Here is a 55976-nt window from a genome sequence, read left to right as displayed (position 1 = left end):
TGGAAATGGTTGTTCCCTTTCCAAGGCCTGCAACGCAGCCTGGCCCGTTTTAAGGCACAACCCGAAGGGCCGGGCCTGCTGTTGTGCAGGGCTGCGTTGCTCGAAGCTTATTTGGAATGACCAAACCACGCTTCTCGCGCCTTGCCCTGCACAACAGCAGGCCCGGCGCGGCGTGAAAACTAGTTGAGAACGCCCCCTAACTCAATACCGGTTCGGCTCCATTTCCAGATCGACATGGAAACGCTCGAAAATGTCTTTCTGGATGCGCTGCGCCAGGTTCAGCAATTGCAGGCCCGTCGCGCCGCCATAGTTGACCAGCACCAGCGCCTGCAATTTATGCACGCCAGCATCAGCCTCACGGAACCCCTTCCACCCCGCCCGCTCGATCAACCAGCCAGCGGCCAGTTTCATTCGACCGTCGGGTTGTACATAGGCCACCAGGTCCGGGTACTCACCCTTGAGCCGCGCAGCCAGCGCTGCCGACACCAAGGGGTTCTTGAAGAAGCTGCCGGCATTGCCGAGCACGGCCGGGTCCGGGAGTTTTTCATTGCGGATGCTGCAAATGGCCTGGCTGACATCGCTGGCGGTCGGATGCTCGATGCCTTGTTCGGTCAGGCGCTGACGCACCGGGCCGTACTCCAGATGCAGATGCGCGGCGCGATCGAGGGCGAAACGTACGCGCAGGATCAACCAGCGTCCTGACTCCTGTTTGAACAGGCTGTCGCGGTAGGCGAAGTTGCACTCTTGCAGTGTGAAGTCGCGCATTTCGCCGCTCTGGCGATCAAGGGCGGTGAGCCCGGCGAACACGTCCTTGATCTCGACCCCATAGGCGCCAATGTTCTGCATCGGTGCCGCACCGACGGTGCCGGGAATCAGGCTGAGGTTTTCCAGGCCGGACAACCCCAAGGCCAGTGTGTGTTGCACAAATGGATGCCAAGGCTCGCCCGCCTCGGCTTCGATCACCACTTTGCTGCCGTCGTCGCTCAGCACGCGAATTCCACGAGTGGCCATGCGCAGCACCAGTGAATCGATATCCGCCGTCAGCAGCAGATTGCTGCCACCGCCAATCACCAGCACCGGAACCTCGTGTTCCAGCCCATAGGCCAGTGCTTCACGCACATCGGTGTCGCTATGGGCCTCGGCAAACAGCCGAGCCTCAACGTCCACGCCAAAGCTGTTGAACGGCTTGAGCGAAACCTGCGATTGAACCTGCAAACTCATAACCGTCCCTTCAATTCGATCACCAGTAAATCACTGGCGTGCTCGATCAGGTCAAGCACCTGCTCGAAGCCTTGCTCGCCGTCGTAGTACGGGTCCGGCACTTCATCGATTTGCGACTGGTAACGGCGCAGGAACAGGTCCAGCTCGGCCTTGCCCGCGGCTGGTTGCAAGGCCTTGAGGTTGCGCAGGTTGCTGTTGTCCATCGCCAGGATCAGGTCGTAGGTGGCGAAATCGGCGCGGCTGACTTGCCGGGCGCGCTGGGTGGACAAGTCATAACCACGCAGCTTCGCCGCGGCCTGACTGCGCTTGTCCGGCGCCTTGCCGACATGCCAGTCACCGGTGCCGGCGGAAGCGACTTCGACCCGATCAGCCAGACCTGCTTCACGCAATTTGTGCCGCAGCACGCCTTCGGCCGTGGGAGAGCGGCAGATGTTGCCCAGGCAGACAAACAGAACCCGCATCACGCCTCCAGCAGGCGACGAACGCGCTCGAGGTCTTCAACGGTATCGACACCGGCTGGCGGTGCGATCAGTGCGTCAGCCACATGGATCCGCACGCCGTGCCACAGGGCACGCAGCTGTTCCAGGCACTCGGTGTTTTCCAGCCAGCATGGACCCCAGCTGACGAAATCCTGCAGGAAACCGGCGCGGTAGGCATAGATGCCGATGTGGCGGCGGTAAGGCACACCTTCGGGCAACTGATCACGGTTCACGGCGAACGCATCCCGCGCCCAGGGCAAGGTGGAGCGACTGAACGTCAGCGCCAGGCCATTGAGGTCGCTGACGACCTTGACCACGTTGGGATTGAACAGAGTGTCCACGTCTTCGATCGGCTCGGCCAGGGTGGCCATGCGTGCTTCGGTATGAGCAGCCAGGTTGGCGGCGACCTGATCGATCACACTCGGCGGGATCAGCGGTTCGTCGCCCTGGACGTTGACCACGATGGCGTCGGGCGCCAGGCCCAGCTTCGTCGCCACTTCGGCCAGGCGATCGGTACCGGAATTGTGATCTTCACGGGTCATCACCACTTCGGCACCGAAGCCTTTGCAGGCCTCGACGATACGCGCGTCGTCGGTGGCCACCACCACTCGCTCGGCACTGCTTTTGCTCGCCTGTTCCCAGACGTGCTGGATCATCGGCTTGCCGGCGATCAGCAACAGCGGCTTGCCCGGCAGGCGGGTGGAGGCAAAACGCGACGGAATGACGACGGTAAAGGCTGTGGTCATTTATCCAGGCGCTCGTCGGTGGTCAGGGTGCGTGCTTCGGATTCGAGCATCACCGGGATGCCATCGCGAATCGGGTAGGCCAGGCCTGCGCCCTTGCTGATCAGCTCGGTCTTGTCGGCGCTGAGCTTGAGCGGGCCTTTGCAGACCGGGCAAGCGAGGATATCGAGCAATTTGGTGTCCATGAGCATTCCCTTGAAAAAACGGAGTTAAGGCAACAAACGAGCCGGCAGCAGACGCATCAGCTGTGTGTCGAACCAGGCCACGAAGGCCGGCGACGGCACGGCATCGACCGCCAGGTACCACCAGTCGGCGGCGGCAAAGGCACGGCATTTCACCGCGTCTTTTTCCGTCATCACCAACGGCAATGACGGCGTGAAATTCAATGCCTCCACGCTGTATTCGGCGTGGTCGGCAAACGCATGTGGAACCGGCTTCCAGTGTAGCGTTTCGAGGGTCTTGAAGAAACGTTGCGGATTGCCGATGCCGGCCACCGCGTGCAGGGCCTGGTCGCAGGGGAAGTGGTCGAGGGGACGCCGTTCGCCGCTGCGCAGATTGACCAGCGCGGTGGATTGCAATTGAAAGGCAAATCCATCATCGCGGTCAGTCGCGGCACCGTTGTAGAGGACCGCGTCGACGCTTTGCAGGCGCTCGACCGGTTCACGCAATGGCCCGGCAGGCAGGCAACGGCGGTTGCCCAGGCCGCGAGCGGCGTCGATCAACACCAGTTCCAGGTCGCGGGCCATGCGGTAGTGCTGCATGCCGTCGTCAGACAGGATCAGGTCCAGCGGCTCACTGGCCAGCAACGCTTTGACAGCGTTGCTGCGATTTGGGTCGATCATCAGCGGCACACCCGTGCGCTGGACGATCAACAACGGCTCGTCACCCGCGATGTCAGCGCTTTGTTCGGCTTCAACTCGCCAAGGCAATTGCGGCGGTTTGGCGCCGTAGCCGCGGCTGACCACGCCGACCCGCAGGCCGCTACGCTGGCAGTGCTCGATCATCCATAGAATCAGCGGCGTCTTGCCGGTGCCACCCACGGTGATGTTGCCCACCACAATCAGCGGCACGGGTGGCAGATAGATCTGGCCCTCACCCGCCAAAAAGCGCTTGCGCTTGTTCATGACCACGCGCCGGTACAGCCACTCCAGTGGCTGCAACAGCTTCAGGGCCGGATGACCTGCGTACCACGCGGCCAGCAATCGATCGGACATGGCCATCAGGACGCGGGGGGCGCCGCTTCGATGGTGGTCATGCGCAAATGGCTGAATCCGAGTTTGCCGGCGGCGTCCATGGCAGTCACCACGGACTGATGCTGAGTCTTGCCGTCAGCGCTGATGGACAGCGGTCGGTTAGTGTCGCCGTTGGCTTCTTTTTGCAGCGCGTCCATCAACGAGGTCAGGTCACTTTTGGGCAGGATCTGGTTGTTCACCGAGTACACACCGTCGGCGCTGATGGCGATCTCCAAAGGCTTGCTCTGATCGTCGGCGGGTGTGCCGCTGACGGCTTCCGGCAGATCGACGCGCAACTGGGTCTCACGGGTAAAGGTGGTGGTCACGACGAAAAACAGCAGCAGGACAAACACCACGTCGATCAGCGACACGAGGTTAATGTCCACGTTCTCCCGTTGCTTGCGGCGGAATTTCACGCTTTGCCCTCGGCCAGATCAACGTCACGGTCGCCCTGCACCACTTCAACCAGCTTGATCGCTTCCTGCTCCATGCCCACGACGAGCTCATCAATGCGCCGTTGCAGAAACCGGTGGAAGAACACCGCCGGAATACCGACGATCAGGCCCGAAGCCGTGGTAATCAAGGCTTTGGAAATACCGCCGGCCAGCACTGCGGCGTTGGTCATCATGCCCGTGCCCATGAACGAACTGAAGATATCGATCATGCCCAACACGGTACCCAGCAGACCCAACAACGGCGCCATGGCGGCGATGGTGCCCAGCGCGTTGATGTAGTGCTCCAACTCGTGGATCACCCGGGCAGCGGCCTCTTCGATGCACTCCTTCATGATCTCGCGACCATGTTTGGAGTTGGCCAGGCCGGCCGCCAGAATCTCGCCCAAAGGCGAATTGGCGCGCAGTTCCTTGAGTTTTTCCTTATTGAGCTGTTTGTCCTTGATCCAGACCCAGACCTGACCGAGCAAATGCTCCGGGGTCACGCGGCTGGCACGCAGCGTCCAGAGACGCTCGGCGACGATGGCCATGGCCGCGATGGAACTCAGAATGATCGGCAGCATCATCCAGCCGCCGGATTTGACCAATTCCCACACAGTGACAGTCCCCTCGAAAAAGTGCGCCACTCTAACATAGGGGGTGCAAGCACCGAAGACCGTGATGTCGCATCCGGTCGGGCTTCGATAATGCCCGGTCATGGGTCCGAGGGCGGCGGATCGCGCCAGAAACGCCGTTCCTGGCGCATTGACCACGGTGGCTCGAAGCGCCCCAGTTGCAGACGAATGGCACCCTGTTCGGCGCTGTCGTAGATCGCCATTCCACGTTTTTGATAACGCGCGATGACAGTGGGATGCGGATGGCCAAACGAATTGCCCTGCCCGCGAGAGATCAGCGCAGCTTTTGGTTGCAGGACATCCAGCAGGGCCCTGGACGACGAACTGCGACTACCGTGGTGTGGCGCTTGCAACCAATCGGTGGGCAGGGCCAACGGACTGTCCAGCAGGGCTCTCTCGGCGGCGGCATCGATGTCGCCACTCAACAGCAACCGTTCGCCATTGGCCTCGATCAGCAGGACACAGGAGTTCTGGTTGCTGTCGCCGGCCAATGGCCAGTGCCAAAGCTGGAAATCGACTTCATCCCAGGTCCATTGCCGACCGCTGTCACAACGCCCGGCCTGCAACTGCGCAGGCAGGTCCGACGGTTCACCACTGACCACCTGTTTCACCGGCAAGCCCTTGGCAACTGCCCGGGCACCGCCGGCATGATCGGCATGGGCGTGGCTGATCAGCATCAGGTCGAGGCCCTTCACCCCCAGTTTGCGCAACGCCGGCAGCACCACCCGCTCCCCCTGGTCGAGTTCACCGAAACGCGGTCCGGCGTCATACAGCATCGTGTGATGCCGAGTGCGCACCAGGATCGCCAGCCCCTGGCCGACATCCAGTTGCCAGACTTCGGCCATGCCCTCCTGCAACACAGGCCTGGGCGACAAAACCAGCATCAACAGCATGGGCCAGCCTAACGGGCGCATCGGTACGCCTCGCGGCAGCAATAGCAAGAAGGCGCCAATGGCACCGATTACCCAGGCCCATAGCGGGACTACCGCGGGCACCCACGCGGGAACCTGACCGGAGACGAGCCCCAATCCCCTGAACCACCCATCGATCAGGCCGCCCGCCAGCCACAGCAATTTCTCACCCACGTAAGGCACCGGCAGCAACAGCGTCCCGAGCAACGCCGGTGGCAGTACCACCAGGCTGATCCAGGGCACCGCGAACAAATTGGCCAGCGGCCCGCTGAGACTGATGGGCAACCCCAATGCCAGTAACAACGGGCACAGCCCGATTGCAATCAGCCACTGGGCGCGGGTCCAGGTTTGCCACCAACGCCATGGCCCCAACCGACCGCCGAAGGTCAATATCAAGACCGCCACGGCCGCGAAGGAGAGCCAGAAACCAGGCTGAAGACTCGCCAGCGGCTCCAGCAGCAAAATGCCGTTGAGTGCCAGCAACAGCGGCCACCATGCACCGAGATGACGGAACCGTAGACGCCACAACAACACCAGACCGATCATCACGCAGGCCCGTCGCACCGGCACCCCGAAACCGGCCAGCATCCCGTAACCGAGCGCAGCGGCGAATGCCAGGCCACACGCCCAAAGCAACCATGGCAGACGGTTCGGCCATAGCCCAAAGCGGGCCAGGCCGGCGATCAGCAGATACACAACGCCCGCCAGCATTCCGATGTGCTGCCCGGAAATCACCAACAGATGCACCGTGCCGGTGTCCTGCAATACCTGCCAGTCTTCGCGACTCAGCCCGGCACCGTCCCCGAGCACCAACGCCGTCAATGCGCCGCTTCGCCCTTGGGCATCCACCGCCAGCAAACGCTCACGGATTGCATCGCGCCAGGCCCATCGGGCTGGCGCAAGGCGTTCGCCCTGCTTGACCGTCCCGGTCGCCCCGATGCGTTGTGCCAGCAACCAGGCCTGGTAGTCGAAGGCCTGCGGATTGAGGAGCCCGACCGGGCGCTTCAATTTGACTGCCAGGCGCCAGCGTTCGCCACTGTTCACCGGCGGCCCGCCATACCAGGCCAGGCGCATTTGCTGCGGCAGCCGGGTACGTCGGGACTGGATGTCGGTCAATTCGAAACGCACGACACCGTCATCATGCCGGGGCAAGCCTGTGACCCGCCCTTCGACCCAGCGGGTTTCGCCGTCCAGGGCCGGCGGCAACCGGTCGTCCAGCGCCCACTGCGCATTCGCGCAGGCCCAACTCAAACCGAACAGGTAAAACGCCACCGGATACGCCCTGAACGGCAGCAACATCAAACCCGCCACCGGCATCGCCAGCCACAACCAGACCGGCGGCAATGCCGGTAAAAAACGCAAGGTCAGCAGACCCAACGCCAGCGCCATCATCCCTGTGCGCATAAGCCCGTCCTTGAGAGTACCCTCAAGGCTTAGCCCGCCCGTCGCATGGGCGTCGTCAATAATTGTCACAAAGTCTGAATGGGCAGTTCATGGAATCCAGACATACTTGCCGCCCTGACCGACCGAGAAGCCTTATGCCCCGGCGCTTATTCAAACGTTACATGCCAGACCCGATGAGCATCAGGGAACACAAGTCCTTACGCTTTCTCGGCACGCTGTTGCATGACCCGAACCTGTGGCACCTCAATCGCCACTCCGTTGCCCGCGCCATGGCCGTGGGCCTGTTCGCCGCGTTCCTGCCGATCCCGCTGCAGATGCTGCTGGCGGCCATCCTCGCCATCATCGTGCGCGGCAACATGCCGATTGCCGTGAGCCTGGTCTGGCTGACCAACCCGATCACCATGCCCGCCGTGTTCTTTTGCACCTACCAGACCGGCGCCTGGCTGATGGACGTCCCCGCCCGGCAGTTGCCTGACTCGCTGAGCTGGGAGTGGATCAGCGGCGAAATCTCGACCTTGTGGCAACCGTTTCTGCTGGGTTCGGTGGTAACCGGGCTGGTACTCGGGGCACTGGCCTACGTCCTGGTGATGATGTATTGGCGCTGGTGGGTGGCCAGGCAATGGAAGCGGCGCAAGAAAAGCCGGATGTGAGAATGCAAAACGGCGCCCCAGGGCGCCGTTTTTCATATCTGCCATACACCCCCTGTAGGAGCTGGCGAAGCCTGCGATCTTTTCGCTTTTAACGGGTTTCTGACCAGTACCCAAATCAAGATCAAAAGATCGCAGCCTGCGCCAGCTCCTACAGGGAAGGTCAGGTACGCATCCCGCGTCCACTCACCAGCAACCGCGCACTACCGAGATACAACACCACGGTCGCCACCAGCATGAAGGCGATCGCCACGCTGATGCGAATATCCGAAACGCCCAGGATGCCGTAACGGAACGCGTTGACCATGTGCAGCACCGGATTGGCCAATGACACGGTCTGCCAGAACGGCGGCAGCAAGGTGATCGAGTAGAAGACCCCGCCCAGGTAGGTCAGTGGCGTCAGCACGAAAGTCGGGATGATCGAAATGTCATCGAAGTTGCGTGCAAACACGGCGTTGATGAAGCCCAGCAACGAGAAGATCGTCGCGGTCAGCACCACCACCAGAATGGTCACACCCAGGTGATGCACCTGCAAATGGGTGAAAAACAGCGACAGCAAGGTCACGATGATCCCCACCATCAAGCCACGCAGCACGCCGCCCAGGGTGTAGCCGATCAGAATGGTGTGCGGCGACAACGGCGAGACCATCAGTTCTTCGATGGATCGCTGGAACTTGCTGCCGAAGAAACTCGACACCACGTTGCCGTAGGAGTTGGTGATCACCGACATCATGATCAGCCCCGGCACGATGTACTCCATGTAAGTGAAGCCACCCATGTCGCCGATTTGCCGACCGATCAGATTACCGAAGATCACGAAGTACAGGACCATGGTGATGGCCGGCGGCAGCAAGGTCTGCGGCCAGATCCGGGTGAAACGCCGGACTTCACGGTAAACGATGGTGTTGAGGGCAACGAGGTTGGGGCGTAGCTCGGAACTCATACCGCCACCTTCGACAGATTTTTCTCCACCAGGGACACGAACAACTCCTCGAGGCGATTGGTTTTGTTGCGCAGGCTCAGCACTTCGATGTTCTGCTGCGCCAACTGGCTGAACAGCGCGGTGATGCCCATGGACTTGTCCACCTGGACTTCCAGGGTGTGGCTGTCGATCAGCCGGGACGGATAGCCGAGCAACTGAGGGGCTACTCGCAAGGTGTTTTTCATATCCAGCAGGAAGGTTTCGACATGCAGTTGGCTGAGCAACTGCTTCATGCTGGTGTTCTCGACGATGGTGCCGTGGTCGATGATGCCGATGTTGCGGCACAACTGCTCAGCCTCTTCCAGGTAGTGGGTCGTGAGGATGATGGTGATGCCTTTCTGGTTCAGCTCGGTGAGGAAGCTCCACATCGAGCGACGCAGTTCGATGTCCACCCCGGCGGTCGGTTCGTCGAGGATCAGCAGGCGCGGTTCATGAACCAGCGCGCGGGCGATCATCAGGCGCCGCTTCATGCCGCCGGACAGCGAACGTGACGGCACGTCCTTCTTGTCCCACAGGCCGAGCTGGGTCAGGTACTGCTCGGCGCGTTCCTTGGCGATTTTCGCCGGGATGCCGTAGTAGCCGGCCTGGGTCACGACGATGTCGAAGGTCTTTTCGAACTGGTTGAAGTTGAATTCCTGGGGCACCACGCCGATGCAGCGTTTGAGCTGCGCAGGATTTTTGTCCAGGTCGTGACCGAAGATATTTACCGTGCCGCTGGTCTTGTTCACCAGGGTCGAGAGAATCCCGATGGTCGTGGATTTGCCGGCGCCGTTCGGGCCGAGCAAGGCGAAGAAGTCACCTTCGGCGACATCCAGATCGATACCACTCAGGGCCTGGAAACCGTTGCCGTAGGTTTTGGTTAGCTGCCGGATGGACAGAGCGGAACTCATATCTGATTTACGCACCAAGAAGGGGAAAAAAGGTCAGGTAAGGGCGGGCGGCGCGCATTGCAACCACGTCGCATCAGCGCAATGGTGCTTGTCGCCGCCACACAAGTACAGTCAAGCGTGTCGATAGTGAGTATTAAGTCAACGCGGTCATGACCGCCTTTTGATACGCCGGACGCTGCTTCAACCGCGCGTACCAGGCCTGCAGATGCGGCTGTGGCGCACGCTCGATCGGCATCTCGAACCAGGCATAAATGAAACTGCCCAGGGGAATATCGCCCATGCCGATTTCATCACCGGACAGATAAGGCTTGCTCGCCAACGCCTGATCGGCCATCGCCAGCAGCGTGTCGCATTCCTTGATCGCCGCCTTGATGGCGGGCCAGTCCTGCTGGTCTGCCGGGGTACGCAGCACACCCCAGAACACGGTACGGAACGGGCCGGCAAAGCTTGAGGTGGTCCAGTCCATCCATTTGTCGGCACTGGCACGGGCTTGCAGATCCGCCGGATACCAGGCCGTGCCGTCGGCGTGACGGGCCATCAGATAACGCACGATGGCGTTGGATTCCCACAGCACGAAGCCATCGTCCTCGATCACCGGAACCCGACCGTTGGGGTTCATCGCGCGGTACTCGGGCGTATCGACGACACCAAAGGCGCCACCGGCATCGATAGCCTCGTAGGCAAGCCCAAGTTCTTCGGCGGCCCACAATGGCTTTCTGACATTCGATGAATTTTTCCGACCCCAGATCTTCAGCATGAGCGCCTCTTTTTCGGTAAGTGGGCAGGCAGCATACGCCGGATCAGGCGCGACTCAAATCGCTCTGCATATCACCCAACAGCGGTTGCTGTTGCTCACCGAACAGGTGCGGATAGCATTTTTCCAGGTGTTCGAAAAAGAACGCTTCAGGTACGTCGGCGAACTGGCCGTGATCGACCAGGTACTCCATCAGCTTCGCGCCATCGCGGTTGAAGGGATGAAAAACGCTGTCGTTGATCCCGTCGAATTCCAGCGGCGCGACATTGAACAGGTCGCAGAGTTTGCGGTTGAACGCAGGTGTCGCCTTGACCCAGCGACCCTGCAAATAAAACTCGGTGTAGCCGTGCATGGCGAACATGTCGCTCTTGAGCAACTCAAGCAGCCGTGGCGTCGACAAATGATTGCGCACATCCGCCAGGCCGATCCGCGCGGGAATTGCGCAATGCCGCGCCGCACCTGCCAGCAACGTGGCCTTGGGCACGCAGTAACTCTCCCCGGCCGCCAACGCATAACTGCCGCAGAGGGTCTGCGGATCGCGACTGAATGTGTACGGGTTGTAGCGCACGGCTTCGCGCACGGCGTAATAGAGACTGATCGCCTGCGCAAGCGGATCGCGACTGGCGCCACGGTGTTTTTCGGCGAACTCCACCACGGACGGGTGGTCACTATCGATGAAGCGGCCGGGACTCAGATACTCGTGCATGAGAACAATCTCCTGGGGAAGTCCCGAGTCTAGCGAGCGCTTGAGCACAGAGATAACGACGTTTCGGCCAAACATGGGCGCTTTGCCGCTCGCTCGATCAACGCTTTTCCCACGATTCCAATCACATCGCTGTGACCTGCCTGTTTTACGGATGCCGTCTAAGCTCTGTGGGCTGGTTCGCCATGGTTTCACGGAGGAATGAATATGCTGCTGTTGTGGATACTGGTTCTGCTGGTCGGGATTGCTTATTTGGCCCACCGCCGCATCGCCCCGCTGCCCGCCCTGGTCATCGTGGCCGTCTATGCCGTGGCAATGGGTGCGTTCAGCCGCGCGCCGGGCTGGTTGCTGCTGGTTATCTGGGTGTTGATCGCCGCTGTCGCCGCGCCCTTGCTGCTGCCCGACCTGCGCCGCAAATTGTTCAGCGCACCAATGTTCAACTGGTTCCAGAAAACCCTGCCGCCCATGTCGCAAACCGAGCGCGATGCCATCGACGCCGGCACGGTCTGGTGGGACGGCGAACTGTTCAGTGGCCGTCCGGACTGGAGCAAACTGCTGTCCTATCCCAAAGCGCAATTGAATGAAGAGGAACAGGCTTTCATCGACGGGCCGACCGAAACACTCTGCACCATGGTCAATGAATGGCAGCTCAGTCAAACCATGGACCTGCCGCCCGACGTCTGGACCTACATAAAGGACAACGGCTTTTTCGCCCTGATCATCCCCAAGGAGTTTGGCGGCAAGGGCTTCTCCGCTTATGCCCACTCGCAAGTGGCGATGAAACTGGCGAGCCACAGTGGCGACCTCGTCACCACCGTGATGGTCCCCAACTCCCTCGGCCCCGCCGAACTGTTGCTGCATTACGGTACCGACGAACAACGCAATCACTACCTGCCACGCCTGGCACGCGGCGACGATATCCCGTGCTTTGCCCTGACCGGCCCGCTGGCCGGTTCCGACGCCGGCGGCATGCCGGACTCGGGAGTGATCTGCAAAAGTGAATGGCAGGGTCAGGAAGTCCTCGGCCTGCGCCTGAACTGGGAAAAGCGTTACATCACCCTCGGCCCGGTGGCCACCCTCCTCGGCCTGGCCTTCAAGGCCTATGACCCGGATCACCTGCTGGGTGATCAGGAGGACTTGGGCATCAGCCTGGCACTGATTCCAACCGACCTGCCCGGTGTCGAGATCGGCCGCCGGCATCTGCCGTTGGGCGCCGCGTTCATGAATGGCCCGAATTCAGGCAAGGACGTGTTTATCCCGCTGGAGTTCCTCATCGGTGGCCAGGAGATGCTCGGCAAAGGCTGGATGATGCTGATGAATTGCCTGTCGGTCGGGCGTTCGATTTCCCTGCCGGCGGTGGGCACCGGCATGGCCAAGTTCACCAGCCTGGTGACGGGCCAATACGCTCAGGTTCGCGAGCAGTTCAACGTGCCGATTGGCGCTTTCGAAGGCATTCAGGAAGCCATGGCGCGCATTGGCGGCAACACCTGGATGATGGACGCCGCCCGCATGTTGACCGCCAATGCGGTCGACCTGGGCGAGAAACCGTCGGTGCTGTCGGCGATTCTCAAGTACCACCTGACCGAGCGCGGCCGCGACTGCCTCAGCGATGCGATGGACGTGCACGGCGGCAAGGCAATCATCATGGGGCCGAACAACTACCTCGGTCGCAAATGGAACTGCGCGCCGATTTTCATCACCGTCGAAGGCGCGAACATTCTCTCGCGCAACCTGATTATCTTCGGCCAGGGTGCAATTCGCTGCCACCCCTTCGTCCTCAAGGAAATGGCCCTCGCCAGCCGTGAAGACAAGGATCAGGCGCTCACAGAGTTCGATGGCCTGCTGCTCAAGCACATCGGTTTTGCCGTGAGCAACGCCGCCAGTACACTGGTGCTCAATCTCGGTTTCGGACACTTCGAACACACCCCGGGCGACAAGCTCAGCCAGGGTTATTTCCGCGCCCTCAATCGTCAGGCCGCTGCTTTCGCCCTGCTCGCCGACCTCAGCATGATGCTGCTGGGGGGTGAGTTGAAACGCCGGGAACATCTGTCTGCACGGCTGGGTGACGTGCTGAGCAACCTCTACCTGGCCTCCGCCGCGCTCAAGCGCTACCACGATCTCGACTCACCGCAGTACATGGTGCCGCTGCTGGCCTGGGCCATGGAAGAAAGCCTGGGGCAGGCCGAACGGGCCATGGATGAGCTGCTGAATAACTTCCCGAACAAAGTCGTCGGCTGCCTGTTGCGGGTGATCGTGTTCCCGTTCGGTCGCCGGCACAAAGGGCCATCGGACAAACTCGGTGCCGAAGTCGCCGCGTTGATTGGCCGCGCCAAGGGCGACCCTGCCCTGGAGGAATTGCTTCTGGGTTGCTATCGCCCACAAGCGAACGACGATCCGGTCGGTGCATTGCAACACGCCTGCAATCTGTTGAGCGCCGCACAGCCATTGCAGAAAAAGCTGCATGTGGCACTCAAGAGCGGCCAGGTCAAACCGCTGGCCGGCGAGTCGGCGATCGATGCCGCCCTCGAGGCTGGCGTGTTGCAGCCGGTGGAAGCCCAAACCCTGCGTGAAGCCGAAGCGGCCCGGCGCAAGGTGATCGACGTCGATGACTTTGACCAGAAGGCTTTGGCGCTGGCCAAGGGAAAAGTCCGCTGATCCCTTCAAGCATGTAAAAACGGGCGCTGGCGCTTTATACTCCCGCGCCCGTTTTGCTCTTGAGGACTTATCTCGTGTCCAACATCGTTGCCGATCATCTCGTTTTACTCGACCACCTGCGCAGCATCCTGGTCGCCGTAGGTGAGGCCGAGCAGGTTCCCGAAGAAAGCCATGCGTTGTTCCTTGAGCGCTTCGACGAATTGCTGGCGTCACTGCCAATCGATCCGATCGAAAGCCAATACCTGGGCCAGGACATCCTGACTCAAGTCATTTCCCGTTATCCGCAAATCGCCCACCTGATTCCACGGGATCTGCTGTGGTATTTCGCCGGTGATTGCCTGCACTACTTGTCCGATGAAGAGATCGACCTGTATCAGGCCCTGGAAGAGCGCCGCTTCGAAGCCGAACAGAACGACGAACCTTTCGACTGGAACCAGGAAAAACAGCTGCTGGCGTTGTCGAACCAGGACAGCAAGCACTGATCAGTAATCAGTGATGCCAAAGGCCCGCATGCTTGAGCATGCGGGCCTTTTTTTATTGCCTTCAGCGCAACTCGTCAACATCAGGCAACCGCACTGCACTGCGACTCTGCCCGAACCGCTCGCCCACCCGCCTGGCTCCAGCCTTTGCACCAATGCTTTTCTTTAAATTCATGGCACTTTGGTTTGATTGAACTACCTTCAAACAATAAGAAGTCATGACGGCTCGGTTTTCCACGTCAGCTTCAGTGATCAGACAGCGAATTGGCAAAAGGAGTTACCTCACCATGATCCTGGCAGGCGTTTTCCGGCTCTGTACCTTCATTGCCGACTACTTTCCGGGGGAACCAGGTCGACCCATAGGCGCAAGTCTCGCTCTGGCGGGCAGTCCAGGTATGCGGATCACTCAAAACCGTTTTTTGCAAAGATCGCTCGCTGTCCAGCCCGGTCCGCGAATTGCACCCGCCCGTGTGTAGCACGCAAGGAGTAACGCCAAGGCCATGAATAACGGGTCTGGCGCATTGGGGGGGATAGCCCGATCCCCGTGAAGTGATCCGAGACAACTCAGTCCGCCTAAAGACGGCCCATCCAGTGAGGATGTACTTAATGAGCTTTCGTACCGAGCCCGCTTTCAAGCGAATTATCCATGGCCTGTTCTGGATGGGCCTCAGCGTGGATGCGGCTCAGGCCGCGCCGGCCAATTGCCCGCAACTGAACAATTGGCCGACAACCTACGAGGTCGGTCAGGGGCTACAGAGTGAACTGCGCAGCCCCGTTGCGGTAACGCAACTGGCGGTGGGTGACCCGAAAATTGCCGACGTGCAACCCAGTGGCAGCAACGCGTTCATACTCACGGGCCTTGCGCCGGGGACCACCAGCCTGATGGTCTGGACCGCCTGCTCGACAACGCCGCGCCAAAGCATGGTGTTCGTCAAGGGTAAAGCCACAGCGGCGCTGACCAGCGCGCCATCGGTGCCCTCCGACGACGTGCTGCTGCCGAGCCAGGTGCAGACCGATATCCGCTTCGTTGAAGTCAGCCGGACCAAGCTCAAGGAAGCCTCCGCCTCGATTTTCGGCGTCCGGGGCAATTTCCTGTTCGGCTCGCCGCGAACCTTGCCCACCATTGGCGGCATTGTCACCCCGTCGATACCGGTGAGAAACGACCAGTTCAACCTCACGTTTGCTACCGGCAATACCCTGGTGGCGCTGAATGCGCTGGAAGGCAGCGGTTTCGCCTACACCCTGGCGCGGCCAAGCCTGGTAGCGCTCAGCGGGCAGAGTGCGAGCTTCCTGGCCGGTGGTGAAATACCGATTCCGGTGCCCAGTTCAGGCAGCGATAACGTGTCCATCGAGTACAAGGAGTTCGGTATCCGCCTGACCCTGACGCCAACCATCATCGGGAAAAACCGAATCGCGCTGAAGGTGGCGCCGGAAGTCAGTGAACTGGACTTCACCAACGCCGTGAGCATCGCCGGCACGGTCGTCCCGGCCCTGACCGTGCGCCGTACCGACACCAGCATCTCCCTGGCCGACGGCGAAAGCTTCGTCATCAGCGGCCTGATCAGCTCCCGCAACACTTCCCAGGTGAACAAGTTTCCGGGGCTGGGCGATATCCCGGTTCTGGGCGCATTTTTCCGCGACAACACCATCAACCGCGAAGAGCGCGAACTGCTGATGATCGTCACCCCGCATCTGGTCCAGCCACTGGCGGCCAATGCACAACTGCCGTCATTGCCTGGCGAGCAGCTGCGCAATTACGACCCGAACTTCTACCGCATGTTTTTCCTGGAAAATGGCGACTTCGACAGTCGCATGGGGCTCTCGCAATGAACCGGAGCCGGAACCAGACGGGCCTCGCCCCCGCGCCTGACGGTGACTTTGCACGCTTGCCGGGCCAGCCTTATTGCCATTGGCCAGGCGTTCAACCTGTTGTAGCCAGGGGACCTTCGATGAAAGCAGTCATTGCAATAGCGGCGACATTAATGCTTGCCGGTTGTGCCAGCAATGGCCTGTCTTCGCGACCGGCCAGCTGTGCCAAGCCCGATTCGGAGCAAGAACTGGCCCTGAACCTGGCCGACAGCATGGCCGACGAAGGCCGTTTGTATGCCAGCCTGGCGAATCTGGAAGGAATGCCCGATAGCCTGGTCCAGGTCCGCCTGCGCAAGGCTCGGGTGTTGCGCTTGATGGGGCGTAGCGGCGACGCGCAGCCCTTGTACGAAAGCTTGCTCGGCACCTGTCTGGCGGCTGAAGGGGAACTCGGCCTGGGCCAATTGGCCGCCGCCAAAAATGATAACGCCAGCGCTGCCACTCACCTTGAGCGTGCGGTGCAGATGGCCCCCACCGACGACAGGATGCGCAACGACCTGGGGGTCGTCTACCTCAATCAGCACCGGATCCCTGAAGCACGCTTCGAGTTCATGACCGCCATGGAGCTCAAGCAGGCAAACACACTGGCGGCACTCAATATGGTGACGTTGCTGATCTACCAGGATAACTGGAAATCGGCCGCCGAACTCGTGACCCGCGCCGACTTGAGCCCCAAGCAAGTCGTAGAGGCTCAAAACCGCGCGGAAAAACTCAAGGCCTCCGCCAATAAAGTGGTGGCTACCGATGGCAATCGCAAGGCTGAGGTAGCCGATGCCTCTTCCAGTGCGAACAAGTAAAACGTAGGAGGAGTCGAGATGAATACCAAACGGCTGTTGATCCTGTGCATGGCTTGCCTGTCCACCACTGCCTGGGCCATTGAGCCGGGCCCCTCCTCGCCGTATCAACAAGGCACCGAGCAGTGGTTGCAGCTGCAGATTCGCGGTGTGGTTGCCTCCCCACACCTGCAAACCGCTTCGGCCACCGAACGTGACTTGGCCATGCAGCGCTGGCTGAATAGCTTCAACTTCCCGATTCCGGAATTTTATGACCAGGATGCAGCGGGACAAATGACCATCGGCAACTGAGGCAGGTCGATGGGTGATCAGCCTTTGGCGTCGTTCAAAGTGGCCTGGCTGCAAAGCCGGGCTTGATGTCGTGTGCAGGAAAGCAGTGGTATCTACACATTATCCAATTCTTACCAATTTACCCCCGAAGCTGCCGCAAGCTGCGATCTTTTGAATTAACGGCCTAGGCAACGAATTGCCTGCCAGAAAAATCAAAAGATCGCAGCCTGCGACAGCTCCTACGGGAGATGTGTAGATCAAGTGCAGATCAGGCTCGGGTGGCGAGGCCATCGCACTCGACAGCCTCCGGCCGTTTTACCTCACCCGAATGCTTTGAGTACCCCGATCAAGGCGGGGCCGATAGCGACCAGAAAGAAGCTCGGCCATAGACAGAAAATCAGTGGAAATATCAGCTTGGTACCGATTTTCGCCCCCATCTCTTCAGCGGCCTGCGTACGCCGGTCACGGAACTCTTCGGCATAGATGCGCAAGGTGTCGGCCACGCTGGTACCAAAACGGATACTCTGCGCCAACAGGTTGACCAGACCTTGTACGTCATCCAGCCCAGTGCGTACAGCCAGTTGCTTGAGCGCCGCGGTACTCGAAATGCCCGCGCGTATTTGTGCATTGACCAGGGCCAGTTCTTCAGCCAGTTCGACCTGACTGACCGACATCTCCTCAGCCACCCGTTCGATGGTCGTGGGCAAGGCCAGGCCCGACTCCACGCACACCACCATCAGATCCAGCGCATCCGGAAACGCCGCACGCAACCGACCTTGTCGCAACTGCTTGCGCTTGGCGACATACAACGCTGGCACCAACCATCCGATAGCGGCCACCATGAACACCAACAGCAGCCCCACGATCAGGGAAACCTTGGGAATCATCGGCAACAGCAGCAACGCAATACCAATCAACAACAGCGGCAACATCAAGCGTACCGCCCAGTATATCTGCACCGCCGACGAGGAACGGTACCCCGCATGCATCAACAGGGTCTGGGTGGCGGATGTTTGAGCCGACTCGGCCGAGGTAAAGCGCTGGCCGACCCGCTCCAGCAACAGTTGCAGGTTACCCGGAGCTTCCTGCCCGGTCGTGTTGCCTAAATGACCACGCTTGATCAGCGCCAGGCGACGCTGCACCGGATCCTGAAGTCCCATCATCAGCAAGCTCACGGCGACGACCACAAGCCCCGTACTCAAACCGATCGCACCAAGAAACAATAGGCGCGCCAGCTCCTCGTTCCCCGTGACCCGACTGAACAACCCGAGCAAAAAGTCCATGACCTGTACCTCCCGGTAGCAAACACCGCTTAAACCTGAATCCGGATAATTTTGCGAATCCAGAAAATCCCGACCAACATGGCACCAAAAGCCCAAAGTATCAGCTTATGGCCCATCGGATCATTGAGCAGCAACGGCAAGTATTTAGGGGTAGCGAACAAAATCACAGCCGCCAGTACGAAGGGAATGGCCACCAGTATCCAGGCCGACATCCGCCCTTCGGCCGACAGGGTTTTGACTTTGCGCTGAAAGCGGAAGCGCCCGCGGATCAGTTGACTCAGACGCTCCAGCACCTCGGTCAGATTGCCGCCGGTCTCGCGATGGATAAGGAGCGAGGTCACCAGCATCATCACCGTCATGCTTGGCATCCTCTCCAGCAGACCGAGCATGGCTCGGCGCACATCGTTGCCATAGTTGATATCGGAGAAAGTCAGGCCAAACTCATGAGCGACCGGCCCCTTGTGTTCCTCGGCCACCAGGCGCAGGGTTTCGTTGAAGGGGTGTCCGGCGCGCAAAGCGCGGCACATCGCATCCAACGCATCCGGCAGGCCTTCCTCAAACGCAGCGAAACGCTTGCCACGGTCGCGAGAGATTTTCAGTATGGGTAACCAGAAGATCGCGAAACCCGCCAGCAGCGCCATCCACCAGACTGACCAAACCATCCAGATCAGGATACCCGCCCAGCCCCCCAGCACCAGCCCGAGCAGCAATACCCGATAGGCCCGGTACTCGTGCCCGGACTGCTCAATCATCTGCGTCAATGCTTCCATAAAGGGCAGCTGCTCAAGCCTGGCCTCCAGTGGCGACAAACGCGTCAGGTACTTCTGCCGCAATACCGTTTGCATGTTGGGCTGATTGTTGGCTTTCTCCAGTACATGCAGGCGGCCGCGGATGCGCTTGCGCATCTTGCCGGCCTCGCCGAATACCGGCACCGCCACGCCCTGGGACAAGAGGAAGACGGCGATAAACACCATGCCGAGGAACATCAGAATGAATTCACTGGGAACCTGGTTCATGACTGCCGTGCCTCCATCCACTCAGGCCTGAACATCGTGAGCGGCAACTCAATGCCGCGCTTGGCCAGCACATCGCGGAAGGCGGGGATCATGCCGCTGGGCCGATAATCACCCAGCACTTCGCCGTTTTCGCCCATGCCATGGCGCACGAAGGAGAAGATTTCAGTCATGGTGATGATCTCTCCTTCCATGCCGTTGATTTCCTGCACACTGACCAGTCTGCGCTTGCCGTCCTCCTGGCGTTCCAGCTGGATCACCACATCGATGGCCGAAGCGATCTGCTGACGCATGGCCTTGATCGGGAAAGTCGCCCCGGTCATCGACACCATGTTCTCGACCCGCCCCAACGCATCGCGTGCGGTGTTGGCGTGGATCGTGGTCAGCGAGCCATCGTGGCCGGTGTTCATCGCGGTCAGCATGTCCAGCGCCTCGACACCGCGCACTTCGCCGATCACTATGCGGTCCGGACGCATCCGCAGGCTGTTGCGCACCAACTCCCGCTGACTCACCTCGCCGCGCCCCTCGATATTCGAAGGCCGGGTTTCCAGGCGCACCACGTGGGGCTGCTGCAGTTGCAGTTCGGCCGAGTCTTCGATGGTGACGATCCGCTCGTTGTGCGGAATGAAACTGGACAGGACATTGAGCATGGTGGTCTTGCCGCTGCCGGTACCGCCGGAAATCAGCACGTTCAAGCGCCCACGGACAATCGCCTTGAGCAGCAGGGCAATGGCCGGGGTCAATGTCCCCACCTGGATCAAGCTGTCGGTATTGAGCAGGTCCACCGCAAAGCGCCGGATCGACACGCTCGGGCCATCGATGGCCAGCGGCGGGATAATCGCGTTGACCCGCGAACCATCCTTGAGCCGGGCATCCACCAAGGGCGAGGACTCGTCGATACGCCGACCCAGGCTGGAGACGATGCGATCGATGATGTTCAGCAAATGCTGATCATCGCGAAAGCGCACATCGGTGCGTTGCAGTTTGCCAAAGCGCTCGACATAGACCGAGGCATGGCCGTTGACCAGAATGTCGGACACGCTGTGGTCAGCCAGCAACGGTTCCAGGGGACCAAGGCCGAGCACCTCGTCGGTGATCTGCTTGATGATCAACTGGCGGCTGGACGTACTCACCGGTGCCGAATGCTCATCGAGCAGGCGCTGGCAAATATCGCGAATCTGCCGCGTAGCCTCAGCCTGTTCAAGGGAGTCCAGCAAGGACAGGTCCATGACCTTGAGCAACTGCTGGTAAATCCTTTCTCGCCACTCGGCCTCCATCGGGGTGACCTGACTTTTGGTTTCGTAAAGAACGTCCGGCGTTGCACGCTCCCACGCCATTACTTCCTCTGCCGGATCCAGCTGGTCGTCACCCGGCTGGTTAGACTGCGATGAGGCGGATTTAGCGGCCTGTTTGCGCAAGCGGTTACGAAAGTCACTGATCATGGGTCACCCCCCGAAAAAACGGTTGAAGGCGCGTTTGAGCACGCTTTTGTTTCCAGCCATCTGCTTGCCGACCAGTTCCTCGGCCACGTTGCACAGGGCAACGGTGATCGCCGCCTTCGGCGCATGCAGAGCCAACGGCACACCCGTGTTCTGGCTCTGGCTGACCAGGTTGAAGTCGTTGGGTAATTTCGCCAGGTTGGTGCAGCGCAGCGCTTCGCCGATATCTTTGAGGCTGACCGCTGCCGACTTGTCATAGCGGTTGACCACTATCTGCAATTGATCCCCTCGCACGCCCAGGTCTTCGCGAAGAATCCGCACCAGGGAACTGGCATCGCGCAGATGGCTGACGCTCTGCTGCACCACCACGTACACCCGATCCACCTGTTCCAGCACGGAGCCGGTGAGGTGGTCGATTTGCCGTGGCAGATCGATCACTACCCAGTCATAGCTGGCGCGGGCCAACTGCATCAGGGTGTCAAGTTGCTCGGGTTGAGCATCCTGCGGCAGACACAGCTCACCGGCCCGGCCACCCAGCACATGCAAGGTCGGGCTGAAGTGGCTGCAAAAACCCCGTAGCGCGACGCTGTCCATGCCGTCGATCTGATGCAACACCTCCAGATGGCTGTGCGCCTGCGCCACATCCAGGTAATGCGTCACGCTGCCAAATTGCAGGTCCATGTCCAGCAACAGGGTACTGCCACCCTTCATGCTGAGCTGCTGAGCCAGGTTGCAGGCCAGCATAGTGCCGCCGGATCCGCCCTTGGCGCTGATCACGGCGAGCAATTTCCCTTCTGTCCCACTGCCGGTCCGAATCTCCATGACCAGCCGATTCAAGGCGGCGACCAGCTCTGTCTCGGCGACGGGCTCCGGCAGCACGTCACGGGCGCCGGCCTGCATTGCCAGGCGCATGCCTTCCTGTTCGCTGAGCAGCCCGCACACCAACATCGGCGGACGTTCATGGGCCGGGCGCTGCAACAGGGCCGCCAGCTCCTCGCGCCACAGGTGGCTGACGCGCAACAGCAACAGATCGGGCATCCGGTCCAGGCCGTAGAGCGGGTCGACATGCCCGTTGCTCACCAGCCGAGTACTCACCTCCAGGCTGGGCATGCGTTGGCAGACGCTCTGCAGGTCGCGCAACGACGTGGCATCACGACTGCTGATCAGCAACCTGAGCCCGGCTTTGCCGGTCGAACTGGAGAGAGGAGTGTCCTTGGTATTCAGCATGGCGTGATCTCCCCGGAATCGGAATGACGCCCGAGGCTTTCGCGTGGCAACGTTGCCCTGAAGGCGGGCAAGGTAAAGGGCACGCCAAACCCGGGAATGAACAGATTGAAAACGAAGTTTTGCAGACTCAGCCGGACATAGCGGATGGCACGAAAACCATTGACGCTGACCAGGTCAGCGGGGTTGGCCACCAGAGCACCGTTTACATCCAGATAGGTCAACGTCAGGTGGGTGGTGGCCAGATTGCCGATCAGCTGGCTCGTACCTGCGTCGGTCGCGGCATTGAAGATCGCCCGCCGCAACACCACCGGATCGCTGATATTGCACACCGCCGCCAGGCGCGTACCACGGCGTACGGCTTCATCCAGCGCATTGACCGTAAAGTACAGGCGGCCCATTTCCACCACGCCGAACAACAGCGTGAACATCAGCAGACCAATGAGGGCGAACTCCACCGTATAGGTGCCGCGCATGTGTTTTCTGTTCATCACAGGGCCCTCATCACGGTAGTGGCGACCAGCGGAATGCTCAGTGCAATTTGATTTCCAAAAAAACCGGGAAGCGATCCGGTGCAATTGCCAGCGCCAATCACCGGGCAGAACGTGTAAGTGATCGTGACCCGCACATGGTCGGTGCCCACTGCGGCAACGACCACGTTGCCAGTCGTCAGCCCTGACACCACTGCTGTCCCGGTGTTGGCCGGCACGCCATACACCGCCACGTTTTGCGTCTGAGTCAGTAGCGTATCGCTCAGGGCGACCGCACCCAGCGTCGAGTTCCAGGCCTGGCTGGCGACGAAACGGTCGGCATCGCGGCTGGCCTGCAGCAGCAGGTTGTACTGATAGAGCATGCGGCCAAACTCACCGAAGGCCAGCAACAGCAACAGCAACACCGGCAGGACCAGGGTGAATTCCACAATGGCCAGGCCTTGCTGGCGCTGCCGATGTTTAAATCCGTGAAGTCTCATGACGCCTCCTACGAGTCGGTGCTCGGAGTGCCGCTGCCGTTGAGATAGGTTTTGTAGAGCTGAATGATCTGCGGGCCGGAATCGGTTGACGGCGAGGGGCCGGCCACGTTGTCGCCTTCGCACGTCTTCACGAACTGACCGAAGATCTGCGAATCTGTGCCGCCGCCATCCATGGGCTGCACCACGAAATAGCAACCAAAACCGAGAACGGGGACCGAGGTTGAACCGCCCTGTTTGCCGGTACAGTCGCCCACCACGACTTTCAGCATCCGGCGCTCGAACACCCCACTGCCCTGACAACCACTCCCCCCCGCTACACATGCAGCAACGCTCGCACGCCAGTCGTTGTAGTCCAGTATCGAGTTGCTGCCCGCCGTGAGATTGCCGTTGCTCGAGGTGACGGCTTGCCCCTGGTACATCTTTTGTGGAGGGTTGACTGAGTCGTCGTAAGTGATCGCGGGGGCGCTGGACGTCGTCACCAGATCCGGCGGATAGGCCGAGGCACTGACCTGCCCCTGATAGATGCCGAAGCGCGTATTCAGGCCTTGAGAGGTAGGGCCGACCTTGTTGCCAGGCGCGGTCTGGACATCTTGCCCCACATTGCGACAGACCTTGCCACCTCCGGCCAAATCCTCCTTGACCTGACTGCCGCCCGAGCCAAAATCGATCAACTGAAAGTTGCCTGGACCAATGGGTGACGAATTGCCGGAAGCTGTCTTCAATACCTGCAAATCACCAAACTGGAAGCCCCAGAACATGCCAGCGGCAGGGTCATATTTAGTCGAGTCGCCACAGACCATCAAAGGTGCGAGATCGCAAGGGCTGGTAGGGCTGGGGCCTGCGGTGGCGACCGCCGCCACCGCTTTGGTTCCCAGACCACCAGAGCCGAATACCTGGGCGAAGTTCCAGAAAAATCCGGTCAGGCTATAGCTCGGTACCGATACCCGAACATACTTGGCATTCGTCGGCCCGGGATAGGAAAACGGGCCATAGACGCTGCTTGCCAGTTCCACCGCTGCAAATGCACCGGCATTGCCGCCGACAGCCGTGGCCAATTCGTTGTTGCCCGTGGCATTGGCGTTCTGTGTCAGCGTATTGAGGGCGGCGGTACGCGTCGTGCTGGCACTGTTGATACCACCCATCACCTGGCTCAGGGTTTTGGCGCCACTCAGGGCGGCGGCGTCCACCGCATTCTGCAGGCGCGTTTTGTTCAGCATCATATGCCCGCTGTCCAAAGCCAGCGCCGCCATCATGGCCATCGCGGCCAACGAGATCACCATCAATACACTCACCGATCCTTCCTGGCGCCTTGGCGTCGAAGTGAACGGCCGCTGAATACGAAGATTCATCATCAAGCCCTCGATTGCCGATACCGATCCGGATCGACTTCGCCAATACTGTGGTGCCCAGACACCTGTTGCGCCCGGTCAGCGAATTTTGATTACATTGGCTTCGGTCCCGCGGATAACGGTAATAGCCCCGCCACCCTCGCCACTGCTACGCAGTACCACGCGTTTTGGCTCTGTGGCGGTAGCCACCGCCATGACCGGTGCGGCAGGTGCAACTGCTGCAGTTTTCTTCTCGAGGTTCAGTGGGTTACGCAGCGCCAGTTGCAACTTGCCTTCCGTCTGTGCCGTGACCAGGGTTTCCGCTTCAGCCGCCGACATCTCCAGCGTCACGGCGCGCACCACGACCGGTTGGGTCTTGTCGGTACCCGCGGTCTGATCCACCGCCAACACCCGCAGGTTCTCGAGGATGGTCCTGGAGGAGGCGCTGTTAGTGCCAGCATTGGTGGTTTTGGTCGCCAGTACGTCGACCCGGTTACCCGGCAACAGGAACCCGCCGACGCCGACCACATCGTCCACCCGTACCGATATGGCGCGTTTGTCCGGCGCAATCAAAGAGGCCAGGGTACTGCCCCCCAGGTGCTCGCTCAGACGCGCACCGCGCACGATGTCGCCCCGCAGAATGTCGAACGTGGCGATCTTGCCCACGGCTTTTTCGCTGGCATCGAAGGCATCGTCCGGGATCGTATCCATGGGCATGCGTACGGTCGTGAGCTGCTGGGCCTCGACCATCTGCCCGAATGGAATCTCTACCGTGGCGACCACCACGCTTCGCAGGTGGTCATCGGGGCTGGCATTGAGCCGTGCGCTCAGCCAGGAGTCGGCCATCCATGCAGCGCCAAGGCCCATGGCCAGAGAAACGCCTATCAGGGTAAGCGTACGAGAGCTCATGTCAGTATCTCCGTATCAAAGAAAGTCGAGCTGGACGAAGTAGTTATGCCAGGCCCATTCCAACTCTTTCGGTGACAGTGGTCCGGAACCGCCGATATAACGCTGGCGATCGAGCGCCATGTTCAGGAGATCGCGGGGATGGCAAGGCACCAGGGGCATGCCTTCGCTTGCATACAGCCTTTGCAGCGCATAACGCACCAGCAGCGGGTCATAGGAAATGCCCAGACGCTCGCTTTCCATACGCCAGATCTTTTCGTACTGCTCGGGCTTCAGGTAACCGAACTGCAGCTTGTAGCCGATCCGGCGCAGGAAGGCCTCATCGGCCAGTTCCAGGGGATTGAGGTTGGTGGAAAACACCAGAATCAGATCGAACGGCAGCTCGCAATGCCGACCGCCGCCCAGGTTGAGGAAATCGCGTTTCTCTTCCATCGGGACGATCCAGCGATTGAACAGCTCGGCGGGGGCCATGCGCTGGCGCCCCATGTCGTCGATGATGAACAGGCCATTGCTGGCCTTGAGCTGCAAGGCGGCCTGGTATTGACGGGTGAAGGGGTCATAACGAACGTCCAGTTGCTCCATGCTCAACTCACCGCCCGTGATGACGATCGGGCGTTTGCAGCGCAGCAGTCGACGGTCGATCCCTTCGTTGAGCATCAGATTGTTCTGTTGAGTATTTTCATCGAGCCGCTGATGCACCTGGGGGTCATAGATCTCGATCACCGACTCGTTGATGACGATGGCATAAGGAACCCAGATGGCCTCGGCGAACAGACGGATCAGCCGACTGCTGACATAGGTCTTGCCGGTACCCGCAGGGCCATAAATCATGATCGCGCGCCCGGAGTTCATCGCCACACCCAACTGATCGAGCATCTCCTCCGTGAGCACTACGCCAGCCAGGGCATTGCGCATATCGTTGGCGTTGATGCGACCATGGTGAATGGTCTGCAGTTTGATCAGGGAGCGGTAGGTACTCACCGGGAAGGGTGCCGCACCGATATAGCCACTGCGCGACAGGGCATCGCGAGCGGCACTGCGACCACGCTCGGTCAGGCCATAACGCAGCATCTGCCCGCCCGTTTGACTCGCCTGGCCCAGCACTTCGACACGGCCATCCTTGCGCAGAAACGCCAGGACCTCTTCAAGTACCGCGCCGGTCAGCGCCAGGCGGTCCACCAGCCGCGACATGTCCAGTACACCGGCATCGAACAAATGCTTGCACACCAACTCTCCGAGAAAACTGTCCGTCAGGCCAGTTTCGCGGATAGTGCAGGGCTGAGGCGCCAACCGTTGCACCGCGCTCCGATCGCTGGGGTAGGCATCACTTTCGACGATGACGTGCATGACTAGCCTCCTGGGCTACGGGCCGATCTGCAGCCAATAGCCACTGGCCAGGGTTCCGAGCAAAATTGCAACGGAGTACGGGAAAGGCTTTCCGGCCACTTCATCTTCCGCCGGAGCCAAGTAGGTTCGCGCCCCTAATATCAACCAGTAGCGCGCTAAGGTTTGCAGCAGCTGGCCACGAAAAAGGATGATCAAAACACCGCACAAACCACCGGCCGTCAGACTGAAAAGCGCCGTCCACAACGCGTCATACGGTGTAAAAAAACATCCGACCATGGCCATCAACTTAACGTCCCCGGCGGCCATACCGCCCAGGGCGTACATGGGTAGAAACACTGCAAAGCCGATCAGCATGGCCAGCGCAGCATTACCAAGCCCCTCAACTCCACTGGCGTAAGCCTGACTGGTCAAACCCAAAACAAGTCCTAAAAATACCAGCAGGTTGGGGATGCGGTGGCGACGAAGGTCGCTCACCACCGCAATACCTAGCAGCCCCAACAGAACAATTGATGTAAACATCTGCTCAATAGGCATCGCTGCATCTCTCACTGGGAATAGACTTACTAGCACGCCCCACCGGCCATACAAGTAGCTAGCCTACCGAGCTGAGTGGTAATGGCGGTGCCCAAGGTGGTAAAAGCAGTGACAACCGCCAGGGTTATTAGCCCACCCGCCACCGCGTATTCCACAATGGTCAGACCATCCTCGTCTTTGACGAACTTCACTAGCGAAGCCTTGATCGTTTGCATGATCATTTTGCCCACCCCACTTGAATGTTATTTTTTCTGCCGCATCTCTCACTGGGAATAGACTTACGTGCATGTCCCCACGCCCGTGGCACCCATACAAGCAGCTAGCTTACCGAGCCTGGTGGTAATGGCGGTGCCCAAGGTGGTAAAAGCAGTGACAACCGCCAGGGTTATTAGCCCACCCGCCACCGCATACTCCACAATGGTCAGGCCATCTTCGTCTTTGACGAACTTCACTAGCGAAACCTTGATTGTTTGCATGATCATTTTGCCCACCTCACTCGAATGTTGTTTTTTCTGCTGCACCTCTCACTGGGAATAGACTTACGTGCACGTCTGCCCCGTGCCCGTGGCGCCCATACAAGCAGCTAGCTTAGCGAGCTTGGTGGTAATGGCGGTGCCCAAGGTGGTAAAAGCAGTGACAACCGCCAGGGTTATTAGCCCGCCAGCCACCGCGTATTCCACAATGGTCAGGCCATCTTCGTCTTTGATGAACTTCAGTACCGAAGCCTTGATTGTTTGCACGATCATTTTGCCCACCTCACTCGAATGTTGTTTTTTCTGAGGCAGTACTTTCTGCGCTGCCTGATGCAACCCTAGTCAGGGTGCAGGCATTGGCGTTAGGAAGATTTTGCACATCGTTAGGACTTTTTTGCGGGGCGGCCAAATACACAGCATTGGCTTTTGCAGAAGTAACAGGTGGGGGTAAACAAGGCACTGAAACGCAAAGACAATTGTCACTGACTCACAAGCGACAAACGGTTCGAGCCGGGTTCGTCGATAACACACCAACAAACACTCACCCGGGGCAGCCTTCCAGGCAATCCATAGAGCGAATAGAACTAAAAATCGTCTTCCCTATCAGGATTAAATCTGCAAAGTGATGGCACCTTGGCAATACTCCTTAACAAAGTGAGTCACCCAGAACCCCAGAGTAGAGACATGACGTCCAATTTGACCAAAAGGCCATCGCTCCTGTGGTTCGATCTGACTCATGATCGGTCCACGAAAGAACTCGCCGCGCAGTTCGAGGACTCCTGCGACTGCAAACTGGCGAAAAACTCCGTGTTGCCCATCGGGGAACACGCAGACATGATCTGCGTCCATTTTGATCGCCCCGACACGCCAGGCTTGCGGCTGTTGCTGGAGATCAAACACACCACCCCCACCATCCCGATCACCATGTTCACCGTGCAGCACTCGGAGGAACTGGCTGTATGGGCCATGCGCTCCAGCGTCTGGGAATACATGGTGCTCCCGCTCTCGAGCACCGAGAGGAAGCGTTACCTGACAGCGGTGGTGCAGCTCTGCGAGCTGCGTCGAAATACCAACGGCCGGGGCAACTCATCGCAAATCGACCACTCCCCGACCCTGCCGGAAAGCATCCGGCTGACCTCGGGACACCAAAAACACCAGGCGCTGAGCAATGTCATGCTGTACATCGAACAGCACTTTCGTGACAGCATCGATCAGAGGGACCTGGCGCAGCGCTGCGGCATGACGACATTTCGCTTCAGCCGCCTGTTCAAGGAAGCCAATGGGCTTGGCTTCACGGATTACATCCTGGACAAGCGCATGAACTTCGCCAAGGATCTGCTCGATAACAGCCAGATGCCGATTACCAGCATCGGCTATGAGGCCGGCTTCAAGGATCCTTCCTACTTCGCTCGCGCCTTCAAGCAGTTCGCCAACTGCACGCCCAGCGAATACCGCGTGGCACGCCAAATCAAAGCGGCTGCCGCTGCGCAACCGGTGCAGGATGACAAAACCATTGAAGCGCTCGAAAGCCTGGTACAGAGCCTCAGCGGTTGATCTTAATGCTGTTCACTTAAGGACGAACACTGTATTTGTGGCGATGGAGCTTGCTCCCGCTGGGGCGCGAAGCGGCCCTAAAAATGGGACTGCTGCGCAGTCCAGCGGGAGCAAGCTCCCTCGCCACAGGTTGCTTATTGTTTGCTCTATCTCTTAAGTGAGCAGCATTACAGCGGTTGATCCGGTTTTTTACGCGCAAACGAAAACGCCGCTCAATGAGCGGCGTTTTCGTTAAATATGGAGCGGGAAACGAGACTCGAACTCGCGACCCCGACCTTGGCAAGGTCGTGCTCTACCAACTGAGCTATTCCCGCAAATGGCGTCCCCTAGGGGACTCGAACCCCTGTTACCGCCGTGAAAGGGCGGTGTCCTAGGCCACTAGACGAAGGGGACACGCTACCCGGAACACATGGTGTGTGTTTCGGTGTCCAGAGCCGCATCCGAAGACTTGGTTCTGGTTTCACTCAGCCCTGCCCGAAAGCAACGCTGTTTAAAATTGGAGCGGGAAACGAGACTCGAACTCGCGACCCCGACCTTGGCAAGGTCGTGCTCTACCAACTGAGCTATTCCCGCATTGGCGTCCCCTAGGGGACTCGAACCCCTGTTACCGCCGTGAAAGGGCGGTGTCCTAGGCCACTAGACGAAGGGGACACACGTACAACATTCACTCCCTGCTTCGTTTCGCTGTGTGCTTTACGCTGCAAGTGGCGCGCATTCTATGGATGGATTGAGAGGTCGTCAACCCCCTGATATAAATTTATTTAAATCAATGACTTCACCCTGCTTTTGGGAGCCGTTGCGGTTTTCCGCTGCCCGGCGTTTGACGCCTATATTCCGGCACCCGCCAAGACGTTATAGTTCACCCAATGATGGCACTTTGTATATCTGGTGCCATCATTCATAGAAACGGGGCTGCGGCCGATATAAGCACAAGCATGTCCGATCCAACCCGTCGTGCGGGCCTGGGCGCTCAAATACCAAGCCACCCGACTCGCATGCGTAACCTATAAAGAGGTCTTACCGGTGACGCCACTCATGATCACCCTGCTCGTCGTAACCGGGATCGCCCTGTTGATCGCCATTGGTTACATGAACCATGTGCTGGAAAACAACAAGCTGGAACAGGCCCGTACCAAGATCGAGCTCAATGATCGTCTGCGTCGCTGCGGCGAAATCACCGAGACGTTCCCCGGCCAGTTGATGACTCCGGCACTCAAGCTGCTGTTGGCCCGCCTGGAACTGAACGTCTGCCAGCGCCTGCTCAACCTGGAAAAATCCAGCGCCAACCTCAAGGCACGGATCGCCGAGCTGGAAGCCCTTGTCGGCCAGGGTGAATCCATCCCGGTCAACAATCCGCCAGCACCGATCCAGACCGAAGCCAAGGCCAAGGATGTACGCTTCCTGCTCGAAGCCCTGCATGGCCAGATCACCCGCGCGGCACAGGACGGCTTCCTGGCCCCCAACGAGGCCAAACGCTGGATCCGTGAAGTGCGCCACATCCTCGTGCTGCTGCACATCGAGTTCTTCAATAACCTCGGCCAGCATTCCCTGCAACAGAACCAGCCCGGACAGGCTCGCCTGGCATTCGAGCGCGGCGTGCAATACCTGCGCAAACAACAGGAGCCACAGGTCTACGCCGAGCAACTGGAATACCTGGAAAAACTCCTGGCCCGTGCCAATGACCAGGTCATGGATCGCATTGCGCCGGTCGAAGGCGAAGTCAACCAGTTGACCGAAGGCTTAAAAGACGTCGAGGCCGATGCGGACTGGAAAAAGAAAGCGATCTACGACTGATCAGCGAAAACACAAAAGCCACCGAGAGGTGTAATGCTGTTCACTAAAGGACAAAAACTATACCTGTGGCGAGGGAGCTTGCTCCCGCTGGGGCGCGAAGCGGCCCCAAAAATGGGACTGCTGCGCAGTCCAGCGGGAGCAAGCTCCCTCGCCACAAGTTAGTTATTGCTCTCTCTATAGATCTTGATTGAAATGAACAGCATTACACCGAGAGGTGGCTTTTTTGGGCCTTGCCGATGATCATTTCAAAGCCTGAAATGCCCCACCATCCCCTTCAGCTCAACCCCCAGTTGTGCCAGTTGAATACTGGATGCTGCATTGCCCTGCATGGCCAACGATGACTGGTCCGCACTGGCGCGAATACTGGTGACACTGCGGTTGATCTCTTCGGCCACCGAGCTCTGTTCCTCGGCTGCCGCGGCGATCTGCTGGTTCATCTGCTGGATCAAGGATACCGCCGCGGCAATACTGCCCAGCGCACTCTCGGTCTGCAATGCGTCGCTGACCGCCAGCTTCACCAACTCGCCACTGTTCTGGATCTGCTGCACCGAGGACTGCGCCGCCGAGCGCAAAGCGCTGACCAGGCGTTCGATTTCCTCGGTCGATTGCTGGGTTCGCTTGGCCAACGCGCGCACTTCGTCGGCCACCACCGCAAAGCCCCTGCCCTGCTCGCCGGCCCGGGCGGCCTCGATCGCCGCGTTCAACGCCAGCAGGTTGGTCTGCTCCGCCACGCTCTTGATCACACTCAACACCGTGCCGATATTGTGGATTTCCGCACTCAAGCTTTCGATGCTCGTACTGGCGGAAGTCGCCGAATCCGCCAACTGCTCGATTCGTGCCATGCTCTGGCGCACCACCTGCTGGCCGCTTTCAACCTTGCCGTCCGCTGTTTGCGCGGCCAGCGCAGCTTCTTCCGCATTACGCGCGACATCGTGCACCGTGGCCGTCATCTGATTCATCGCGGTGGCGACCTGTTCGGTTTCCTCCTTCTGCGAACTGACCTCAAGATTGGTCTGTTCCGTCACCGCCGACAGCGATTGGGCGGAAGTCGCCAACTGTTCGATACCCGACTGCAAGCCGCTGACAATATGGCTGAGCCCCGCGCCCATTTGCTGCATTGCCTGCATCAACTGACCGATTTCGTCACGACGGGTCACGTCGATGGTCGCGCTCAAATCCCCCGAGGCAATCTGCTGCGCCACATGAATCACACTGCGCAGCGGTGCCACGATCAAGCGGGTGATGAACCATGCGGCAACCAGCCCAACCAGCAAGGCCAGGGCGGAGGAGCCAATGATCAGCAGCGAGTTCTTTTTCAGTTCAGCCTGCATCGCCTGGTCTTGCGCGACATAAGCCTGATCCACTCGCTCGACCACTTGGGCTGCGCGTAGATGCAATTGCTGATAAACGGTTTTTTCCTGTTCCAGCAGGCCGGTGTACTCGGCGAGTTTGTCACTGAAACTGGCGATATGACCGGTCACCTCATTGAGGACGGTCTGGTAACCCTCATCCTTGACCGTGGTCTTGAGCTGCTCGGCCTGGGTCAGTGCCTGGCTGGCCTGTTCGATCTTGCCCTGCCCGGCGCTGTCGTCGCCTTTGCGGCTTTGATCCAGACGCACGCGCGCTTCATTCATGGCTTGCAACATCAGGCGTGAAACCTGACTGACCTGGCTGGCCTGCTCGAGGAATTGCGCACCGTCCTTGCCTTCGGAATCCTTCAGGGTATAGGCACCGTCATCAGCGAGCCCGGACTGCAATACATCAAGATTATTGGCCACGCTGGACACCGACCAACTGGCCATTTCCAGCGCCAGGTCCTTGGCCTGGCTGAGCGAGACAAACTCGTCGAAGGCCTTGCGATAGGCACCCAGGGACTGTTCGACATCGTTCATCACCGGCACGTTGGCCGCAGACGCGGCCTTGAGCTGGCCGGCCAGGGCGATCAGGCCATCGACGCCCTCGTGCAGGGCGTCGACGGTTTTCGGATTGCCGTGCAAGGCGTACTCCTGCTCCAGCAGCCGCACCTTGAGCAAACCGCTGTTGAGCGATGACATTTGCTTGAGCCCGTCGAAGCGCTGACTGATGGTTTGCAGGGACCACACGCCAATGCCCGCCACCAGCGCAGTCAACAACAGCACCAGGACAAACCCGATACCCAGTTTTTTCGCCATACCGAGGTTGGCAAAACGTCCTTGCACGGCCGAATTCATTGCACTTAGTCCCCTGCCATAGTCTGTAGACGCAGATTCGCAACGGGCCAGTAGCAACACAAGGCTCTGCTGCCGGAATAATGGCAAAAAGCTACATCAACGTCGTTTTCAGAACGCTGGAGGTCGATCCCCGGCAGTGGCCTGAAAGAGCGCACGGGCACGCGGGTCGCAGGCATAGGCCACGTTGATACGCTGCCAGTCACCGGCCTCACCCGAGGGGGTGAAGGCGGTCTTCGATGACAGCAGTACACCCAGGCGCCGTGCCTGGGTCCGCACCTGATCGTCGTCGGACATCCGTGATCGAGCCCAGATGAACAGGCCTCCCGCCGGTTTGCCGAAAACCTCCCATTCGGCATCTTCGAGCAGTTGCAACACCGACAGCCGGTCGCTGTTCAAGCGTTGGCGCTGACGCTGCACCAGTTTGCCGTAGGCACCGTTAGCCAACAGGCACGCCAGCACCGACTCGCAAAATCGTGAGGCGCCCATGCCAGAGATCATCTTGACCTCGGCCAGACGCGTAATGACTTCGGAACCGGCCACCACGAAACCGACCCGCAACGAGCTGCTGAGTGTCTTGGAATAGCTGCCCACGTAAATCACGTTGTCGTCCAGCGCAGCCAGTCGCGTACCGGAACCACTGTGCAAATCCGCATAGACGTCGTCTTCGATCACCTGCACACCAAAAGTCCTGGCCAGCTGCAGCACGCGGCGCGCCACCGTCGGTGCAAGGCTGCTGCCGGTCGGGTTGTGATAGAAGCTATTGATGAGCAGCCCTTGAGGCCGGTGTTTGACCAGCAGCGATTCGAGCACGTCCACGTTCGGCCCGCGCGGTGTTCGCGGCACCCCGACCATGTGGATGCCGTGCAGCCTGAGCAGATCGAACAGTACCGGATAACCCGGACTTTCCACGACCACACAGTCACCGGCCTTGAACAGTGTCCGCACAATCAGGTCGAGCCCCTGACTGGCACCCGTCGTGGTCATGATCCGGTTGTCCTGCCCCCGGATGCCCAGCTGCCTGAGGCGTCTGAGTATCTGTTGCCGCAAGGCAGGCAATCCCAGCGGCGTGCTGTAGTTGAACAGGCTGGCCGTATCGGTACGACTGACTTGCCGAATCGCGTAACTCAGATCGTCGGTCTCGCGCCAGCTTTCAGGCAGCCCGCCACAGCCCAGCCTCAGCTCACTCGACCAGGCCCCGTATTCGGGCTCCACCCCGTCGAACCACGCAGGCTCGTGCCTGGCAACCGTAGCCAATGCCGGGTCGGCAACCCTATAGCCGGCCCCATGACCGGACACCAGCATTCCCTGCGTCACCAGGCGTTCGCAGGCCTGAGCAACGCTTACCTGACTGAGCAAGTTGATCCGCGCAATCTGTCGCACCGAAGGCAGGCGCGTACCGGGTGATACCCCGCTGGAACGAAGCCAGCAGGTCAGCGCGTCAACAATTTGCTGTACGACGGGCACCAGCGCCTGTCGGTCGATTCTCAATTCCATGAGCAAGCAAACTCCTGTTGATTTTGCGAGCAGCAGTTAATCACAGGAGTGTTCGAATACATGTGCGACAACGCCGCCAAAACCCATTGCTCTAATCATTTGAAACACATTGCCCGGCCCTTTAGCGGAACCAAAAAAACTGTGGGAGCGAGCTGTGGCGAGGGGGCTTGCCCCCGTTTGAGTGCGCAGCACTCACAAGATCTTCGATACATCGGAAATTTTGGGGCCGCTTCGCAGCCCAACGGGGCGGTGCGGCGTTCCGACAAACCCCCTCGCCACAGCCCGCTCCCACAGATTGCAACTTTTCCTGGGTAGAGATGCATTGCGTTAGAACGCAGTAACGCCACCATCCACTGCCAACGAATGCCCCGTAGTGAACGCCGCTCCATCGCTGCACAGGTACAACACCGCGCTGGCGATCTCTTCGACTTTGCCGATGCGACCGACCGGATGCATGGCGTTGGCGAACTCGCCTTTTTTCGGGTCGGCTTCATAAGCGCGACGGAACATATCCGTGTCGATCACCGCCGGGCACACCGCATTGACCCGGATCTTTTTCTTGGCGTACTCGATGGCCGCCGACTTGGTCAGGCCGATCACCGCATGTTTGGAGGCGGCGTAGATGCTCATTTTCGGCGCGGCCCCAAGGCCGGCCACCGATGCCGTATTGACGATCGCGCCGCCCCCTTGCGCCAGCAGCAGCGGCAATTGGTATTTCATGCACAACCAGACGCCTTTGACGTTGACGCCCATGATCGCGTCGAACTCGTCGAGCGTACCTTCGGCCAGCTTGCCTTTCTCGATTTCGATGCCGGCATTGTTGAAGGCATAGTCGAGGCGACCGTAAGTATTGATCACCTCATCCATCAAGTTTTTTACATCGCTTTCCAGGGTAACGTTGCAGCGTACGAAGGTCGCTTCGCCACCGGCTGTACGAATCAGCGCCACCGTGCCCTCACCGCCCGCCGTATCCATATCGGCCACCACGACCTTCAGGCCCTCGGCGGCAAATGCCTGGGCGGTCGCGCGGCCGATACCGGCCGCCCCGCCTGTCACCACCACTACCTGGCCGGAAAACGTCATGCTCATTGTTATGTCCTCGAAGAGAAGAAAGCGGGGAATCGCGCACGACCAGTCTAGCCATGGAGGTCTTGAACACGGCAGCACTATCAAGGCTCCGGTTGGGCGCCCATGAGTTGCAGTGATGGAACTGCCGTACCAACTATCACTGCACTGGATCAACCTGCATTCGCCGCATCAGCCGAACTTGCGGCATCGTCGCTGACCGGCTATCAACAAAGCTTCATTCATCTTGAGTGCCTGCCATGACCTCCCAGACCAATCGCCAATTCCTGCTCGCCAAACGTCCGGTCGGCGCGGCGACCCGTGAGACATTCACCTACCAGGAAATACCGGTCGGCGAACCGGCGGCGGGTCAGATCCTGGTCGAAAACCAATACCTGTCCCTGGACCCGGCCATGCGTGGCTGGATGAATGAGGGCAAGTCCTACATCCCGCCGGTCGGGCTCGGCGAAGTCATGCGCGCCTTGGGTGTAGGCAAAGTCATTGCCTCGAACAACCCGGGGTTCGCGGTCGGGGATTACGTCAACGGCGCCCTGGGCGTGCAGGATTTCTTCCTCGGCGAGCCGCGAGGCTTCTACAAGGTCGATCCGAAACTGGCACCTCTGCCACGTTACTTGTCGGCACTGGGCATGACCGGGATGACGGCGTACTTCGCCCTGCTCGACGTCGGCGCTCCGAAGGCCGGTGACACCGTGGTGCTGTCGGGTGCGGCCGGCGCCGTGGGCAGCATCGCCGGGCAGATCGCCAAGATCAAAGGCTGCCGGGTGGTGGGCATCGCCGGCGGCGCGGACAAGTGCAAGTTCCTGATCGATGAACTGGGTTTCGATGGGGCTATCGACTACAAGAGCGAAGACGTCCTCGCCGGCCTCAAGCGCGAGTGCCCGAAAGGCGTCGACGTGTATTTCGATAACGTCGGTGGCGACATCCTCGACGCGGTGTTGAGCCGCCTGAACATGAAGGCGCGGGTGGTGATTTGCGGTGCCATCAGCCAGTACAACAACAAGGAGGCGGTCAAGGGCCCGGCTAATTACCTGTCGCTGCTGGTCAACCGCGCGCGCATGGAAGGTTTCGTAGTGATGGACTACGCCGCCCAGTACGCCAGCGCTGCACAGGAAATGGCCGGCTGGATGGCCAAGGGGCAGCTCAAGAGCAAGGAAGACATCGTCGAAGGACTGGAGACCTTCCCGGAGACGCTGATGAAATTGTTCAACGGCGAGAATTTCGGGAAGTTGGTGTTGAAGGTTTAAAGCAGAAGATCAAAGGATCGCAGGCTACGCCAGCTCCTACATGAGATTGGATTCCTCTGTAGGAGCTGCCGAAGGCTGCGATCTTTTACGCCAGTTCAGCCACAACCGAAGCCAACGCCTTGGCCGGATCCGCTGCCTGGCTGATCGGACGACCGATCACCAGATAGTCGGAACCGGCATCCAGCGCCTGGCGTGGAGTCAGAATACGGCGCTGATCGTCCTGGGCGCTGCCCGCCGGGCGAATCCCCGGGGTCACCAGTTGCAGCGACGGATGCGCCGTTTTCAGCGCGTGGGCTTCCAGGGCCGAGCATACCAGGCCGTCCATCCCGGCTTTTTCCGCCAGGGCGGCCAGGCGCAGAACCTGCTCTTGCGGCTCGATGTCCAGACCGATACCTGCCAGATCTTCACGCTCCATACTGGTCAACACGGTCACGCCGATCAGCAGCGGTTTCGGACCGCTGCGTTGATCCAGCACTTCACGGCACGCGGCCATCATGCGCAGACCGCCGGAGCAATGCACGTTGACCATCCATACGCCCATTTCCGCAGCCGCCTTGACGGCCATCGCGGTGGTGTTCGGGATGTCGTGGAACTTGAGGTCCAGGAACACTTCGAAACCCTTGTCGCGCAGGGTGCCGACGATTTCCGAAGCGCAACTGGTGAACAGTTCCTTGCCGACTTTGACCCGGCACAGCTTCGGGTCCAACTGATCGGCCAGCTTCAGTGCGGCGTCACGGGTAGGGAAATCCAGGGCGACGATGATAGGAGTCTGGCAGGCGGACATGAGTGGGCTCTCAGGCAAGTCGAAATCGGCGCGCATTGTAGCGGAACCAGCGCCGCTGCGGGACCCGATGATCGGTAAATCGTCGCGACGGCTCCGGCAAGACTAGCCCTCGAGGCGAATGTGTCGAGCTCGCTACATACACGACACGCCCGCAATACCCGGGCCCGCTACCCCTTCAAGTCTAAACATACAAGCGAGCTTGCTCCGGGCGGCGTTCCAACGATGAGTCCCTGTGCAGCAACAAAAAGCCCACTGACCCTCAGGCGGGGTCAGTGGACTACGGCCCCTGGAGCTTCAGGGCCGGCGATCTTCTACCTGTGCCTGGGTCTTGCTCCAGTCGATCAACAGGCTGTAGGCCACGGCCAGCAACGTCGGGCCAATGAACAGGCCGATGAAGCCAAAGGCAATCAACCCGCCAAACACCCCAAGCAGCACAATGACCAGCGGCAGGTTACCGCCACGGCTGATCAGGTACGGCTTGAGCACGTTGTCGACACCGCTGATGACGAATGTGCCCCAGATGCCGAGGAATATGGCCAGCCCGTACTCGCCTTTCCAGACCAGCCACGCGGTTGCCGGAATCCATACCAGCGGCGGGCCCATCGGGATCAGGCTGAGCATGAACGTCACGATACCGAGCACCAACGCACCCGGTACGCCTGCAATCAGGAACCCGATCAGCGCCAGGATCGCCTGGGCCGCCGCGGTGCCGATCACACCGTTCACCACCCGCTGTACCGTGCCCGCCACCAGTTCAATGTAGTAGCCGGCCCGTTGACCGATCAGCCGCTCCAGCAACGTGAGGACAAACGCCGCCAGGCGCGGCCCGTCACGGTAAAAAAAGAATACGAAGACGATGCTCAGGGTCAGTTCGAGAATACCGCCGCCGATTTGCGCGCTGCGCGCCAGCAACCAGTTACCCACCTGCCCCAGATAAGGCTTGAGCGACACCATCATCGCCGCGCCCTGCTCATCGATGCTGTTCCAGATCCCGACCAGCCGCTCGCCCACCAGGGGAATCGAACCCAGCCACACCGGTGCTTCGGGTAGCCCCTCGACCTGCGCATCCTTGATGAATGCCGTGGCATCTCGCACATGATCGGCAAGGTTGAAACCCAGCCACACCAGCGGTGCCGCTACCAGCACCATCCACCCCAGCGTCAACAAGGCCGCCGCCAGAGACTCGCGGCCATTGAGCCAATGGGTCAACAAGCGCATCAGCGGCCAACTGGCAAATGCCAGGACCGCGCCCCAGAACATCGCCGACCAGAACGGCGCCATCACCCAGAAACTCGCGCCGAACAACGCCACGAGCAGGATCTGCACCAACAGGCGATCGTTATTGATCATCAAAAGTCTCGACAAATTCAGTCAGCAAAAGAGTAGGCGAACGCAGCGTGCACGCTCGCCCGGTACAGCCTAGCGCAATAGCTCGATGTGCAGGCCAGAGCCTTCGACACTGCCAGTTTCCATCCGCGCGGCACGCACGCCCTGGCCAATCAGGGCCTGACGCCAGGCTTCGGCGTTCGCTCCGGAAATACTGACCCGCAAAGTGGTGTCCAGATTCAGTCCGCGAGAAATCAGGCGTAGCCAGGTCTCGTCAGGTGCGCTGTTCAACGTGGAGAAATCGAGTTCACCGGTGCTCTTGAGTTCACGCAGCAAGGTCGCGGAGGTCGGCAATAACTCGCCCAGCGGTGCCGAAGCTTCGAACTGTTCGACGTGCAGGTAGGCTTTGCGATTACCGCGGGTGATGCTGTATAGCGCAACGAGCGTGTTGTCCCGCGGAGCGGCCAGTCGCAGCAGTAGATAGGCTTGTTGATCGTCGGCGCCGTACAGCTTGGCGTTGCCGAAGACTTGATTGGCCCAGAGGCTGCTTTCGCCGCAATCGCGCGCCTGGCACCAAAAGAGCAACCCGGCGCCCTGCTGTTGCAAAGCCTCGCGGGCAGCGGTGAACGCCTCGATGGATGAATGCTCCGATGGCAACTCGTAGGTCACCGAAGTGACGTTGCCGCGGGCACTGACCTGACCGTCGAAACGTAACTGGCCACTGATTTTACGAATCGAACCCAACGGGTAGATCCGCTCCAGTTCGGCGGCGGGCCGATAATCGACAATCCGCGCGTCGGCCATGCGCGGCACTATCGGCAGGTCCTGACTGCCCGGAACATCGGCGGCGAACAACAAGGGACTGAAACTGCACAGCACCAGCAAACTGAATGAACGCATGGATAGACTCATCGGATCAGCATGGCCTGGGCACCCTTGATGACACTGGCTTCATCGGCGCGTTCAGGTACTTGCAGACCACGCTGCACCGCCGGCCGGGCCTCCAGGGTCGCCATCCAGCGCTGCAACGCCGTCAAGCCCTCCACCGAGACGCCCGACCACTCGTAGCCGCGCACCCAGGGAAAGGTGGCGATGTCGGCAATGCTGTACTGATCGGCGAGGAACTCCACGCTTTGCAACCGCGTGTCGAGCACTTCGTAGAGGCGGCGGGTTTCATGTTGATAGCGGTCGATGGCGCCCTGGAGTTTTTCCGGAAAGTAGCGGAAGAACACGTTGGCCTGACCCTGCATCGGGCCGATGCCCCCCATCTGGAACATCAGCCACTGCAATACCAGCGAACGTCCCTTCGGGTCGCTCGGCATCAGTTTGCCGGTCTGTTCAGCGAGGTAAATCAGGATGGCGCCGGATTCGAACACGGCGAAATCGCCGTTGGCGCGATCGACAATCGCCGGAATCCGGCCATTGGGGTTGATCTTGAGGAAGTCCGCGGACTTCTGTTCCTTCTTGTCGAAACTCAGGGCATGCACCGTGTAGGGCAGGCCGAGTTCCTCGAGCACGATAGAGACCTTGTGGCCATTCGGGGTCGCAGCGGTGTAGAGATCTATCATGGTTGTCTCCCATTTCAACCCGCCAAGCCTCGACAGTTGCCCGGCGCAAGTCAAGGAATGGCGAAGAACCGATTGAAACAGTCTGCGACAAGCTCGGCACCGGACTCGTCATTCAGGTGCAAATGGTGGCCGCCTGGCAGCTGTTCCCGGCTAAAGGGTAGACGTTCCAGCAATTCCAGGTGTTTAGCGAGCATGCCGTCGGCGGCAACCACCAGTGTTGCAGGACACTTGATCCGCTGGACGAAGGCCATTGCCTGTTCGGTGGTAAGACGCAGTGGCGATGGCAGTGTGAGGCGATTGTCGGTGCGCCAGGTGTAACCGCCCGGCACCGGCATCAGACCACGCTGAGCCAGCAGCTCAGCGGCTTCGCGGCTGACCGCCACCAGGCCCTTCATGCGCGCTTCGATGGCTCGGTCCAGAGTGTCGTAGACCGGTTTGCGCTTTTCCCGCAGATCCAGTTGCGCTTGCAGGGCCATGCCCATGCGCTCGGCAGCGTTTTCACCTTTGTCTGTAGGAGGAATGATGCCGTCGATCAACGCCAGGTGGGTGACTCGCTCGGGCATCGACCCGGCGATGATCAGCGAAGCAATGGCGCCCATCGAATGCCCCATCAGCGCAAACTTGCGCAGGCCAAGCTGTTCGGCGACCTGCAGCACATCGTGGGCGTAGTCCCACATGGCGTAACCGGCTCCCGGCGGGCGATGCCCGGAATGACCGTGACCGGCCATGTCCAGGGCGATGATGCGCAGGCCTTTGAGCTTGGGCGCCAGACGGGCAAAGCTGTTGGCGTTGTCCAGCCAGCCATGCAGGGCAATGACCGGCAAACCATCTTCAGGACCAAACAGGTGCGCCGCCAGTTCGATGTGCGGCAGGCTCAGGCGGACCTCTTCGACGATGTGGTTCATGCGCAATCCTGTTGTCGACGGCCGTCCCAGCGGTAGAACAGGCCTTTGAGCATTTCAGCGGTATCCAGGGGACGTTCGAGCGGAAACATGTGGCCGCCGGGCATGGTCAACGACTCGCCCAGCGGCAGGCGGTCGATCGAACTGGCGTGATGGCGCATGACCACACGGCTGTCGTGCCCGCGAACCACCGCCAGCGGCACTTGCAACTGCCGGGGGCTGCCCGGGCGGGTGTGCGGCACGCCGCGATAGATGCTGATTTCCGTGGCCGGGTCGAACCGCAGGCGCAGCTTGTCATCGACCTGGTGCAAGCCATGTTGCAGGTAGGCATCGAAGCATTCCGGGTCGAAGCCGCGAAACAGGGTTTTACCGGCGAAGTACTTGCGCGCGCTTTCGAGGTCGGCGAATTCCTCACGACGACCGAGGGTCCGCCCGGCCGGCGTCAAGCGGTCGATGAAACCGAAACGTTTGGCCGCCCGGATGACCCATCGATCGGTTCGGGTCAGCACTGGCGAGTCGAGCATCACCACCCCGCGATACAACTCAGGGCAGCGCAATGCCGCATGCAGGTGCAACACGCCACCGAAGGAGTGGCCGACGCCCCACACGGGCTCGGCCTGTTGTTGCAGGTGATGGATCAGCTCATCCACCAGGTTGTACCAGTTGTCGTCCGCCGGGAAACGCGGGTCGTGGGCATGCTGCTCCAGATGCGTCACCTGAAACTCGGGTGCCAGCGCCGCAAACAGCTTGCCGTAGGTCCCCGAAGGAAAACCATTGGCGTGGGCGAAAAAGATCTGTTGCGACATACCTGCAAATCCATGAGCGAGAACAGGCATTGATTGTCCGCAAGACCGCGTCCGGCAGCAATGACCGTAACTGCCAGGAATGATGACAGACCTGCCGTGGCTATGACGCCACTGCGGGCGGCACCTGTTATTTCTGACAGTTGACTGCCAACCGGCATCCAGTGGATAAGAAGGGCTGTCCCGCCAAATCATGGGCAAACTCACGATGACCCATGCCAATACTCCGGCCATCCAGGTATTTGACCCGCGCGGGCTGAGCGTGCGCGGTGTGACGTATCACCGGCGCGACCGCGCGTCGCCACCGCAGCCTTGCATCACCCGGCAGGAAAATGACGGCACCGGTCGCGCAGTGCTGATTCGTGATCCACGCCTGTTCCGTTTGCATCAAGACGGTCAAACGGCGGCCAATCAGCAAAACGTCTTCAGTCTGTCGGGCGCTGTCGTGCTTTCGCTAAACAGCGACGCCGGCTGGCGCCTGGGGTTGCTCGGCGCGCACGGGCAAAGTGTTGAAGGCTGGGATCAGAAGCTAAGCCAGGGCCGCGTGAACTATGACCCGCAGTGCCGCCCGATCGCTACGTTCGAGCGCGCATGGCAAGGATCGGAACGCTGTATCGCGCGATTCACCTATGCCGATACCGATGCCGATGCCGGCCGAAACCTGCGCGGTCGGTTGACTCGGCACGACGACACCGCCGGCACCCTGCGCTTCACCGAGTTCAGTCTGAACGCTACGCCGCTGCAGCATGGCCGCACCTTCATCGCCGATCCGCAATGGCTGGTGGACTGGCCCGAGTCGGAGCCTGAGCGCGACGCCTTGCTGGAGAACGGACCAGCCATCACTCGCCTTCACTGCAATGCCGCCAGTGAGACCGTCAGCCAGACCGATGCATTGGGCAACCGTCAGACGTTCATTCATACCTGTGCAGGCGAACTGCGCGAAACTCGCTTGAACCTCGCCGGACAAGCCGATGTAACGGCGCTGGTCCGGGACATTCAGTACAACGCCTTCGGCCAGATCGAACAACAACGCGCGGGAAACGGCGTTGTTTCATGTGCGACTTATCGGCCCGACGACGGTCGACTGGAACAACTGAAAGCCTATGTCCCAGGGCAGCCGGCGTTGCAAGACCTGAGCTACGAATACGACGCTGTGGGCAATGTCACCTGCATCACCGACGCCTCTGAAGCGACTCACTTCCACCGCAACCAGCGCATCGAGCCGGTCAGTCGCTACCGCTACGACAGCCTCTACCGCCTGATCGAAGCCAGTGGCCGGCAATGGCGCAACGCGCCGGGTGGACCACAGCTACCGGAATTCCAGTCCACTGCCGACCCCGGACAACTGGAAAACTACACGCGTTTCTACAGCTACGATGACGCCGGCAACCTGACGGTCATGCAGCATCAGGCCGACAGCGCCAGCCGTACCGAACGCACAGCTGTCGCCCGGTTCAGTAATCGCAGTCTGCCCGAAAAGCCCAATGGCGAGCTGCCCGACGAACAGGAAATTACCGTCGGTCATGACCTCAACGGCAACCGTATCGGGCTTCAATCGGGGCAAACCCTGCAATGGGATCTGCGCAACCAACTGCGGCAGGTCGACCAGGTAGTGCGTGAAGATGAACCGGACGATTGCGAGTTTTATGTGTACGACGGCAGTGGCCTGCGTCAGCGAAAAATCCGTCAGGCTTACACCGGCACATTGATCCGCACCCACGAAACCCGCTATTTGCCAGGTGTGGAAGTCCGCACTTCTGTCGACGAGACCTTGCATGTCGTGACGATCGAGGCCGGACGCAGCACGGTGCAAATCCTGCACTGGCAGACTGAACCGCCAGCCGGCATTCCCCAGAACCAGCATCGCTACAGTTTTTCCGATCATTTGGGCTCCAGCGCCCTGGAGCTGGACGAAGCGGCCTTGCTCATCTCCCGGGAAAGTTACTACCCCTACGGCGGAACTTGCTGGTGGGCCGGTCGCAACAAACTCGAAGCCGCCTACAAGACGCTGCGCTATTGCGGCCAGGAACGGGATGCCACCGGGTTGTACTACTACGGTTTGCGCTACTACGTACCCTGGTGCCAACGCTGGCTGAACGCGGACCCGGCGGGAGTTGCCGATGGGTTGAACCTGTATGCCATGGTGCATGGCAATCCGATCGGACACGTGGATTTTCAGGGGCTGATCACCGTGGGAGAAGTGTTCAGCGCAGCCGCCGCGACGGTTGGCCGTGACGGTGTGAGTGCCTTGGCTGGTGGCGCTCTGCGGTACTTTGCGGGACAAGGGCTGACACAATGGGCAAGCACACCCACGGATGATCCGGACATCCAGATGATTGACCCTGGCGTCAATCTGGCGCTGAGCGTAACAGGTGCTGCGGTCGGGGCATTGGCGGGCGGATCCATGGGGATGGGCGCGGGAAGCAATATCGTTTCCCGATACAGCGAAAACCGCGCGGCGCAGTGGATCGGCGCGGCCATGGGTGGACTGGTGGGCGCGGCAGCAGGTGCCGCTGCCCCGCTTTATGCCTATCTGAGCAACCCTGAAGGGTTAAATGAAGTGGCCATCAGCCTCATCAGCAGCGTGGCCGGCAATCTGACAAGGGAAACAGGGCAACGCATCAGCGCAGAACTGGGCCCCAGGCTTACGCTCGCGCCCTCAGGTGTCGCGACGGCCCTGCGCACAGGCGTCTATGGAGGATTGCTGTTCGCCGGCGGCATGATTCGCGAAGAGCTTGCGCCCCTGGCAGACGTCGCCATCAATGCTGCCGTCGAAGGTCTTGATGGCACATCCATCGTCGTGATCAACGCCTGGCGTGGAGGAACCTTCACTCGGGGCACAAATGAGTGGAGCAGACCGAATGCCATGGAAGTGCTGTATGGCTGGGCTACGCGCACGGCCGGGTCAGGCTTGACCGCCTCGCTGACGCTCCTGTCCACCCCGCTGACCGATGCCATTGCAAACCCCAATCTGCGGACGGGAGCCATTGGTGCCATGGCTACTCCCACAGAAGCCCGAACCTATTTGGGGCAACATGTGCAGCGCGGCACCGCCGGGTTGTTCAGATATGACGATGCGGACTTCACCCTGGACCACTTCACCCAAGCAAACAGGGAGTGGACGGGGCACCCGGACATGCCCGTTGGCAACAGCATTGAAATGACAACGTTCCGTCGCCATGCTTCGAGTACCCCTTAACGCGCCGGCGGTGCCTCACCCAACGGCACCACCGCCATGGTCAGCCGCGACACGCAACTGGCCTTGCCCTCATCGCTGGTCAGCCGAATGTCCCAGACATGGGTCGTGCGGCCGATGTGGATCGGCCTGGCCACCGCCGTCACCCGCCCGCTGCGCAGGCCGCGCAAATGGTTGGCGTTGATTTCCAGGCCCACGCAATAGAACTTGCTGGCATCGATGCACAGGTAACTGGCCATGGAGCCGACCGACTCGGCCAACACCACCGAGGCACCGCCGTGCAGCAAGCCGTAAGGCTGGTGAGTGCGATGGTCAATGACCATGCTGGCCGTCAGGGACTCATCGTCAAAGGCCTCGAAACGGATGTCCAGCACTTCACCGATGGTGTTTTTCTGGAGAGCGTTCAACTGTTCGATGTCGGGAGTGGTGCGCCACAGGCTCATCGCAGGGTTTCCTTGTTGGTTTCGTTCGTGGATCAATCCTGCCACAGCACCGCTTCGCTGCGCTCGCTCCATTCTTCAAAGCGCTCACCGTAAGCCGCTTCGATCACATTGCGCTTGATCTTCAGGGTCGGGGTGAGAAAACCGTTTTCCACGGCCCAACTGTCCTTGACCACCACCAGGCGCCGCAGCCGTTCATGTTTGTCGAGGGCAGCATTGACCTCTTCCAGCAGTTTTTCCAGGCTGGAATGCAAGCCGGCGCGCGCAGCCCCGCCGGCATCCTGCTGGCCGACCGCCGACAACACGCACAGACCCAGCGGTGCACCCAAGCCATCGCCCACCACGCAGACCTGTTCGATGCGCGAGTGCACGGCCAGACGATTTTCAATCGGCGCCGGGGCCACGTATTTGCCTTTGCTGGTCTTGAAGATTTCCTTCAGGCGCCCGGTCAGGCGCAGATTGCCTTCGGCGTCCTCCTCGCCCTTGTCGCCGGTGCGCAGGAAGCCGTCCTCGGTAATGGTATCGGCGGTTTTTTCCGGCTCCTTGTAATACCCGAGCATGGTCGCGCCACTGCGCACCATGACCTCCCCTGTCTCGGCGATCCGCACTTGGACTTCCGGGCACGGCTTGCCGATCCAGCCTGGTTTGTTCTGGCCCGGCATGCCGATGTGCGAATAGCCGCAGCTTTCAGTCATGCCGTAGACCTCCAGCACATCCAGTCCCAGTTTGCGATACCACAACAACAAGGTCTGCGGCACCGGTGCAGCGCCGGACAGCGCAATGCGCAACGCATCCAGCCCTAACCCGGCGAGGACTTTATGCCCGACCCGCTTGCCGATGATCGGCAGGCCGAGCAGGAAATCGAGACGTTTTGCCGGGATCTTGCTGTACACGCCCATCTGGAATTTGGTCCAGATGCGCGGCACGCCAAACAGCGCGGTCGGGCGCGCACGCTGCAGATCTGTGAGGAAGGTGTCCAGGCTCTCGGCGAAAAATACCGTTTGGCCGGTGTAAATCGATGCCAGTTCGACGAACATCCGTTCGGCAACGTGGCACAGCGGCAAATAGGACAGCAGTCGGTCCGACTCGTTGAGGCCGAACAACGCAGTACCACGAGTGGTGGCGAACCCCAGGGTGCCAAAACTGTGCATCACGCCTTTGGGCATGCCAGTAGTGCCGGAGGTGTAAATGATGGTCGCCAGTTGATCGGCGGCAGGTTTGGGATCGTCCTGGATCGGCGAGCTGCGTTGCAGGTCGGCCCAACTGAAATCGAACGTACCGGGTGGATGTAGCGGCAGGCTGATGGTCGGCAGATCGGGGGCGACGCCACGGGACATGCCTGGCCAGTCGTCGAGCTTGCCGATGAACGCCAGCGCCGCTTGCGAGTGTTCGAGCACCTGGGCAACGGTCTCGGCGGTGAGGTTGGGGTACAACGGCACCGAGACATGCCCGGCCATCCAGATCGCCAGGTCGGCAATGATCCAGTGCGCACAGTTTTTCGAGATCAGGGCGATATGGCTGCCCTGCGGCAGGTCCCTCGCGCGCAACCAATGGGCCGCGCAACGGGCCTGATGAGCGACGTCCGCCCAGGTCAATGTTTCGACCTGTCCACCTGCGACGGGCTGGACCAGAAAGCGCTGGCGGGGATGACGGGCCTCACGCTCGTAGAAAACGTCCAGCGGCAAACGAAAAGCAGCAGACATGACTCGCTCCTGTTTTTTTGGTCTGGAGCAAGCGTAGTCAACCAAGCAAGTGCTTGGTTGACTATTTAACAGAAAAACAAAATCAAAGGATCGCAGCCTGCGGCAGCTCCTACATGGAAATGGCGTGCATCTTGTAGGAGCTGCCGCAGGCTGCGATCTTTGCTTTTATGGGTGCTTGATGCTGTCGAGCTTCATCGACCCGATCAGCAACTCGTCGCCATTGAGTTCGGCTAATCCGGCGGTGCTGACTTTTTCCGGCGGATACCCGGCGCCATGTTGCAGGTAACTCAATAAATGCCCCACCAGCGGGTTATGGCTGACCAAAAGGACGTTGCTCACCGACACCAGTTGCTCGGCCACCTTGTCCGGCTCCGTGTCCGGGGTCAGCCATTCGACGGTGCGGATTTCCGGCTCGAATCCCAAAACCTCACGCACCAGATGCGCGGTCTCCTGCGCTCGCAGGTACGGGCTGGCATAGATCGCCGTCAGCGGCTGCCCCATCAACTGCTCGGCGCTGCGCAGCACTTCCTTACGACCGTGCTCCGTCAGCTCCCGCTCCGAATCGTGGGGGCGGGCCCCGTGCGGTACAGCTTCACCATGACGCATTACCCAGAGTTTCATAGCTTGGGTTCCTCATCTCGAGCCGAATGCGGTGCCGGTGCCACGACATGCGGCGCTTCACCTTCCGGCGTACGCGGCGTCGGCCAATCGGCGAACGGCCAAGGCTTCTGGTCGCTGTGAAAGCTGCCGAAACGACCGATCTGCGCCAGAAACTGGCTCAGGCTGTCGCCGAAATTCATCAGACTGGCGTTCGGGGCGCCATAGATCAAACGATAGATCAACTGCACCAGCACGACGGCGCCGAGGATGAACTGCGCCACTTGCCACACAAGCACGAAGACCACCATCCACAACACACGCAGCAGGATGGACTCGTATTTGGCTTCTACTTTTGGATCGTTCATGCGCAACTCCCTGCTTTTCTGGCAAGCGTGATTAGTTGAAATCACTGGTGGAAATAAAATCGACGTCGGTTTTCGGCTCTCCACGCATCAGCAGACCGATGACCTGCTCCAGCGTGCGCCCCTCGAACAGGATCGCGTGCAGCCCGGCGACCAGCGGCATGTACACGCCAACCTCCTGGGCCTTGGCCTTGAGCACTTTAAGGGTGTTAACCCCTTCGGCGACTTCGCCCAGGCGCGTGACGGCCTCGTCCAGGCTCAGGCCCTGGCCGAGGGCGAAGCCGACCTGATAGTTGCGGCTCTTGGGCGATGAACAGGTCACGATCAGATCGCCCACGCCCGCAAGCCCCAGGAAGGTCATCGGGTTGGCGCCCTGATTCACCGCAAAGCGGGTCATTTCCGCCAATGCCCGGGTGATCAGCATGCTCTTGGTATTTTCCCCCATGCCCAGCGCCACCGCCATGCCGGCGATGATCGCGTAAACGTTTTTCAACGCCCCGCCCAGCTCCACACCGAAACGGTCGGCGCTGGCGTAAACACGAAAGGTGCGGCCGTGCAGCGCGGCCTGAACCTGCTGGCAGAGTTCTTCGTCTTCACTGGCGACCACCGTGGCGGTCAGTGCATGTTCGGCGATTTCACGGGCCAGGTTGGGTCCGGACAGGACGCCGATGCGGGCCTGCGGGGCGATCTCTTCGAGGATCTCGCTCATCAGTTTGAATGTGTGGGCTTCGATGCCTTTGGTCAGGCTCACCAGTAATTTACCGGTCAACCGTTCGGCGTGCGGCACCAGCACCGAGCGCAGCGCGCTGGAAGGCAATGCGACAAAACACAGGTCACAGGCGTCCAGCGTGGCTTGCAGGTCGGTGACCGGCGTGACGCCGGGCAGAATCTTGATGCCTTTGAGGTAACGCGGGTTTTCGCGATTGACCCGCATGGCCTCGGCCTGTTCGGGGTCACGCATCCACTGAAGGACCTGAAGCCCATTTTCGGCCAGCAGATTAGCCACGGCGGTTCCAAAACTTCCGCCTCCCAGGACCGCAATCGGGCGCTGCTCAGTCATATGCAATCCGTTAATCCATACCAGTGGCGATGTCGGCATTATACGGGGCAGCCCATCGTCGGCCAGCCCCGACATCAAATACCGGCAGTTGTGGGAAGAAGACCAATAAAACCTAGGAAAATGCGGACATCGTGAATGGAAAAGTCATTCGGCTCGGTTAACATGCGCGCGATCAATCACTGACTGGGATGTGTTGTGTCTCCGGGTGCTCCTTCTCCGCGTTCGCCCCTGGTACTGGCGCTGATTTTCAGCTCGCCGGAGCTGGAGCTTTAATATGTCGTATTGCCCGGCCTGGAAAACGCCGTCCCTGCGCTGGCTGCTGGCGGTGCTTTGTCTATTGTTCGGCAGCTTGTTCGGTAGCCTGCCGGGTAACGCGGCCGACATTTTGCTCACGGGGGCCGAAGACAGCCCCGGCGTGCGGGCGTTTACCCAGGCCCTGAGCGAGTTGCGACCGAACGATAACGTACGCTTCCAGACACTGGCGAGTTTGCCGACTCCTGACAAGCTTCCGGAAAACATCCGCTTGATACTGCTCGACCTGCCCAGCCTCGACTGGCGCCTGCAGGACACCCGGGGCCCGGCGACACTGGTGTTGCGCATCAGCCGCCTGCAAGCCCGACGACGCTTGAACAACACGCTGCCTGCACACCTTACCCTGCTATGGAGCGATCCCCCCCTGGACCGCCAGTTGCGTTTGACCCGCACCCTGTTGCCCCAAGCCAAACGCATCGGCGTGCTCTACGACAACCACAGTGAATTTCTGTTGAATGAGCTACGTAAAGTCGCCCTCCCCTTGGGTCTGGAGGTGGTCACCCAGCGCTGGGACAACATTCACGACAGTCGTCCGTTACAGGCCCTGCTGAATAATAGCGACGTGTTGCTGGGCCTGGACGATGCCGACCTGTACAACCCGCAAACCGCAAAGAACCTGCTGCTGAGCAGCTACTCACGGCAGATGGCGCTGATCGGACCCAACGCAGGTTTCGTCAAGGCCGCAAGCCTGGCCAGCACCTACAGCGATCAGAGCGACTGGCTGGCGAACCTCGACGAATTGCTCGACCGGCCACCGGCCACCTGGCCGCGCACGCACTATCCCCACCGATTCAAGGTCGCGAGCAATCCGCAGGTGGCGCGTTCATTGGGTATCGAACAGATAAACGACGCGTTGGTCGCCACACTGCTGGCTGAAGGAGAACGCCGCCCATGAACTTGCGCCGTCGCTGGGACATCAACACCCGCACCCAACTCATCAGCCTCGGCCCTGCACTGCTGCTGACCTTGTTGCTGATCAGCTTCTTCACGTTCGTGCGCATCCAGGACCTGCGTCAGGAAATCACCCACACCGGCCAGTTGATCGCCAATCAACTGGCCCCGGCCACCGAATACGGGGTGATCTCGGGCAACATCGAAGTGCTCGAGACCTTGCTCAAGGCGACGCTGGCCACGCCCAACGTGAGCTTTCTGGAAATCCAGGACAGTGCCAACCGGGTTCTGGTGTACGTCGAACAACCGAGCGAACACCACAATCGCGCGCAACAGCTCGAAGTGTTCCAGACACCGATACGGCTCCAGCGAATCGCATTGCACAATGATTTTTTCCAGAGCAGCAAATCCGCCGGCGCGGCCCCCTCCGAAGACTATCTCGGCCGGGTGATCGTCGGACTGTCCAACGATGCCTTCAGCCAACGCCAGCAGGAAATCGTGCTCAAGGCCGCCATTCTGGCGCTGTTTGCCCTGCTATTTACCTTCTTCGTGGCCCGGCGTCTGGCGGGCAGCCTGTCGCAACCAATCCGTGATATCGGCAATGCGGTCAAGGCGATCCAGGACGGCGACTACAAAACACCGCTGCCCATTGTCGACGACACCGAGCTGGGGGCGCTGTCGCAACACATCAACAACCTCGCCAGCGGTCTCGAGCAGGCCAGCCGCGAACAGCATCAGGCCATGGCGCAGTTGATCCAGACCCGCGAAGAAGCGGAAAAGGCCAACAACGCCAAATCCGACTTCCTCGCCATGATGAGCCATGAACTGCGCACACCGATGAATGGCGTACTGGGCATGCTGCAGTTACTGGAAACCACCGACATGACCGAGGAGCAGGTGGAATACGCGGCGCTGGCCTCCGAATCTACCGAGCACTTGCTCAAGGTCATCAACGACATTCTGGATTTCTCGCGGATCGAACGTTCAGAGCTGGAACTGGAGCACATTGCGTTCAATCTCGTCGAACTGATCGGCAGTTGCGCCCAGTCGTTCCAGCACAGCGCCGCGCAACGCGGCCTCGACTTGCAACTGAGGGTCCCCGATGACATGCGCGGCTTGCAGGTCAAGGGCGACCCGACACGTATCCGGCAGATACTGGTCAACCTGATCGGCAATGCGCTGAAGTTCACCGAGCAGGGCCGCATCACCATCGAGGCGCAGTGGCAGTCGCTGGACCACGAGTTGCTGTGGTTCACCTGCACCGTGCGCGACAGCGGCATCGGCATCCCGACGCAAAGCCTGGAATTGATGTTCAACGCTTTCCAGCAGGCCGACAGCTCCATTTCAAGGCGCTACGGCGGCACCGGGCTGGGCCTGCCGATTGCCCGTACGCTCGCCGAACGCATGGGCGGCACCTTGCGCGCGCAGAGTGAGGAAGGCCGCGGTTCGGTATTCACCCTGGAAATTCCCCTGGCACTGCACCAGCAGACGCAGACGCTGTTGCCCCCCCGCGCGCAAAACGGCGACAGCGGCGGCGAAGGGCGCAATGTGCTGTTGGTCGAAGACAACCCGGTCAACCAGACGGTCATCGAAGCCATGTTGCGCAGCCTGGGCTTCAAGGTCAGTCTCGCGGTCGACGGCGCGCAGGCGGTTCGCAGTGCCGAGAGCCTGATTTTCGAAGCGATCCTGATGGATTGCCGCTTGCCGGTCATCGATGGCTATGAAGCCACCCGACAGATCCGCCAATTACCCGGTTGCACCGACCTGCCGATCATCGCGCTGACTGCCAACGCCCTGCAGGGTGACCGCGAAGCCTGTTTGTCGGCGGGGATGAACGATTACCTGGCCAAGCCGTTCAAACGCACTGATCTGCAGCAAATTCTGCAGCGATGGGTGCAGTAGTACAGGCCTTTCGAGCATCTGCGACTGGCGTGAAAGGCGAAAGTGCGGCAGTCTTAAGCCCCCGAACAGGCCCGAAAAGGGGCTTGAATAATAATTTCAGTGCACAAGTGTACATTCATGTCCTTGGTGCTGTGACTTTCACCACAACGCAATAGTCTATGAGTAGGCTGCCGGTTCGAGGCATGAACGCTTCGATCGGCCGGGAAGATTTGCCCCACCTGCCGCATGGGACTATTGAGGAGCTCGCATGACCAAACAAAACGCCTTTACCCGGGAAGACCTGCTGCGCTGCAGTCGCGGTGAGCTGTTCGGCCCAGGTAACGCGCAACTGCCCGCCCCGAACATGCTGATGGTTGATCGCATCACCCTGATCAGCGAAGAAGGTGGCAAGTACGGCAAAGGTGAATTGGTCGCCGAGCTGGATATCAATCCGGACCTGTGGTTCTTCGCCTGTCACTTCGAAGGCGATCCGGTGATGCCGGGCTGCCTGGGCCTCGACGCCATGTGGCAACTGGTCGGTTTCTTCCTGGGCTGGCAAGGCTTGCCGGGCCGTGGCCGTGCGCTGGGTTCGGGCGAAGTGAAATTCTTCGGCCAGGTCCTGCCGACCGCCAAAAAAGTCACCTATAACATTCATATCAAGCGCGTCCTCAAGGGTAAACTGAACCTGGCCATTGCCGACGGTTCGGTCACTGTCGACGGTCGCGAAATCTACACCGCCGAAGGCCTCCGGGTCGGCGTGTTCACCTCCACTGACAACTTCTAAGGGTTATCCGCATGCGCCGCGTCGTTATCACTGGTCTGGGCATCGTTTCGTGCCTGGGCAATGACAAAGAGACCGTCTCCGCTAACCTGCGTGCAAGCCGCCCTGGCATCCGGTTCAACCCGGAATATGCCGAAATGGGTCTGCGTAGCCAGGTTTCCGGCTCCATCGACCTCAACCTTGAAGAACTGATCGATCGCAAGATCTATCGCTTCGTCGGCCACGCGGCAGCTTATGCCTACCTGGCCATGAAAGACGCCATCACCGACTCCGGCCTGACCGAAGAGCAGGTTTCCAACGTGCGTACCGGCCTGATCGCCGGCTCCGGTGGCGCGTCGACCCTGAACCAGATGGAAGCACTGGACATCCTTCGCGAGAAAGGCGTCAAGCGCGTCGGCCCGTACCGCGTCACGCGGACCATGGGCAGCACCGTTTCCGCCTGCCTGGCCACGCCGTTCAAGATCAAGGGCGTGAACTACTCGATTTCCTCCGCTTGCGCCACCAGTGCTCACTGCATCGGTAACGCCATGGAACAGATCCAGCTGGGCAAGCAGGACATCGTTTTCGCCGGCGGCGGTGAAGAAGAACACTGGAGCCAATCGTTCCTGTTCGACGCCATGGGCGCCCTGTCCACCCAGTACAACGAAACCCCGGAAAAAGCTTCCCGTGCCTACGACGCCAAGCGTGACGGTTTCGTCATTGCCGGCGGTGGCGGCATGGTCGTGGTTGAAGAGCTGGAACACGCTCTGGCCCGCGGCGCGAAGATCTACGCGGAAATCGTCGGCTACGGCGCGACCTCCGACGGCTACGACATGGTTGCCCCGAGCGGCGAAGGCGCGATCCGCTGCATGCAGCAGGCGCTGTCCACCGTCGATACCCCGATCGACTACCTGAACACCCACGGCACCTCGACCCCGGTCGGCGACGTCGCGGAAATGAAAGGCGTGCGTGAAGTGTTCGGCGACAAGGCTCCGGCCATCAGCTCCACCAAGAGCCTGTCGGGTCACTCCCTGGGCGCCGCCGGTGTTCACGAAGCGATCTACTGCCTGCTGATGATGGAAGGCAACTTCATTGCCGGCTCCGCCAACATCGACGAGCTGGACCCTGAAGTGGCCGACCTGCCGGTGCTGACCAAGACCCGCGAAAACGCCACCATCAACACCGTGATGAGCAACAGCTTCGGTTTCGGTGGCACCAACGCCACCCTGGTACTGAAGCGCTGGGAAGGTAAGTAATTTCCCGCTGCCAAGCCGCACATGAAAACGCCCCGACTGGTTCGGGGCGTTTTTTTGCCTTGAGAAAAACCTCAAGACATACACAAATCCCCTGTAGGAGCTGCCGCAGGCTGCGATCTTTTGACCTTGATCTTCCTGGCATAGCCGAAAAACAAGATCAAAAGATCGCAGCCTGCGGCAGCTCCTACAGGGGGGGCGTGAGGCCTCAGGAGATGAAGCTTTTTTCATGAAACTTAACGCCCTGCGACTGAATGTCGCGGATTGCGCGGGCCGCAGGACTGTTTCCGTTTTTGCAAAAAACCCTTACCAAACTCAGTCGTTTACTTAGCAAGCTACCAAACTCTATAACAAAGGCCTGCACATGCCTTGCTGCAGATAACAGAGATTGGAGCTAGCAGATGACTGTAAAAGTAACTGAACGCGACGATTCACATAAATCCCACGAGGGGGTAGCCGCCGGTATCCGGATCTGGGACGTGCATCAACAAGACCTGCTGGTCGGGATGTTCCATTCCGAGACCGATGCGCAAAACTACAAGGCCGAACTGGAAACCCTGGAGCAGCAACGCGAGTTACAGTCCGCCTGAGAAAACGTGCAGGAGCGAGCTTGCTCCGGGCGGCGTTCCGACGAAGAACCTGAGGGCGGCGCTGGTTTCAGACAGCGTGCGACATTCACGTTTTTCGCGAGCTCGCTCCTACAAGTGTTACCACATCAGGTCATCAGGGATCTTATAGGCGGCGTACGGATCGTCCTCGGCAGCGACCTCTTCGGTCTGCACATTCAATTGCACGATGCGCTGTGGGTCGCGCTCCTGAATCTTCAGTGCCGCCTCGCGCGGAATCACTTCGTAGCCGCCAGCGTGATGCACGATGGCCAGCGAACCGCTGCTGAGCTTGTTACGCATCAGGGTGTTGACGCAGATGCGCTTGACCTTCTTGTCGTCGACGAAGTTGTAGTAATCCTCGGTCGTCAATTTCGGCAGGCGCGAGACTTCGATCAATTGCTTGACCTGTGCGGCACGGGCCTTGGCCTCGGCCTTCTCCTGCTGCTGGCGGTTGAGTTCCTGGTCGCGCTTGACCTTCTCGGCCATGGCTTCCTGCGCCGCGCGCTGCTGGGAGTCATCCAGCTCGATCTGG

At 60.1% G+C, this 55976-nt stretch carries 55 protein-coding genes, 4 tRNA genes and 1 pseudogene (1 of these 60 running past the window's edge); 15 read left to right on the top strand and 45 right to left on the bottom strand.

Annotation, left to right across the window (positions count from 1 at the left end; translation table 11 throughout):
- Positions 1-201: 201 nt before the first annotated feature.
- The 8 genes from murB to KW849_RS02845 form a co-directional block, all read right to left on the bottom strand.
- Positions 202-1221, bottom strand: coding sequence for a UDP-N-acetylmuramate dehydrogenase (gene murB, locus KW849_RS02880; RefSeq protein WP_218427464.1), 1020 nt, complete (start codon positions 1219-1221; stop codon positions 202-204).
- Positions 1218-1682 carry a low molecular weight protein-tyrosine-phosphatase gene (locus KW849_RS02875; RefSeq protein WP_218427462.1) on the bottom strand — a complete coding sequence of 155 codons (465 nt, stop codon included), beginning with the start codon at positions 1680-1682 and terminating at the stop codon, positions 1218-1220. The genes murB and KW849_RS02875 overlap by 4 nt, the downstream gene beginning before the upstream one ends.
- On the bottom strand, positions 1682-2446 hold the full coding sequence (gene kdsB, locus KW849_RS02870) for a 3-deoxy-manno-octulosonate cytidylyltransferase (RefSeq protein WP_218427460.1): 765 nt from the start codon (positions 2444-2446) through the stop codon (positions 1682-1684). Before kdsB ends, KW849_RS02875 begins: the two co-directional genes overlap by 1 nt.
- Positions 2443-2628, bottom strand: a complete 186-nt coding sequence (locus tag KW849_RS02865) for a Trm112 family protein (RefSeq protein WP_003179363.1) — start codon at positions 2626-2628, stop codon at positions 2443-2445. Before KW849_RS02865 ends, kdsB begins: the two co-directional genes overlap by 4 nt.
- A gap of 24 nt (positions 2629-2652) precedes the next feature.
- A complete protein-coding gene (lpxK, locus tag KW849_RS02860; RefSeq protein ID WP_218427458.1) occupies positions 2653-3663 on the bottom strand; it encodes a tetraacyldisaccharide 4'-kinase in 1011 nt (336 codons plus the stop codon).
- Entirely contained in the window at positions 3663-4091 is a 429-nt protein-coding gene (locus tag KW849_RS02855) for a biopolymer transporter ExbD (RefSeq protein ID WP_218427455.1), read from the bottom strand. Before KW849_RS02855 ends, lpxK begins: the two co-directional genes overlap by 1 nt.
- The gene (locus KW849_RS02850) at positions 4088-4723 is read right to left on the bottom strand and encodes a MotA/TolQ/ExbB proton channel family protein (protein WP_218427453.1); all 636 of its coding nucleotides are present in this window, start codon (positions 4721-4723) and stop codon (positions 4088-4090) included. Before KW849_RS02850 ends, KW849_RS02855 begins: the two co-directional genes overlap by 4 nt.
- 98 nt (positions 4724-4821) lie before the next feature.
- On the bottom strand, positions 4822-7056 hold the full coding sequence (locus tag KW849_RS02845) for a DNA internalization-related competence protein ComEC/Rec2 (protein ID WP_218427450.1): 2235 nt from the start codon (positions 7054-7056) through the stop codon (positions 4822-4824).
- A gap of 134 nt (positions 7057-7190) precedes the next feature.
- On the opposite strand from KW849_RS02845, the gene KW849_RS02840 reads away from it, so the two are divergent.
- Positions 7191-7706, top strand: a complete 516-nt coding sequence (locus tag KW849_RS02840) for a DUF2062 domain-containing protein (RefSeq protein WP_218427448.1) — start codon at positions 7191-7193, stop codon at positions 7704-7706.
- Positions 7707-7866: 160 nt separating this feature from the next.
- Here KW849_RS02840 and KW849_RS02835 read toward each other — a convergent pair whose 3' ends face one another.
- From KW849_RS02835 to KW849_RS02820, 4 genes are all read right to left on the bottom strand, one after another.
- Positions 7867-8646 carry an ABC transporter permease gene (locus KW849_RS02835; RefSeq protein ID WP_008054107.1) on the bottom strand — a complete coding sequence of 260 codons (780 nt, stop codon included), beginning with the start codon at positions 8644-8646 and terminating at the stop codon, positions 7867-7869.
- A complete protein-coding gene (locus KW849_RS02830; RefSeq protein ID WP_218427446.1) occupies positions 8643-9575 on the bottom strand; it encodes an ABC transporter ATP-binding protein in 933 nt (310 codons plus the stop codon). The genes KW849_RS02835 and KW849_RS02830 overlap by 4 nt, the downstream gene beginning before the upstream one ends.
- A gap of 133 nt (positions 9576-9708) precedes the next feature.
- Positions 9709-10332, bottom strand: a complete 624-nt coding sequence (locus KW849_RS02825) for a glutathione S-transferase family protein (protein WP_218427444.1) — start codon at positions 10330-10332, stop codon at positions 9709-9711.
- A 43-nt stretch (positions 10333-10375) separates the two neighbouring features.
- The gene (locus KW849_RS02820) at positions 10376-11035 is read right to left on the bottom strand and encodes a transglutaminase family protein (protein ID WP_218427442.1); all 660 of its coding nucleotides are present in this window, start codon (positions 11033-11035) and stop codon (positions 10376-10378) included.
- Positions 11036-11239: 204 nt separating this feature from the next.
- On the opposite strand from KW849_RS02820, the gene KW849_RS02815 reads away from it, so the two are divergent.
- The 5 genes from KW849_RS02815 to KW849_RS02795 all read left to right on the top strand — a co-directional run bounded on the left by KW849_RS02815 (position 11240) and on the right by KW849_RS02795 (position 17117).
- A complete protein-coding gene (locus KW849_RS02815) occupies positions 11240-13687 on the top strand; it encodes an acyl-CoA dehydrogenase (RefSeq protein WP_218427440.1) in 2448 nt (815 codons plus the stop codon).
- A 74-nt stretch (positions 13688-13761) separates the two neighbouring features.
- Entirely contained in the window at positions 13762-14169 is a 408-nt protein-coding gene (locus tag KW849_RS02810; RefSeq protein ID WP_007991629.1) for a PA2817 family protein, read from the top strand.
- A gap of 603 nt (positions 14170-14772) precedes the next feature.
- Positions 14773-15996, top strand: a complete 1224-nt coding sequence (locus KW849_RS02805) for a type II and III secretion system protein family protein (protein ID WP_218427437.1) — start codon at positions 14773-14775, stop codon at positions 15994-15996.
- Positions 15997-16115: 119 nt separating this feature from the next.
- Positions 16116-16829, top strand: coding sequence for a tetratricopeptide repeat protein (locus tag KW849_RS02800; RefSeq protein WP_218427435.1), 714 nt, complete (start codon positions 16116-16118; stop codon positions 16827-16829).
- Positions 16830-16847: 18 nt separating this feature from the next.
- Positions 16848-17117 (top strand): DUF3613 domain-containing protein, encoded by a 270-nt coding sequence (locus tag KW849_RS02795; RefSeq protein ID WP_218427433.1) that lies wholly within the window; start codon positions 16848-16850, stop codon positions 17115-17117.
- A 299-nt stretch (positions 17118-17416) separates the two neighbouring features.
- On the opposite strand, the gene KW849_RS02790 is transcribed toward KW849_RS02795, so the two are convergent.
- The 13 genes from KW849_RS02790 to KW849_RS02730 form a co-directional block, all read right to left on the bottom strand.
- Entirely contained in the window at positions 17417-18379 is a 963-nt protein-coding gene (locus KW849_RS02790; RefSeq protein WP_218427431.1) for a type II secretion system F family protein, read from the bottom strand.
- 29 nt (positions 18380-18408) lie between these two features.
- Complete coding sequence (locus KW849_RS02785; RefSeq protein ID WP_218427429.1) at positions 18409-19395, bottom strand: type II secretion system F family protein; 987 nt, start codon at positions 19393-19395, stop codon at positions 18409-18411.
- Positions 19392-20834 carry a CpaF family protein gene (locus KW849_RS02780; RefSeq protein ID WP_218427426.1) on the bottom strand — a complete coding sequence of 481 codons (1443 nt, stop codon included), beginning with the start codon at positions 20832-20834 and terminating at the stop codon, positions 19392-19394. Before KW849_RS02780 ends, KW849_RS02785 begins: the two co-directional genes overlap by 4 nt.
- Positions 20835-20837: 3 nt before the next feature.
- The gene (locus tag KW849_RS02775; protein WP_218427424.1) at positions 20838-22058 is read right to left on the bottom strand and encodes an AAA family ATPase; all 1221 of its coding nucleotides are present in this window, start codon (positions 22056-22058) and stop codon (positions 20838-20840) included.
- On the bottom strand, positions 22052-22546 hold the full coding sequence (locus tag KW849_RS02770; protein ID WP_218427422.1) for a TadE/TadG family type IV pilus assembly protein: 495 nt from the start codon (positions 22544-22546) through the stop codon (positions 22052-22054). The genes KW849_RS02775 and KW849_RS02770 overlap by 7 nt, the downstream gene beginning before the upstream one ends.
- Entirely contained in the window at positions 22546-23025 is a 480-nt protein-coding gene (locus KW849_RS02765) for a TadE/TadG family type IV pilus assembly protein (protein WP_218427420.1), read from the bottom strand. The genes KW849_RS02770 and KW849_RS02765 overlap by 1 nt, the downstream gene beginning before the upstream one ends.
- Positions 23026-23033: 8 nt before the next feature.
- On the bottom strand, positions 23034-24377 hold the full coding sequence (locus tag KW849_RS02760; RefSeq protein ID WP_218427418.1) for a TadE/TadG family type IV pilus assembly protein: 1344 nt from the start codon (positions 24375-24377) through the stop codon (positions 23034-23036).
- Between the two features lie 75 nt (positions 24378-24452).
- The gene (cpaB, locus tag KW849_RS02755; protein WP_218427416.1) at positions 24453-25262 is read right to left on the bottom strand and encodes a Flp pilus assembly protein CpaB; all 810 of its coding nucleotides are present in this window, start codon (positions 25260-25262) and stop codon (positions 24453-24455) included.
- A gap of 15 nt (positions 25263-25277) precedes the next feature.
- Complete coding sequence (locus KW849_RS02750; protein WP_218427414.1) at positions 25278-26606, bottom strand: AAA family ATPase; 1329 nt, start codon at positions 26604-26606, stop codon at positions 25278-25280.
- 15 nt (positions 26607-26621) lie between these two features.
- A complete protein-coding gene (locus KW849_RS02745; RefSeq protein WP_218427412.1) occupies positions 26622-27140 on the bottom strand; it encodes a prepilin peptidase in 519 nt (172 codons plus the stop codon).
- A 29-nt stretch (positions 27141-27169) separates the two neighbouring features.
- On the bottom strand, positions 27170-27361 hold the full coding sequence (locus tag KW849_RS02740; protein WP_218427410.1) for a Flp family type IVb pilin: 192 nt from the start codon (positions 27359-27361) through the stop codon (positions 27170-27172).
- 57 nt (positions 27362-27418) lie between these two features.
- Positions 27419-27622, bottom strand: a complete 204-nt coding sequence (locus KW849_RS02735) for a Flp family type IVb pilin (RefSeq protein ID WP_218427408.1) — start codon at positions 27620-27622, stop codon at positions 27419-27421.
- A gap of 57 nt (positions 27623-27679) precedes the next feature.
- A complete protein-coding gene (locus tag KW849_RS02730) occupies positions 27680-27886 on the bottom strand; it encodes a Flp family type IVb pilin (protein WP_218427406.1) in 207 nt (68 codons plus the stop codon).
- Between the two features lie 411 nt (positions 27887-28297).
- Here KW849_RS02730 and KW849_RS02725 point away from each other — a divergent pair, with 411 nt between their 5' ends.
- Positions 28298-29167, top strand: coding sequence for a DNA-binding response regulator (locus tag KW849_RS02725; RefSeq protein WP_218427404.1), 870 nt, complete (start codon positions 28298-28300; stop codon positions 29165-29167).
- Between the two features lie 238 nt (positions 29168-29405).
- Here KW849_RS02725 and KW849_RS02720 read toward each other — a convergent pair.
- From KW849_RS02720 to KW849_RS02705, 4 genes are all read right to left on the bottom strand, one after another.
- Positions 29406-29481, bottom strand: a tRNA-Gly gene (locus KW849_RS02720).
- A gap of 3 nt (positions 29482-29484) precedes the next feature.
- Positions 29485-29560, bottom strand: a tRNA-Glu gene (locus tag KW849_RS02715).
- 104 nt (positions 29561-29664) lie between these two features.
- Positions 29665-29740: transfer RNA gene (locus KW849_RS02710), tRNA-Gly, on the bottom strand.
- A gap of 2 nt (positions 29741-29742) precedes the next feature.
- Positions 29743-29818 (bottom strand) — tRNA-Glu (locus KW849_RS02705).
- A gap of 384 nt (positions 29819-30202) precedes the next feature.
- Here KW849_RS02705 and KW849_RS02700 point away from each other — a divergent pair.
- Entirely contained in the window at positions 30203-30961 is a 759-nt protein-coding gene (locus tag KW849_RS02700) for a hypothetical protein (RefSeq protein ID WP_218427402.1), read from the top strand.
- A gap of 245 nt (positions 30962-31206) precedes the next feature.
- Here the strand turns inward: KW849_RS02700 and KW849_RS31755 are convergent, their stop codons facing one another.
- The 4 genes and pseudogenes from KW849_RS31755 to KW849_RS02685 form a co-directional block, all read right to left on the bottom strand.
- Positions 31207-31911 (bottom strand): methyl-accepting chemotaxis protein, encoded by a 705-nt coding sequence (locus tag KW849_RS31755; protein ID WP_371319106.1) that lies wholly within the window; start codon positions 31909-31911, stop codon positions 31207-31209.
- Between the two features lie 204 nt (positions 31912-32115).
- A pseudogene (locus KW849_RS31750) lies at positions 32116-32292 on the bottom strand (HAMP domain-containing protein); the annotation flags it as partial.
- 987 nt (positions 32293-33279) lie between these two features.
- A complete protein-coding gene (locus KW849_RS02690; RefSeq protein ID WP_218427397.1) occupies positions 33280-34665 on the bottom strand; it encodes a PLP-dependent aminotransferase family protein in 1386 nt (461 codons plus the stop codon).
- A gap of 327 nt (positions 34666-34992) precedes the next feature.
- Positions 34993-35754 carry an SDR family oxidoreductase gene (locus KW849_RS02685; protein ID WP_008003267.1) on the bottom strand — a complete coding sequence of 254 codons (762 nt, stop codon included), beginning with the start codon at positions 35752-35754 and terminating at the stop codon, positions 34993-34995.
- Positions 35755-35990: 236 nt separating this feature from the next.
- On the opposite strand from KW849_RS02685, the gene KW849_RS02680 reads away from it, so the two are divergent.
- Positions 35991-36995 (top strand): NADP-dependent oxidoreductase, encoded by a 1005-nt coding sequence (locus tag KW849_RS02680; RefSeq protein WP_218427395.1) that lies wholly within the window; start codon positions 35991-35993, stop codon positions 36993-36995.
- Between the two features lie 85 nt (positions 36996-37080).
- On the opposite strand, the gene pyrF is transcribed toward KW849_RS02680, so the two are convergent.
- From pyrF to KW849_RS02650, 6 genes are all read right to left on the bottom strand, one after another.
- Entirely contained in the window at positions 37081-37779 is a 699-nt protein-coding gene (pyrF, locus tag KW849_RS02675; protein ID WP_177413210.1) for an orotidine-5'-phosphate decarboxylase, read from the bottom strand.
- A 294-nt stretch (positions 37780-38073) separates the two neighbouring features.
- Positions 38074-39129 carry an AI-2E family transporter gene (locus tag KW849_RS02670; RefSeq protein WP_218427393.1) on the bottom strand — a complete coding sequence of 352 codons (1056 nt, stop codon included), beginning with the start codon at positions 39127-39129 and terminating at the stop codon, positions 38074-38076.
- Between the two features lie 69 nt (positions 39130-39198).
- Positions 39199-40005, bottom strand: a complete 807-nt coding sequence (locus tag KW849_RS02665) for a DUF4892 domain-containing protein (RefSeq protein ID WP_218427391.1) — start codon at positions 40003-40005, stop codon at positions 39199-39201.
- Between the two features lie 8 nt (positions 40006-40013).
- The gene (locus tag KW849_RS02660) at positions 40014-40673 is read right to left on the bottom strand and encodes a glutathione S-transferase family protein (RefSeq protein WP_218427389.1); all 660 of its coding nucleotides are present in this window, start codon (positions 40671-40673) and stop codon (positions 40014-40016) included.
- A gap of 50 nt (positions 40674-40723) precedes the next feature.
- Positions 40724-41578, bottom strand: coding sequence for an alpha/beta hydrolase (locus KW849_RS02655; RefSeq protein WP_218427387.1), 855 nt, complete (start codon positions 41576-41578; stop codon positions 40724-40726).
- Positions 41575-42381, bottom strand: coding sequence for an alpha/beta fold hydrolase (locus KW849_RS02650; protein ID WP_218427385.1), 807 nt, complete (start codon positions 42379-42381; stop codon positions 41575-41577). The genes KW849_RS02655 and KW849_RS02650 overlap by 4 nt, the downstream gene beginning before the upstream one ends.
- Before the next feature lie 190 nt (positions 42382-42571).
- Between KW849_RS02650 and KW849_RS02645 the strand changes: the two genes are divergently transcribed.
- Entirely contained in the window at positions 42572-45577 is a 3006-nt protein-coding gene (locus KW849_RS02645) for an RHS repeat-associated core domain-containing protein (protein WP_371319104.1), read from the top strand.
- On the opposite strand, the gene KW849_RS02640 is transcribed toward KW849_RS02645, so the two are convergent.
- The 5 genes from KW849_RS02640 to KW849_RS02620 form a co-directional block, all read right to left on the bottom strand.
- Positions 45574-46017: a hotdog fold thioesterase gene (locus KW849_RS02640; RefSeq protein ID WP_218427383.1), complete on the bottom strand. Its 444-nt coding sequence runs from the start codon at positions 46015-46017 to the stop codon at positions 45574-45576. The two genes, KW849_RS02645 and KW849_RS02640, sit on opposite strands and share 4 nt — an antisense overlap.
- A 32-nt stretch (positions 46018-46049) precedes the next feature.
- Entirely contained in the window at positions 46050-47717 is a 1668-nt protein-coding gene (locus KW849_RS02635; protein WP_218427380.1) for an AMP-binding protein, read from the bottom strand.
- 165 nt (positions 47718-47882) lie between these two features.
- The gene (sixA, locus tag KW849_RS02630) at positions 47883-48338 is read right to left on the bottom strand and encodes a phosphohistidine phosphatase SixA (protein WP_218427378.1); all 456 of its coding nucleotides are present in this window, start codon (positions 48336-48338) and stop codon (positions 47883-47885) included.
- Complete coding sequence (locus tag KW849_RS02625) at positions 48335-48682, bottom strand: DUF4389 domain-containing protein (RefSeq protein WP_108215298.1); 348 nt, start codon at positions 48680-48682, stop codon at positions 48335-48337. Before KW849_RS02625 ends, sixA begins: the two co-directional genes overlap by 4 nt.
- Before the next feature lie 31 nt (positions 48683-48713).
- Positions 48714-49739 (bottom strand): NAD(P)H-dependent glycerol-3-phosphate dehydrogenase, encoded by a 1026-nt coding sequence (locus KW849_RS02620; protein WP_218427376.1) that lies wholly within the window; start codon positions 49737-49739, stop codon positions 48714-48716.
- Positions 49740-50013: 274 nt separating this feature from the next.
- On the opposite strand from KW849_RS02620, the gene KW849_RS02615 reads away from it, so the two are divergent.
- The 5 genes from KW849_RS02615 to KW849_RS02595 all read left to right on the top strand — a co-directional run bounded on the left by KW849_RS02615 (position 50014) and on the right by KW849_RS02595 (position 55426).
- Positions 50014-50946, top strand: a complete 933-nt coding sequence (locus KW849_RS02615; RefSeq protein WP_218427374.1) for an ABC transporter substrate-binding protein — start codon at positions 50014-50016, stop codon at positions 50944-50946.
- On the top strand, positions 50943-52844 hold the full coding sequence (locus KW849_RS02610; protein WP_218427372.1) for an ATP-binding protein: 1902 nt from the start codon (positions 50943-50945) through the stop codon (positions 52842-52844). Before KW849_RS02615 ends, KW849_RS02610 begins: the two co-directional genes overlap by 4 nt.
- Before the next feature lie 247 nt (positions 52845-53091).
- On the top strand, positions 53092-53607 hold the full coding sequence (fabA, locus tag KW849_RS02605) for a 3-hydroxyacyl-[acyl-carrier-protein] dehydratase FabA (protein ID WP_003227150.1): 516 nt from the start codon (positions 53092-53094) through the stop codon (positions 53605-53607).
- Between the two features lie 11 nt (positions 53608-53618).
- A complete protein-coding gene (fabB, locus tag KW849_RS02600) occupies positions 53619-54839 on the top strand; it encodes a beta-ketoacyl-ACP synthase I (protein WP_218427369.1) in 1221 nt (406 codons plus the stop codon).
- 398 nt (positions 54840-55237) lie between these two features.
- Entirely contained in the window at positions 55238-55426 is a 189-nt protein-coding gene (locus KW849_RS02595; protein WP_218427367.1) for a hypothetical protein, read from the top strand.
- Between the two features lie 117 nt (positions 55427-55543).
- Here KW849_RS02595 and KW849_RS02590 read toward each other — a convergent pair whose 3' ends face one another.
- A protein-coding gene (locus KW849_RS02590; RefSeq protein WP_108215292.1) for a DUF2058 domain-containing protein crosses the window boundary here: on the bottom strand, positions 55544-55976 show its 3' portion. 110 nt of this gene lie beyond the right edge of the window; the window shows 433 of its 543 coding nt (coding positions 111-543); its start codon lies off the right edge, out of view; its stop codon occupies positions 55544-55546.

This window comes from Pseudomonas sp. PDM26 (assembly GCF_019219185.1).
Taxonomy (GTDB): Bacteria; Pseudomonadota; Gammaproteobacteria; order Pseudomonadales; family Pseudomonadaceae; genus Aquipseudomonas.
The sequence above is the reverse complement of the archived record's forward strand: the minus strand, read 5'-3'. Positions and strand labels throughout refer to the sequence as shown.

What these genes read in the sequence shown, in the direction of transcription:
- KW849_RS02780 (WP_218427426.1), bottom strand. Translation starts at nt 20,834, where the DNA reads ATGATCAGTGACTTTCGTAACCGCTTGCGCAAACAGGCCGCTAAATCC.
- KW849_RS02805 (WP_218427437.1), top strand. Translation starts at nt 14,773, where the DNA reads ATGAGCTTTCGTACCGAGCCCGCTTTCAAGCGAATTATCCATGGCCTG.
- cpaB (WP_218427416.1), bottom strand. Translation starts at nt 25,262, where the DNA reads ATGAGCTCTCGTACGCTTACCCTGATAGGCGTTTCTCTGGCCATGGGC.
- KW849_RS02760 (WP_218427418.1), bottom strand. Translation starts at nt 24,377, where the DNA reads ATGATGAATCTTCGTATTCAGCGGCCGTTCACTTCGACGCCAAGGCGC.
- KW849_RS02800 (WP_218427435.1), top strand. Translation starts at nt 16,116, where the DNA reads ATGAAAGCAGTCATTGCAATAGCGGCGACATTAATGCTTGCCGGTTGT.
- KW849_RS02670 (WP_218427393.1), bottom strand. Translation starts at nt 39,129, where the DNA reads ATGATCAATAACGATCGCCTGTTGGTGCAGATCCTGCTCGTGGCGTTG.
- sixA (WP_218427378.1), bottom strand. Translation starts at nt 48,338, where the DNA reads ATGAAACTCTGGGTAATGCGTCATGGTGAAGCTGTACCGCACGGGGCC.
- KW849_RS02620 (WP_218427376.1), bottom strand. Translation starts at nt 49,739, where the DNA reads ATGACTGAGCAGCGCCCGATTGCGGTCCTGGGAGGCGGAAGTTTTGGA.
- KW849_RS02690 (WP_218427397.1), bottom strand. Translation starts at nt 34,665, where the DNA reads ATGGAATTGAGAATCGACCGACAGGCGCTGGTGCCCGTCGTACAGCAA.
- KW849_RS02845 (WP_218427450.1), bottom strand. Translation starts at nt 7,056, where the DNA reads ATGCGCACAGGGATGATGGCGCTGGCGTTGGGTCTGCTGACCTTGCGT.
- KW849_RS02875 (WP_218427462.1), bottom strand. Translation starts at nt 1,682, where the DNA reads ATGCGGGTTCTGTTTGTCTGCCTGGGCAACATCTGCCGCTCTCCCACG.
- KW849_RS02725 (WP_218427404.1), top strand. Translation starts at nt 28,298, where the DNA reads ATGACGTCCAATTTGACCAAAAGGCCATCGCTCCTGTGGTTCGATCTG.
- KW849_RS02615 (WP_218427374.1), top strand. Translation starts at nt 50,014, where the DNA reads ATGTCGTATTGCCCGGCCTGGAAAACGCCGTCCCTGCGCTGGCTGCTG.
- KW849_RS02740 (WP_218427410.1), bottom strand. Translation starts at nt 27,361, where the DNA reads ATGATCATGCAAACGATCAAGGCTTCGCTAGTGAAGTTCGTCAAAGAC.
- KW849_RS02660 (WP_218427389.1), bottom strand. Translation starts at nt 40,673, where the DNA reads ATGATAGATCTCTACACCGCTGCGACCCCGAATGGCCACAAGGTCTCT.
- KW849_RS02680 (WP_218427395.1), top strand. Translation starts at nt 35,991, where the DNA reads ATGACCTCCCAGACCAATCGCCAATTCCTGCTCGCCAAACGTCCGGTC.
- KW849_RS02730 (WP_218427406.1), bottom strand. Translation starts at nt 27,886, where the DNA reads ATGATCGTGCAAACAATCAAGGCTTCGGTACTGAAGTTCATCAAAGAC.
- KW849_RS02595 (WP_218427367.1), top strand. Translation starts at nt 55,238, where the DNA reads ATGACTGTAAAAGTAACTGAACGCGACGATTCACATAAATCCCACGAG.
- KW849_RS02840 (WP_218427448.1), top strand. Translation starts at nt 7,191, where the DNA reads ATGCCCCGGCGCTTATTCAAACGTTACATGCCAGACCCGATGAGCATC.
- KW849_RS02820 (WP_218427442.1), bottom strand. Translation starts at nt 11,035, where the DNA reads ATGCACGAGTATCTGAGTCCCGGCCGCTTCATCGATAGTGACCACCCG.
- KW849_RS02790 (WP_218427431.1), bottom strand. Translation starts at nt 18,379, where the DNA reads ATGGACTTTTTGCTCGGGTTGTTCAGTCGGGTCACGGGGAACGAGGAG.
- KW849_RS02745 (WP_218427412.1), bottom strand. Translation starts at nt 27,140, where the DNA reads ATGCCTATTGAGCAGATGTTTACATCAATTGTTCTGTTGGGGCTGCTA.
- KW849_RS02795 (WP_218427433.1), top strand. Translation starts at nt 16,848, where the DNA reads ATGAATACCAAACGGCTGTTGATCCTGTGCATGGCTTGCCTGTCCACC.
- KW849_RS02625 (WP_108215298.1), bottom strand. Translation starts at nt 48,682, where the DNA reads ATGAACGATCCAAAAGTAGAAGCCAAATACGAGTCCATCCTGCTGCGT.
- KW849_RS02640 (WP_218427383.1), bottom strand. Translation starts at nt 46,017, where the DNA reads ATGAGCCTGTGGCGCACCACTCCCGACATCGAACAGTTGAACGCTCTC.
- KW849_RS02830 (WP_218427446.1), bottom strand. Translation starts at nt 9,575, where the DNA reads ATGAGTTCCGCTCTGTCCATCCGGCAGCTAACCAAAACCTACGGCAAC.
- KW849_RS02655 (WP_218427387.1), bottom strand. Translation starts at nt 41,578, where the DNA reads ATGAACCACATCGTCGAAGAGGTCCGCCTGAGCCTGCCGCACATCGAA.
- KW849_RS02735 (WP_218427408.1), bottom strand. Translation starts at nt 27,622, where the DNA reads ATGATCATGCAAACAATCAAGGTTTCGCTAGTGAAGTTCGTCAAAGAC.
- KW849_RS02700 (WP_218427402.1), top strand. Translation starts at nt 30,203, where the DNA reads ATGATCACCCTGCTCGTCGTAACCGGGATCGCCCTGTTGATCGCCATT.
- KW849_RS02835 (WP_008054107.1), bottom strand. Translation starts at nt 8,646, where the DNA reads ATGAGTTCCGAGCTACGCCCCAACCTCGTTGCCCTCAACACCATCGTT.
- KW849_RS02750 (WP_218427414.1), bottom strand. Translation starts at nt 26,606, where the DNA reads ATGCACGTCATCGTCGAAAGTGATGCCTACCCCAGCGATCGGAGCGCG.
- KW849_RS02775 (WP_218427424.1), bottom strand. Translation starts at nt 22,058, where the DNA reads ATGCTGAATACCAAGGACACTCCTCTCTCCAGTTCGACCGGCAAAGCC.
- KW849_RS02825 (WP_218427444.1), bottom strand. Translation starts at nt 10,332, where the DNA reads ATGCTGAAGATCTGGGGTCGGAAAAATTCATCGAATGTCAGAAAGCCA.
- KW849_RS02610 (WP_218427372.1), top strand. Translation starts at nt 50,943, where the DNA reads ATGAACTTGCGCCGTCGCTGGGACATCAACACCCGCACCCAACTCATC.
- KW849_RS31755 (WP_371319106.1), bottom strand. Translation starts at nt 31,911, where the DNA reads ATGACGGCCACGGTGCACGATGTCGCGCGTAATGCGGAAGAAGCTGCG.
- murB (WP_218427464.1), bottom strand. Translation starts at nt 1,221, where the DNA reads ATGAGTTTGCAGGTTCAATCGCAGGTTTCGCTCAAGCCGTTCAACAGC.
- KW849_RS02770 (WP_218427422.1), bottom strand. Translation starts at nt 22,546, where the DNA reads ATGAACAGAAAACACATGCGCGGCACCTATACGGTGGAGTTCGCCCTC.
- KW849_RS02665 (WP_218427391.1), bottom strand. Translation starts at nt 40,005, where the DNA reads ATGCGTTCATTCAGTTTGCTGGTGCTGTGCAGTTTCAGTCCCTTGTTG.
- KW849_RS02685 (WP_008003267.1), bottom strand. Translation starts at nt 35,754, where the DNA reads ATGAGCATGACGTTTTCCGGCCAGGTAGTGGTGGTGACAGGCGGGGCG.
- pyrF (WP_177413210.1), bottom strand. Translation starts at nt 37,779, where the DNA reads ATGTCCGCCTGCCAGACTCCTATCATCGTCGCCCTGGATTTCCCTACC.
- KW849_RS02645 (WP_371319104.1), top strand. Translation starts at nt 42,572, where the DNA reads ATGGGCAAACTCACGATGACCCATGCCAATACTCCGGCCATCCAGGTA.
- KW849_RS02650 (WP_218427385.1), bottom strand. Translation starts at nt 42,381, where the DNA reads ATGTCGCAACAGATCTTTTTCGCCCACGCCAATGGTTTTCCTTCGGGG.
- KW849_RS02785 (WP_218427429.1), bottom strand. Translation starts at nt 19,395, where the DNA reads ATGAACCAGGTTCCCAGTGAATTCATTCTGATGTTCCTCGGCATGGTG.
- fabA (WP_003227150.1), top strand. Translation starts at nt 53,092, where the DNA reads ATGACCAAACAAAACGCCTTTACCCGGGAAGACCTGCTGCGCTGCAGT.
- KW849_RS02765 (WP_218427420.1), bottom strand. Translation starts at nt 23,025, where the DNA reads ATGAGACTTCACGGATTTAAACATCGGCAGCGCCAGCAAGGCCTGGCC.
- KW849_RS02865 (WP_003179363.1), bottom strand. Translation starts at nt 2,628, where the DNA reads ATGGACACCAAATTGCTCGATATCCTCGCTTGCCCGGTCTGCAAAGGC.
- KW849_RS02815 (WP_218427440.1), top strand. Translation starts at nt 11,240, where the DNA reads ATGCTGCTGTTGTGGATACTGGTTCTGCTGGTCGGGATTGCTTATTTG.
- lpxK (WP_218427458.1), bottom strand. Translation starts at nt 3,663, where the DNA reads ATGGCCATGTCCGATCGATTGCTGGCCGCGTGGTACGCAGGTCATCCG.
- fabB (WP_218427369.1), top strand. Translation starts at nt 53,619, where the DNA reads ATGCGCCGCGTCGTTATCACTGGTCTGGGCATCGTTTCGTGCCTGGGC.
- kdsB (WP_218427460.1), bottom strand. Translation starts at nt 2,446, where the DNA reads ATGACCACAGCCTTTACCGTCGTCATTCCGTCGCGTTTTGCCTCCACC.
- KW849_RS02635 (WP_218427380.1), bottom strand. Translation starts at nt 47,717, where the DNA reads ATGTCTGCTGCTTTTCGTTTGCCGCTGGACGTTTTCTACGAGCGTGAG.